Source organism: Streptomyces sp. NPDC007917 (assembly GCF_042959105.1).
Taxonomy (GTDB): domain Bacteria; phylum Actinomycetota; class Actinomycetes; order Streptomycetales; family Streptomycetaceae; genus Streptomyces.
Window position 1 is genome coordinate 1 of record NZ_JBIBKK010000027.1, and the last position, 56399, is coordinate 56399.

The window sequence follows — 56399 nt, forward strand, 5'->3', positions numbered from 1 at the left end:
TGGCGTTGACTTTTGGCACGCTGTTGAGTTCTCAAGGAACGGACGCTTCCTTCGAAACCGTTTCACCGGTTTCTCCGGGCGCTTCCCTTCGGTGTGTTCACTACTTTAGCTGATTTCCCGGCCGGCTCCTAATCGAGCCCTTCGGATCGAATTTCCGCACAGCAGAAAAAGACCCTGTTCGGGGATCATCGGTAGTGGTTTGCCGCCCGCGTACCGGGGGTGCTGTGGCCCGACCGTGGTCGTATCGACAGCGCTGCCCGTCTCAAGCGGCTCGGGCTACGTTAGGCGGCGAGGTGCCCGGAGTCAAGTTCGGTCTGACGGCGCGTCGGACTTCCGGCGGCGAGGGGCGTGCGCGCGGTACGGGCTGACCGTCGGGTCGCCGTCGATCCAAAAGCGCCATGGGTGAGTTGCGCCCTCGCCTCCGACGCCGGTGCGCGGACCGCTGAGCACCTGGTCGGCCGGGGCGGGGGCGCCGGTGAGTATCGCCATCGGGGACTGCGCGCCGGCGCAGACGTCGATGCCGTTCAGCCGGCGGTCGATGCCGAGGGCTGTGGCGAGGCGCGCCGGTCCCTTGGCCAGTTCGCGGTCGTTACGGGCGGTGGGGCGGAGCTTGTGGGCCCACTCGTGGCCGCTCAGGATCTCCCCCGCCCGCAGCAGCACCCCGCTGGGCGAGCCCTCCGGGCCGCACACCAGGTTCATGCAGTGCCACATGCCGTAGGTGAAGTAGACATACGCATGACCCGGGGGCCCGAACATCACGGCGTTGCGCTCGGTGCGGCCTCGGTAGGCGTGCGATCCGGGATCGGCCAGGCCCGCGTACGCCTCCACTTCGGTCAGACGCACCTCGACCGGTCCGTCCGGTGTCCGGCGGACGAGGGTGCGCCCCAGGAGATCGGGGGCCACTTCCAGGACGGGGCGGTCGAAGAACCGGCGGGTCAGCGGCGTACGGTCGGGGGTTGCGATCACACGGCCCGAGCGTAGTGCAAGCGATATGTACAGGTGGTTGGAGTGGAGCCGGTCCGCTGACAGGGTGGGCCAACACGGAACCGCTCCTCGCCGTTCCGCGTTCCTAGGGTTCAACAGTGGTCGTCGTGCGATCAGAACAAGACGCAGGCGCGTCCTTGAGAGGGAGAACATGGGCTTCAAGAAGCTGCTCGCGAGTTTGGGTGCCGGTGGCGCTTCGGTGGAGACGGTGCTGACGGAGGAGAACGTCGTTCCGGGTGGCGTCGTCCAGGGCGAGGTCCGGATCCAGGGCGGCTCGGTGGCGCAGCAGATCGAGGGGCTGTCGGTCGGTCTGCAGGCGCGGGTCGAGGTCGAGAGCAACGACCAGGAGTACAAGCAGGACGTCGAGTTCACCAGGCAGCAGCTGGGCGGCGCTTTCGAGGTGCAGCCCGGGGCGGTGCACGCGGTGCAGTTCGGGCTTGAGATCCCCTGGGAGACGCCCATCACGATGTTCCTGGGTCAGCACCTGACCGGGATGAACGTGGGTGTGACGACGGAGCTGCAGATCGCGCGCGCCGTGGACTCCGGTGACCTGGACCCGGTGAACGTGCACCCGATCCCCGCCCAGCAGGCCATTCTCGACGCCTTCGGTCAGCTCGGCTTCCGGTTCAAGAGCGCCGACCTGGAGCGCGGCCACATCCGCGGGACGCGGCAGCGGCTGCCCTTCTACCAGGAGATCGAGTTCTACGCGCCGCAGCAGTACCGCGGGCTCAACCAGGTCGAGCTGAGCTTTGTGGCGGACGACCGCGAGATGGACGTCGTCCTGGAGATGGACAAGAAGCCGGGTCTGTTCTCCGAGGGCGGTGACTCGTACCGGGCCTTCACCGTCAACCTCGGGTCCTACCAGGACACCGACTGGGCCGCGTACTTGAACCAGTGGCTCGCCGAGGTGGGCGGCAAGCGCAACTGGTTCTGATCGCCGCAGGGCCTGGCCCCCCGGATCGGCGATCCGGCCGCCGCAGGGCCCTGACCGCTTCGGCTCTCACGCGGGGCGTGCATCGTGTTCCCTCGGTGCGCGCCCCGCGTGCTGTCACTCGTACCGCACGGTCAGCGGAGTTCCGCGGCCGGCCCAGTGGCCGGTGGCCTCGGCGAACACCTCGGCTGCCGTCGCCGCGGTCTCGGGGGCGGCCGTACGGAAGGCCTCCCAGCCGTGGACGCGCAGTTCGAAGCCCTCCTCGGGCCGGCCCCACCAGGACAGGTCTCGCAGGCAGTCGCCGAGCGCGTCCCAGTTTCGGCCGAACCACGCGGGGAACGCGAGGTCCCGGGCGCAGCGGTCGAGGAAGCCGGCCTTGTCCCGCACCCCGTCCAGGCGCAGGGTTGCGGTGTGCCGGCCGGGGCCGGGCGGGGGCGTGGGCGTCGGTCCGGTCATGGGGGCATGGTGTCAGCCCGCGCGGCCGCGGTCTCGTTAGGCTGGCCGCCGATACGACCAGCGCGAGCAGCAGGAGGTTTCGACGTGTCCGAGCAGAACCGGCGCCCGCTCCCCCACGACTTCCATCCGCCGGTGCCGTCGTTCACCGTGGTGAGCGATGACGTCGAACCCGGGGGCACGCTCACGTCCGCCCAGGTGTACGCGGAGGGGAACACCTCGCCGCAGCTGCGCTGGGAGGGCTTCCCCGCGGAGACGAAGAGCTTCGCCGTCACCTGCTACGACCCGGACGCGCCGACGGGCAGCGGGTTCTGGCACTGGGTGTTGTTCGACATCCCGGCGGAGGTGACCGAGTTGCCGGCCGGTGCGGGCAGCGGCAGTTTCAAGGGGCTGCCCGAGGGTGCGGTGCACGCCCGGAACGACTACGGCTCGCGCGACTTCGGCGGGGCCGCGCCGCCGCCCGGGGACGGTTCGCACCGCTATGTGTTCACCGTCTACGCGGTGGACACGGAGAAGCTGGGCCCGGACGCCGACGCCTCGCCCGCGGTCGTCGGCTTCAATCTGCGCTTCCACACGCTGGCGCGCGCCCAGCTGATCGGCGAGTACGAGAACCCGGCCGCCGGCTGACACTCCCTTCCCCGTCTCCGCCCCGAACGACCCGGTGTGCGTTGCGTACAGGCGCGTACAGGCCTTTTACCGGGCCTAAATTGCGTTGTCCTCGGCCTCGCTCCCGGCCAAAGATGTATCCCGGCCCGCCCGTCCGCGCGGGCCGGGATTGGCCGGATGCGGAGGTGGTCGGGATGCGCGAGACGCTGGTTCTCAACGCGAGCTTCGAGCCGCTGTCGGCGGTGTCGCTGCGCCGTGCGGTGGTGCTGGTCCTGCAGAACAAGGCCGTCATCGAACACGCCCACCCCGGACTGCGGGTGCGGGCCGCGGATGTCGATCTGCCCGTGCCGCTGGTGATCCGGCTGTGCCGGTACGTACGCGTGCCGTTCCGAAGACGCGCTCCGTGGTCGCGGCGCGGGGTGCTGGTCCGGGACCGGCACCGGTGCGCCTACTGCGGCCGCAGGGCGACGACCGTGGACCACGTGGTGCCGCGGTCGCACGGGGGTGGGGACACCTGGCTCAATACGGTGGCCTCCTGTGCGGAGGACAACCACCGCAAGGCGGACCGGACTCCGGAGCAGGCCGGGATGCGGCTGCTGAGCGCGCCGTTCGAGCCGACGCCCTCGGACGCGCTGCTGCTGGCGCTGGGGGTGGCGGAGCGCGAGGGCCTGCCGGAGTGGCTGGCGCTGCCCGCCTGAGCCCTGACCGCCGCACTTGCTTGCGTCCGGCTTCCCCCGGGCCCTGACACGTACGAACCCCCCGCGCCTGCGAAGTGCGCGGGGGGTTCGTATGTGTCAGGGCCCGGGTGTCAGTCGATCCTGGGCTGCTCCCGGCGCGGGGCGGCCTCCTTGCCGGTGGCGGCCGGGGCGCCGCCACCGTTGCCGCCCGTCATCGGGCCGAAGTTGCCCATGGCCCCGCCGAGTCCCTTGAGGGCGTCGCCGATCTCGCTGGGCACGATCCAGAGCTTGTTGGCGTCGCCCTCGGCGATCTTCGGCAGCATCTGGAGATACTGGTACGAGAGCAGTTTCTGGTCCGGGTCTCCGGCGTGGATGGACTCGAAGACCGTGCGGATCGCCTGGGCCTCGCCCTCGGCGCGCAGCGCGGCCGCCCTGGACTCACCTTCGGCCCGCAGGATCGCGGACTGCTTCTCGCCCTCGGCGCGCAGGATCTCGGACTGCCGGACACCTTCGGCCTGGAGGATCGCGGCGCGCTTGTCACGGTCGGCGCGCATCTGCTTCTCCATCGAGTCCTGGATGGAGGTCGGCGGCTCGATCGCCTTGAGCTCGACGCGGTTGACGCGGATGCCCCACTTGCCGGTGGCCTCGTCGAGCACGCCGCGCAGCGCCGCGTTGATCTCCTCGCGGGAGGTCAGGGTGCGCTCAAGGTCCATGCCGCCGATGATGTTCCGCAGGGTGGTGACGGTCAGCTGCTCGATCGCCTGGATGTAGCTGGCGACCTCGTAGGTGGCGGCGCGGGCGTCGGTCACCTGGTAGTAGATGACGGTGTCGATGTTCACGACCAGGTTGTCCTGGGTGATCACCGGCTGCGGCGGGAACGGCACGACCTGCTCACGCAGGTCGACGCGGTTGCGGATCGAGTCGATGAACGGCACGACGATGTTGAGGCCCGCGTTGAGGGTGCGGGTGTAGCGGCCGAAGCGCTCGACGATGGCGGCGCTCGCCTGCGGGATGACCTGGATCGTCTTGATGAGTGCGATGAAGACGAGCACCACCAGGATGATCAGGACGATGATGATCGGTTCCACAGCGGCTTCCCCGTGCCCTTCATGCTTCCGGTTGATCGGGATGATCAGGTCTGGTCGTCGATCTCGAGGGCCATCTCGGTGATCTGGATGATCTCGATAGCGATGTCGATCTCGACTCGAGTCTGTCAGATCTGAGGGCCAGTTGGCAGCCGGGCGGCCTGGGGCTGGTACCCGGCTCATATCCGCGTATGACGGCTCGGTGGTTCACATGACCTCGATGGTTCACATGACCACAGCCGTGGCACCGTCGATGTCCACGACGTCGACCTGCTGGCCCGGTTCATAGGCCTGGTCGGGGTCGAGCGCGCGGGCCGACCAGACCTCGCCCGCGAGTTTGATGCGCCCGCCGCCGGTCTCGTCGACCCGCTCCAGGACGACGGCTTGGCGGCCCTTCAACGCCTCCACCCCGCTGGCCAGCCCGGGCCGCTGGGAGCGGCTGCGCACCGCGATCGGCCGCACGGCGGCGACCAGCGCGACGGAGACCACGGAGAAGACCACGACCTGGAACACGGCACCGCCGCCGAGCGCGTCGGTGATCGCGGCGGCGACAGCGCCGACGGCGACCATGCCGAATTCCGGCATCGCGGTCACCACGAGCGGAATGCCCAGCCCTACGGCGGCGATCAGCCACCACACCCAAGGATCCACGAGGTCATGGTAGTTCTCGGGGTGTGCCCGGGAACAGAGCGCGGATCACCCCCGGGAGCGCCTGGCGGGGCGCGAGCCGGGTCGAACGGGCGGAGGTCAGCTCAGCGGCAGGCCCTGGGCCGTCCAGCGGTCGCCGTTGCGCTCCACGACCAGCGGGAGTCCGAAGCAGTGCGAGAGGTTGCGGGAAGTCAGCTCGGTCTCGACCGGGCCGGCGGCCAGCACCTTGCCCTGGCGGATCATCAGGACGTGGGTGAAGCCGGGGGCGATCTCCTCCACATGGTGGGTCACCATGATCATCGAGGGGGCGAGCGGGTCGCGGGCGAGCCGGCCCAGGCGGCGCACCAGGTCCTCGCGGCCGCCGAGGTCAAGGCCGGCCGCGGGCTCGTCGAGGAGCAGCAGCTCGGGGTCGGTCATCATGGCCCGGGCGATGAGGGTGCGCTTGCGCTCGCCCTCGGAGAGGGTGCCGAACTTCCGCTCGAGGTGGTCGGTCATGCCCAGGCGGTCCAGGAAGGCGCGGGCGCGCTGCTCGTCGACGGCTTCGTAGTCCTCGTGCCAGTGGGCGGTCATGCCGTACGCGGCGGTGAGCACGGTCTGGAGCACGGTCTGGCGGCGGGGGAGCTTGTCGGCCATGGCGATGCCGGCCATGCCGATGCGGGGGCGCAGTTCGAAGACGTCGACCGCGCCGAGCTTCTCGCCGAGGATCCGGACGGTCCCGGTGCTCGGGAAGAGGTAGCTGGAGGCCACGTTGAGCAGGGTGGTCTTGCCGGCGCCGTTGGGGCCGAGGATCACCCAGCGCTCTCCCTCTTTGATCGACCAGGAGACCTCGTCCACCAGAGCCCGACCATCGCGGACCACGGATACGTCCACCAGCTCCAGAACATCGCTCATGAGCGCGTTGTCTCCCATTGCAGTCTCGAGTATCGCGTGCGCCTGTAGGCGCAGCCCCCAGGGGAAAACCTACGCCACGTATTGTCAGCGCCAGTCCTTAGGCTGGGGCCATGCTCGATGAACCGCGCTCAGGGCGCCTTGCCGCCTGGGGAAATGCCCTTCTCGCCGGACTTGTCTCTCCGGACGAGGCCGCGCATCGCATCGCGGCCGACGACGCTTCGCACCGCGTGGCCGATCTGCCGGGAGAGACCGCCCAGGTCGGGCTGACGCTCGCGCTCGGGCGGCTGCGGGCGCTGGGGGCCAAGGGGCTGCGGGTGGCGCTGCCCGTGGCGGGCCATCCGCTGGGGCTGAGCGGTCCCCCCGAGTTCAACGCGCGGGCGCTGGACGCGGGCGAGGCGGTGATCGTGACGGGGGTCGCCGTGGGCCTGGTGCCGGAGGTGTTCGAGGCGGGGCCCGAGGGCGATGTGCACAGCGAGGTGGTGTGGCGCTGTCTGCCGGTGCGGGAGGCGCCGCCGGCCGATGTGCCGTCGCTGGGCGAGGCCGAGCGGGAGCTGGCGGAGGCGCTGCGGGAGGCCACCGAGGTGCTGTCGCGGCTGAATGTCGCGGGGGCGGGGCCGGCCGCGCAGGCGGCCCTGGAGGCGTACCGGGCGCGGGCCGGGCGGGGGCGCGAAGTGCTCGCCCCGGGCTATCCGCCGCGGGCGCTGCGCGTGTTGGAGCTGGCCCAGCGGGTGGGTGCGCTGATCGGGATCGCACACGGGCCGGGCGCGGGCGCCGGGGATCACGGCGCGGCGGTGAGCGCGTCGGAGATCGCGGCGCGGGCGGAGGCGCTGCGGCCGGTGGAGCGCACGGCGCGGCGGGCGCAGGTGGCGGCGTACAACGCGTATGTGGAGGAGCTGGAGCGGGGCGGGTTCTGAGGCCTGCCGGCGGGACCCGCGGAACAGGGCCCGTCGGCACAGGATCTGCCGGCACAGGGCCTGTCGGCACACCACCCCGGCGGCCGGGGCCGCCGGGGTGGTGGGGTGGTGCGAGGGGGAATGCTCAGCGGTTGCCGCAGGGGGTGCCGAAGGTCTGGTTCATCACACCGATCACACGAACGGTGTTGCCGCAGACGTTGACCGGGACGAACACCGGCACCTGGGCCTCGTTGCCGGCGACGATGCCCGGGGAGTTCACGGCCTGGCCCTGAGCCTGGGGGCCGTGGGCGGAGGCGGCGCCGGCACCCGCGACGGCGAGGCCACCCGCCGCGATGGTGACGGCCGCGAACTTCTTGATGTTCTTCACTTGGTAAGACCCTTCTAGCGCAACACTGCGGCAGGCCGCCGCAGCCGCCATGGAAAACGGCGCGGGGCGGGCCGGGTTGCGCTGTCCGGGTGACATACACCCGACGGTATGAATCTCGGTTCGGCGGACCGCACTTCCGTATCACCAACAGATCGCCGCCTAGTGCGACAATCCGGGCAATTCACCTCGTCCCGCGTCCGCCCTACGCCCCGATGCCATGGCGTACGGCCCACAGCGCCGCCTGCGTCCGGTCGGCGAGGTCCAGCTTCATAAGGATGTTGGACACATGGGTCTTCACGGTCTTTTCGGACAGGATCAGCGCGCGGGCGATCTCCCGGTTGGACCGGCCGTCCGCGATCAGCGCCAGCACCTCGCGCTCCCGCTCGGTGAGCGAGCCGCCCCGCCCCTGGCCGCCGCCCGCCTCCTCCTGCGAGAGCAGCGCCAGGGCCACCTCGGGCTGCAGCAGCACATGCCCGGCGTGGACGGACCTGATCGCGCCCGCGAGGGCATCGGGGTCCACGTCCTTGTAGACGTATCCCGCCGCCCCGGCTCGCAGGGCGGGGACGACCGTGCGCTGCTCGGTGAAGCTGGTGACGACCAGCACCCGGGCGGGGTTGTCGAGGCCGCGCAGCCGGCGCAGCGCCTCGACGCCGTCGGTGCCGGGCATCTTCACGTCCATCAGGATGACGTCGGGCCGCAGCTCCTCGGCGCGGGCCACGCCCTCCTCGCCGTCGGCCGCCTCCCCCACCACCTCGATGTCGTCCTGGACCTCCAGGAAGGTCCGCAGCCCGCGCCGCACCACCTGGTGGTCGTCCACGAGCAACACCCTGATCCCACGGGTCGGCTCAGCCACCGGGCACCTCCATTTCGATCACGGTGCCCTTTCCGGGCGCCGACTCCACGGTCAGACGGCCACCCACGCCGCCGGCCCGGTCGCGCATCGAGACCAGGCCGAGGTGGCGCCCCGCCCGGCGGACGGCCGAGGGGTCGAAGCCCGCGCCGTCGTCGGTGACGCGCAGCAGGGCGCCCTGGCCGTGGCGGGCCAGGGTGACCTCGACCCGGCCGGCGTCCGCGTGGCGCAGGGCGTTGTGCAGGGCTTCCTGCGCCACCCGCAGCAGGGCCTCCTCCTGGGCCGCGGGCAGCGCGCGGACGCCGTGGGCGGCGAAGGTGACGCAGGCGGTGTGGGCGCGGTCGAGGACCCGTATCTGGGTGCGCAGAGTGGCGACGAGGCCGTCCTCGTCGAGGGCGGCCGGGCGCAGCTCGACGACGGCGGAGCGCAGCTCGTCGGCCGCCTCGGCGGCGAGGGCGGCTATCTGCTGCAGCTCGCCCTTGGCCCGGGCGGGGTCGCGGTCCACCAGCGCGGTGGCGGCCTGGGCGGTGAGCCGCAGGGAGAACAGCTTCTGGGAGACGGCGTCGTGCAGCTCATGGGCGAGCCGGGCGCGCTCTCCGGCGATGGTGAGCTCGCGGCTGCGCTCGTAGAGCCGGGCGTTGGTGAGGGCGATCGCGGCGTGCTGGGCGAGGATGGCCAGCAGCTCCTCGTCCTCGGTGGTGAATCCGCAGCTTCCGCTCGGCTTGGGGCAGCGCTTGTTGGCGAGGAAGAGCGCGCCGAGCACTTCATCGCCATCAGCAATGGGAAGTCCGATAAAATCGGACATTTCGGGGTGTTCATCAGGCCAGCCCTCAAAACGCGGATCCTGGCGCACATCGGCCAGCCGTTGCGGCGTGGCGTCATGAAGCATCGCGGCCAGGATTCCGTGCTGGCGGGGCAGCGGGCCGATGGCCTTCCACTGCTCGTCACTGACCCCATCTACTACGAACTGGGCAAAACCCCCGTGGTCGTCCGGAACCCCCAGTGCCGCATACTCCGCATCAAGCAGCTCACGAGCGGACACAACGATCGTCTTTAGGACATCGCGGACCTCCAGGTGCCTGCTCATGGCGAGGAGCGCACCACTCACATTCGCCAGGCCCGCCCCGGCCCCGGCACCGCGTCCCTTTGTCATGACCGACACCGTACCGGCGGGCGCGACCCGGGCATATCGGCCGGTCGGCGCCGCTCCCCGGGACCTAGGTCCTAGTCCTCAGGGGGGAGGGAATCGCTTGGCAACGGCGCGTCGCGATGATCCGGAATGGCGACCACAGTATGTATTTGCTCAGGCACATCACGCGATACGAAAGCCTCTGTGCTGTGACCCCTGACACAGGACCTGAATCACGTACGACCACGAATAGTGGACGTTTTAAAGCAGTCGTGAGCGGGGAAGACGGCCGCTCGCACAGGTGGGAGCCGCCCAGGTGTCCACTAAGCAGGGTCGTATGTCACACCTTTGCCACAACATTTTGCGGGCGCTAAGAATTTCCCAGTCGCACGGCGCCGTAGATCAGAGCACGGCGCTCCCAAGCGCCGATTTGGCCTGCGACTCGAGCGATTGGAAGAGGTTTAGTCCGCCATGCCCGTACCCCGCATTCCCGGTTACAGTCGCCTGAACAAGACGCACAAGTTCTCCGCCGCAGGCATCGCCGCCGCGGGCGCCGCCGCCCTCGCCTTCGCAGTCGTCCCGGGCCAGTCCGACGCCCAGACGACCGCCGTCAAGGAACTGCCCGCCAAACCCGTCGCCTGGAGCAAGCAGGTCGTCGACCACGAGGCCCAGCACGAGAGCCTCGTCCACCAGTCCGAGCTCGCCACGCAGCAGGCGAAGGAGGAGGCCGCGAAGAAGAAGGCGGCCGAGGAGGCGGCGAAGAAGAAGGCCGCTGAGGAGGCCGCCGCCAAGAAGGCCGCCGAGGAAGCGGCGAAGAAGAAGGCGGCCGAGGAAGCCGCCGCCAAGAAGGCCGCCGAGGAGAAGGCCGCCAAGGAGAAGGCGGACAAGGAGCGGGCCGCCAAGGAGGCCGCGAGCCGCGCCGCCGCGCGCAAGCCGGTCTACGCGAACAACGTGGACGGCTGGATCAAGGCATCGCTCGCCGTCATGAAGGAGAAGGGCATCCCGGGCAGCTACAACGGGATCTACCGGAACCTCATGCGGGAGTCGAGCGGTAACCCGCGCGCCATCAACCTGTGGGACATCAACGCGCAGAACGGCATTCCCTCCAAGGGCCTGCTCCAGGTCATAGACCCGACCTTCAAGGCCTACCACGTCGAGGGCACCTCCTGGGACATCTACGACCCGGTCGCCAACATCACCGCCGCGTGCAACTACGCGTGGCACCGGTACGGCTCGATGGACAACGTCAACGGCCCGTACTGAGCCGTAGAACGCCTGACGCCGAAGGGCGGCGGCACCCCTCGCACGGAGAGGGTGCCGCCGCCCTTCGGCGTTCCGGGCACGAGGCCCTTCGCTACTTGCGCATGACCTCCGGCTCGTGGCGGCGCAGCAGCCGTGCGACCACGAAGGCGCAGATGATGCCGAGCGCGAGCAGCACCACGATGTCGATGCCCCACTGCGACGTGGCGTGCTCCCACAGCGGGTCGGTGTCATTGGGCTTCTTGCGGTCCCAGGGCGCCATCGTGTGGCCGGGGCCGGGGCCGAGGTCCAGGGTCGCTCCGGCCGCGCCGACCGCCCAGCGGGACGGCATCAGATAGGCGAACTGCTCGATGCCAGGCGATCCGTAGATCTTGAACAGGATGCCGGTGAAGACGACCTGGACGATGGCGAACATGACCAGCAGCGGCATGGTCTTCTCGGCGGTCTTCACCAGCGAGGAGATCACCAGGCCGACCATCATCGAGGTGAAGCCGATCGCGATGATGGCCACGCAGAGCTCGATGGCCGGGGGCATGATCAGGCCCTCTTCCGGCAGCTCGCGGGTCGAGAAGCCGATGGCGCAGATGATCACGGCCTGGAAGGCGGTGATCACGCCGAGCACGATCACCTTCGACATCAGATAGGCCGAGCGGGACAGGCCGACCGCCCGTTCCCGTTCGTAGATCACCCGCTCCTTGATCAGTTCTCGTACGGAGTTGGCCGCGCCGGAGAAGCACATGCCGACCACGAGGATCAGTGTGATCGTGCCCGCGTCCTGGTTGAACTGGCCCTTGGGCGCCTTGTTGAGGCCGAAGTCTGACGGGATGACGATGCTCACCGCGCCGAGGACGGCGGGCAGGATCACCATCAGCCCCATGAAGCCCTTGTCCGAGGCGATCACCGAGACATAGCGGCGCATCAGCGTCCACAGCTGGGAGCCCCAGCTCTGCGGCTTCTGCATGCGCGCCGGGGGCGGCTGGACGTGTACGGACTGCGGCGCGACGGCGTCGAGGTCCGCGGCATACATCTGGTAGTGCTGCGAACCGCGCCAGCGGCCGGCCCAGTCGTAGTCGCGGTAGTTCTCGAAGGCGGAGAAGACATCCGCCCAGGTCTCGTACCCGAAGAAGTTGAGCGCCTCCTCCGGCGGGCCGAAGTAGGCGACCGAGCCGCCCGGGGCCATGACCAGCAGCTTGTCGCAGAGCGCCAGCTCGGCCACGGAGTGGGTGACCACCAGCACCGTACGGCCGTCGTCGGCCAGACCGCGCAGCAGCTGCATCACATCGCGGTCCATGCCCGGGTCGAGGCCGGAGGTCGGCTCGTCCAGGAAGATCAGCGAGGGCTTGGTGAGCAGCTCCAGCGCGACGGAGACGCGCTTGCGCTGACCACCGGAGAGGGAGGTGACCTTCTTGTCGGCGTGTATGTCCAGCTTGAGCTCGCGCAGCACCTCGCCGATCCGGGCCTCGCGCTCGGCCTCGGCGGTGTCGCCGGGGAACCGGAGCTTGGCGGCGTAGCGCAGCGCCTTCCGGACGGACAGCTCCTTGTGGAGGATGTCGTCCTGCGGGACCAGGCCGATGCGCTGGCGCAGCTCGGCGAACTGCTTGTAGAGGTTCCGGTTGTCGTAGAGGACATCGCCCTGGTTGGCCGGGCGGTAGCCGGTGAGCGCCTTGAGCAGCGTGGACTTACCGGATCCTGAGGGGCCGATGACCGCGACGAGGGACTTCTCGGGGACGCCGAAGGAGACGTCCTTGAGGATCTGCTTGCCGCCGTCGACCGTGACCGTCAGGTGGCGGGCCGAGAAGGACACCGCACCGGTGTCGACGAACTCCTCGAGGCGGTCGCCGACGAGCCGGAAGGTGGAGTGGCCGACGCCGACGATGTCGTTCGGGCCGATGATCTGCTGGCGGACCGGCTGACCGTTGACGTACGTGCCGTTGTGGCTGCCGAGGTCCCGGATCTCGAACCGGCCGTCGGGCAGGGCGCGGAACTCCGCGTGGTGGCGGGAGACCTGCAGGTCGGAGACGACCAGCTCGTTCTCCAGCGCACGGCCGATGCGCATCACCCGGCCGATGGCCAGCTGGTGGAAGGTGGTCGGGCTGCGGTCGCCGCCCTGGGCCGGCGGGTTCTGCTGCGGGGCGTGTGCCTGCGGGACCTGCTGCTGGGGGTGCGCTTGCGGGGCGTGTGCCTGCGGGGCCTGCTGGTGAGGGGCCTGCTGCTGCGGCACGAAGGGCTGCTGCGGGGGCATCTGCTGCGGTCCGCCCTGCGGCTGCGGCCAGCCCTGGGGCTGGGGCTGCGGCTGCTGTCCGGCCTGGGGCCAGGCGGGGGCGGCGGGCTGCTGATACGGGGGCTGCTGGTGTGGGGCCTGCGGCGCGCCCATCGCCGACGGTGCGCTGTAGGCGCCCGCGGCGACCCCTGGTGCGCTGCCCGCGCCCGCTCCGCCTCCGGAGAGGATCAGCCGGGGTCCGTCCGTCGCGTTCCCCAGATGGACGGTCGAGCCGGGGCCGATCTCCATCTGCTGGACGCGTTGGCCCTGCACATAAGTGCCGTTGGTGCTGCCGTGGTCCTCGATGACCCAACTGCGCCCACCCCAGCGCACGGTGGCGTGGCGCCAGGACACTCTGGCGTCGTCCAGCACCATGTCGCCCTGCGGATCGCGTCCGAGGCTGTATGACCTGGATGGATCAAGTGTCCAGGTCTGTCCGTTCAATTCCAGTACGAGTTCCGGCACTCCACGCCCCACTACTTGTCCCCCGATGGACCCCCTGCACGGGGAGTCTAGGGATGGCGAACATCGTGAGGAACTATTTCAGGCTCAGTCGCCGAACCGGAAGTCGGGCATTGAAACGCCGCGCGCGGACGGAGTTGACTCGCCCGAAAGGCCCCCGGAAGGTGGTAATGGCCCCTGGATGGGGCAGATCATGAATCATCCGGGCAACTCATACCGATCGGGGGGACCGACGCCATGAGCGCGAGCGGCAGCGGGCGGGCGCGCCCGGCGGAGGTGCTGCTCTCGACGGTGGCCACGGTGAGCTGGGCGTTCCTGGCCATGGCGGGCGTCGCCGCGCTCGGGCTGCACCTGGTCGGCGCGGACGGCGCGGGCGCGCTCGGCCCCATGACGGCGGCCGCGGTGGTGCTCGCGGTCGGCGGCTCCGTCACTCCGTCCGGGGATGTGAAGGCGTTCGGGCTGACGGGTGCCCAGGCCCATTCGGCCGTCGATATCGCGCCACTGGGCATCAGCCTGGTGGGCGCGCTGCTGCTGGGGTGGCTGTTCGTACGGTCGCTGCGCGGGGCGGGCGCGGTGATCGGCCGGGCCGAACTGGCCGTGCGGGCGGGCGCGGTCGTCCTGCTCTTTCTGCTGGTGCTCGCCGGGCTCACCTGGGTGGGCAACGATACCGTCACAATCGACGCCTCGACGCTCGGCCTGACGGGCACGCCGCAGCAGCAGCGGGGCGGGCTGCTCGAGAAACTCCCCGGCGAACTGGGCGATATCGCGGACATCGGCAGCGGGCTGCTGCCGGACCGGATCGAGCGGCTCATCGACGCCAAGGCGGCGGTCGGGTTCACCGTCGAGCCGGGGCGTTCGGTGCTGGGCGGCGCGGTCTGGGTCGTCGCGGTGCTGCTCATCGCGCTGCTCGTCGTGCGCCGCGCGCCGGTGCCGCGCGGTCTGGAGGCGGCGCATCGCACCGTCCGGCCGGCCGCCTCCGCGCTGTGCGGGGTGCTGGTACTCGCGGTCGGGGCGGGGCTCGCGGCGGCGCTGTACGCGGCGATCGGCGACGACCATCCCCGCCTGGTCCTCGGGGCGGCGCTGCTCGGCGCGCCGAACGGGGTGTGGCTCGGGGTGCCGCTGGGGCTGTTCGTGCCCTGGCGCGGCCGGGCGAGCGGGGCGCTGGTGCGGGTGCTGCCCGATCCGCTCGACAAGTTGCTGGGCTCGCAGCAGCCCGGCGCGGAGGAGAAGCCGATCACGGTCGCGCGCCTCGCGGAGCTGGACGGGCGGGTGTGGCTGCTGATGGTCGGCTGTGTGCTGATGGTCCTGGCCGCCGGGGTGCTGACCGCGGTCCGTACGCCCGTCGGCCGGGCCCGCAGGGCGGGGTTCGTGGGGCGGTGTGCGCTGTGGCTGGGGATCGTCACGGCGCTCGCGCTGCCACTGCTGTGCCGGCTGACCGCGGTGTCGGCCGGGGCGAGCCTGTCCGTGCTGGGCTTCGACGCCTTCGGCGCCGGGGTGGAGCTGCACGGCGGCGGAGCGGCGGCGTGGGGGCTGGGCGCCGGGTGGGGCGCGCTGGCGGGGGCCGCCGGGGCGCTGGCGGCATGGGCGACGGGGGCCGCGGGCGCGCGGGCGTCCCGCTTCGCGCTCGGCTCGGCACCGGATGACGGCTCGCTGCCGGATGATCGCTCAACGCCGGATGGCAGCTCAACGCCGGATGACGGCCCGGCTACAGCGAAATGAACGTTTTGTACCGCACAGCCGTCCGTAGCGCGGACTGCCGCGCGATCGCCCCGAGTGGCCGGATACGGTGGGAAGACCATGAGCACATCGCAGATTCCCCCTGCCACCGCCGCCCCTGGCGACGATGTCCGCACCCTCCTCGTCAAGATCTTCGGCAAGGACCGCCCCGGCATCACCGCCGGCCTCTGCGACACCCTCGCCGCCTACGGCGTGAACATAGTCGACATAGAGCAGGTGGTCACCCGAGGCCGCATCGTGCTGTGCGTGTTGGTGAGCTCTCCCACGGGCGGCTGGACCTCGGAAGGCGATCTGCGGGCGACCGTGCACAGCTGGGCCGAGTCGATGCGGCTGCAGGCCGAGATCATCTCCGGGCGGGGCGACAACCGCCCCCGTGGCACGGGCCGGTCCCATGTCACCGTATTGGGTCATCCGCTGACCGCCGAGTCCACGGCGCGCATCGCGGCCAGCATCACCGGCAGCGGCGGCAACATCGACCGGATCTTCCGGCTGGCGAAGTATCCGGTGACGGCCGTGGAGTTCGAGGTGTCCGGCGCCGAGACGAGCGCGTTGCGCACCGCGCTGGTCACCGAGGCCGCCGGGATCGGCGTGGACGTGGCCGTGGTGGCCTCGGGTCTGCAGCGGCGGGCGCAGCGCCTGGTGGTCATGGACGTGGACTCCACCCTGATCCAGGACGAGGTGATCGAGCTCTTCGCGGCGCACGCGGGGTGCGAGGCGGAGGTCGCCGAGGTCACGGCCCGGGCGATGCGTGGTGAGCTGGACTTCGAGCAGTCGCTGCACGCGCGGGTCGCGCTGCTGGCGGGGATCGACGAGTCCGTGGTGGAGAAGGTGCGCGCGGAAGTGCGGCTCACGCCCGGTGCCCGGACGCTGATCCGCACGCTCAAGCGCCTCGGCTACCAGGTGGGCGTGGTCTCCGGCGGCTTCACTCAGGTGACCGACGACCTCAAGGAGCGGCTGGGCCTCGACTTCGCCTCCGCCAACACCCTGGAGGTCGTGGACGGCAAGCTGACCGGGCGCGTGGTCGGGGAGGTCGTGGACCGCGCGGGCAAGGCGCGGCTGCTGCGGCGCTTCGCGGCCGAGGCCGGGGTGCCGCTGGTGCAGACCGTCGCGATCGGGGACGGGGCCAATGACCTGGACATGCTCAACGCGGCCGGGCTCGGGGTCGCCTTCAACGCCAAGCCGGTGGTGCGGGAGGCCGCGCACACCGCGGTGAACGTGCCGTTCCTGGACACCGTGCTGTATCTGCTGGGGATCACCCGCGAAGAGGTGGAGGCGGCGGACACCGCGTCGGACACCGCTGACGGCTGAGCGACCGCCGAGCAACGGCGTCACCGTACGCCGGGTAAACGCGTCACCGTACGCCGGGCGAAGGCGTCACCCGTACGGGGCCGGGCCCGGGCGGCAAGGCCGTCCGGGCCCGGCAGGTCGTGATCACTCGTGGGGCGCCCAGAACTCGCTGAGGCGGCCGACGCCGTGCTCCACCGACTTCCACGAGCCGCTGAAGGTCACCACCGCGAGGGCGGCGGTCGGAAACCCGCTGCGGGCCATGCGCTCGCGCGTGCCCTCCTCCGCCTCGCCCGCGAGCGCGTCCGCCAGGGCGTGCATCCCGGGGTTGTGGCCCACCACCAGCAGGTCGCTCACATCGTCGGGCGTCTCGTTGAGCAGAGCGAGCAGCTCGCCCAGCGAGGCCTCGTACAGCCGCTCCTCGTAGACGGTCTTCGGCCGCTGCGGCAACTCGTGCACCACGAGCTTCCAGGTCTCCCGGGTGCGGACGGCCGTCGAGCAGAGAGTGAGTTCGGGGGCGATCCCGGCCTCGACGAGCCGGTGTCCGGCGAGCGGGGCGTCTTGGCGGCCACGCTCCGCGAGCGGCCGTTCGTGGTCGGATACCTGGGGCCAGTCGGCCTTGGCGTGTCGGAGAAGGACGATCCTGCGGGGCACATCGACGCTCATGTGTCCCAGCTTCGCATGAAAACGGGGGCCCGGCGCAGGGTGTTGGAGCGGACCTCGTCCTCAGGTGAGTAAGCACGGGGATCCTGGGATGAGGAGGCACACGGGTCCTCAGGTGAGTGAGGCCGGGGCACACGGCCACCACCGAGGCGAGGGGTCACGGCTGAAGCGTGAAAGCTCCCCGTACCAGCCCGAAGAGCTGCGAGAGCGTCCCGGAGTCGTCGGCGGCGTGCGCGTCCGGAGAGCCCACGAGCAGCAGCAGGGCCGCGAAGGCCAGGGCCGGGAGCGCGAGGGCCCACCACGGCAGCCGGCTGTCCGGACGGCGTCCGGCGGGGTCGGCGGGCCGGGGGTGGATACGCGCGGACATGGGATCGCCTCCGGGGCGCGAGGGGTGGGTGACGAGCGGCCGACGGCGGGCGCCGCGCCTCGGCCCCCGCCTTCGCTTTCCGACACCTCGAATCTACGGAGCGCCGGGGGCCGGTCCCATCCGGTGAACCACCCAGTTACCCCTGACCCTGGCCCCCTAAGGGATGGTGGGGACAGCTACCCCCTCAGGGCGAACCCCCTCAGGGCGAACCCCCTCAGGGCGAACCCCCTCAGGGCGAGGCGATGGTCGCGACCACACCGATGATCACGGTGATGCCCAGCATCACGCCCAGGATGATGAGCAGCTTCTTCTGGCCGTTCGGCGGGTTTTCGTCGAGCACTGGCATGGCCCCAGTGTCCCACCGCCCCGCCGCCGCCCCGGCACCGCCCCGCGGTTCGCGAGGGCGTGCCGGGGCCGCTCAGATCTCGTCCTCGACGGCGCGGTCGCGCCCCGCCAGCAGACCGGCGGCGATCTGCGGCAGCATCAGCCCGGCCATCAGCGCGATGGGCAGGTCCCAGCCGCCGCTGTGCTGGTAGAGCGCGCCGACCAGCAGCGGCCCGGGGATGGACAGCAGATAGCCGGTGCTCTGGGCGAAGGCGGACAGCCGCACCACGCCCCCCGCGGTCCTGGCCCGCATGCCGATCATGGTCAGGGCGAGCGGGAAGGCGCAGTTGGAGACGCCGAGCAGCACCGCCCACACCCAGGCGCCCTGGGCCGGGGCGAGCCACAGCCCGGCGTATCCGCTGAGCCCGAAGGCCCCCAGGATCACCACCAGCGGGCCCTGGCTGGGCAGCCTGGCCGCCACCGACGGCAGGACGAAGGCCAGCGGCACGCCCATCACCATGGTGACCGCGAGCAGCAGCCCGGCGGTGGAGGCGGAGACCCCGGCGTCCCGGAAGACCTGCGACATCCAGCCCATGGTGATGTAGGCGCCGGTGGCCTGGAGGCCGAAGAAGACGGCCAGGGCCCAGGCCGTGGGGCTCTTGGTGATCCTGGTACGGGTGGGGGCGGAGTCAGGGCCAGGTCCAGGGCCGGAGTCAGGGCCGGAGTCGGGGGCGGGAGCCGCCCCCCAGGCCACGGCCCCGCCCGTACGGTCGCGGGCGAGCACCAGCCAGGGCAGCACGGCGACGGCCGCGAGCACCGCCCACGCCCCGAGCCCGACCCTCCAGCTGCCGCCCAGGGCGTCGGTCATGGGGACCGTGACGGCGGCCGCGCCCGCGCCACCCAGCGACAGGGCCATCGAGTACGCGCCGGTCATGGGCCCCACCCGGTCGGGGAACCAGCGCTTGACGATCACCGGCATGAGGACGTTGCCCACCGCGATCCCGGCGAGCGCGAGGGCGCTGGCGGCGAGGAAGGCGGCGGTCCCGCCCATCAGGGGGCGTACGGCCAGGCCCGCGGTGACGGCGGCGAGCCCGGCGCAGACGACGGCGCCCGGCCCCCAGCGGCGGGCCAGCCGGGGCGCGGCGATGCCGAAGAGGGCGAAGCAGGCCGCAGGCATCGAGGTGAGCAGCCCGGCGACGGTGCCGCTCATGCCCAGGTCGGTCCGCGCCTCTTCCAGGAGCGGGCCGAGGCTGGTGACGGTGGGGCGGAGGTTGACCGCGGCGAGGACCAGGCCGAGGACGACAAGGCGCCGCCGCCAGCGGGCGGCGGCGGGCTCCGGAGCGCTTGGCCGCCGTATCGGGACGGCGGTGTCGGGAGTCGCGAGATCCTGGTCGGCCATGCGGCCATCATAGAATGATGGGATGAATGGCTGTCCAGTGGTTTGCAGCCACCCGATGACGGCCGAACGGCATCATGGGAGCACCCGCTTCCCCGGCCCAGGCACAGGAGAGTCATGCCGCTGACCTCGCCCCGGCGTTCCGCGCTCGCCGACCAGGTGATCGCCCAGCTGCGCGCCCAGATCACCTCGGGCGAGTGGCCGGTGGGATCCCGGATCCCCACCGAGCCCGAGCTGGTCGAGCAGCTGGGCGTGGCCCGCAACACCGTGCGCGAGGCGGTGCGCGCGCTCGCGCACAACGGACTGCTGGACATCCGGCAGGGCTCGGGCACCTATGTGCTGGCGACCAGCGAGCTGGCCGGGGTGATGCACCGCCGCTTCGCGGACGCCGACCCGCTGCACGTCGCCGAGTTGCGCAGCGCCCTGGAGACGAAGGCGGCCTGGCTCGCCGCGGAGCGCCGTACCGAGCAGGACCTCAAGCAGATCGACGCGCTGCTGGACCGGCGCGAGCGGGCCTGGGCCTCCGGGGACGCCGAGGCCTTCGTCGAGGCGGACGCGACGCTGCACATGGCCGTGGTGGCGGCCTCGCACAACGACGTGCTGGAGGAGCTGTACGCCGATCTGGGCGGGGTGGTGCGGCAGTTTCTGCACGCGGACGTCGAGGGCGGGCTGCGGCCGGAGACGTATGTGGACCACGCGCGGCTGGTGGAGGCGATCCGGGCCGGGCACGGGGAGCGGGCCGCGGCCGAGGCGAGCACGCACCCGTTCAGCTGCCGGTACGCCGACCGGAAGGGCGGCGCGGGAACCGCCGGCTGACACCGGCCACCGCCCCACCGCTCAGCGGTGGCTCACCCAGGCCTTCCGTATCTCCTTCCAGCAGCGGTCAGCGAGCCGTACGTGCTGGGCCGGGCCGACCTCGACGGAGCGCCCGTCCATGTCCGGGTCCCACCAGCGCGCGCACTCGACGTGCAGCTGGACCCGGTCCACGTCCGGGTTCGGGTTGAAGCAGCTGGCCGTGGCGTGCGAGCCGCGCACCCAGGTGCTGCACGCCGCCTCGCGCGGCCGGGGGCGCTCCTGGGCGGCCGAGTTCGAGGCGACGGCGACGAAGCCGACCACGGCCCCGACCAGTACTGCGGCCGCGACGCAACGGGACGTACGCATGGCAGGACCTCCTCGACCGTGCTCTGACCGCGCTCTGGACCGCGCCGAACCGCCGCAGCGCCGGGGCCGCCGCACCCGATACTCCACAGTGCGCGTGCCGACGCCCGGTCCGCTCGGCGCACTGGCCCGAACGGGCGAATCCCCGCCGCCCAGGGCCCGGGCGGCCGCCGCCCCGGCCCCGCGGAGCGCGGGAACCGGGGCGGCGGGCCCAGACAAGGCAGAGCAGGCGTGCGGACGGGCTCAGGCGCCCATCATGTGCACCCCGCCGTCGACGTGCACGATCTCGCCCGTGGTACGCGGGAACCAGTCCGACAGCAGGGCGACGACGCCACGGCCGGCCGGCTCCGGGTCGCTCAGGTCCCAGCCGATGGGCGCGCGGTTGTCCCACACGGTCGCCAGGTCCTCGAAGCCCGGGATGGACTTCGCGGCCATGGACTTGATGGGGCCCGCGGACACCAGGTTGCAGCGGATGTTCTTCGCGCCCAGGTCCCGGGCGAGGTAGCGGCTGGTGGACTCCAGCGCCGCCTTGGCCACACCCATCCAGTCGTACTTCGGCCAGGCGAACTGGGCGTCGAAGGTCAGGCCGACGATCGAGCCGCCCCGCGGCATGACCGGCAGGCAGGCCATGGTCAGCGCCTTGAGCGAGTACGCCGAGACATGCACGGCGGTGGACACGTCCTCCCAGGAGCCCTCCAGGAAGTTGAACGCGCCCTGCGGGCCGAAGGCGATGGAGTGCACCACGCCGTCCAGGTCGACACCCTCGCCGAGGTGCTCGCGGACCTTGTCGGCCAGTCCGTCCAGGTGCTCCTGGTTCTGCACGTCCAGCTCGATGACCGGCGCGGGCTTGGGCAGCCGCTTGGCGATCCGCTCGACGAGGGAGACCCGGCCGAAGCCGGTGAGGATGACCTCGGCGCCCTCGTCCTGGGCGAGCTTGGCGGCGTGGAAGGCGATGGACGCCTCGGTGATGACGCCCGTGACCAGGATGCGCTTACCGGCGAGAATTCCACTCATGACGTTCAGTGACCCATGCCCAATCCGCCGTCGACAGGGATGACGGCTCCAGTGATGTACGCGGCCTCTTCGGAGGCCAGGAAGCGGACCGAGGCGGCGATCTCCTCGGGCTGCGCATAGCGCGCGAGCGGCACCTGCTTGACGATGTTCTCCCGCTGCTTCTCGTCGAGCTCGCGGGTCATGTCGGTGTCGACGAAACCGGGCGCCACCACGTTGACCGTGATGTTGCGCGAGCCGAGCTCACGGGCGAGGGAGCGGGCGAAGCCCACAAGGCCGGCCTTGGACGCGGCGTAGTTCACCTGGCCCGCGGAGCCCATCAGGCCGACCACGGACGAGATCAGGACGATACGGCCCTTGCGGGCGCGAAGCATTCCGCGGTTGGCGCGCTTGACGACACGGAACGCACCGGTGAGGTTCGTGTCGAGGACGGTGGAGAAGTCCTCCTCCGTCATCCGCATCAGCAGCTGGTCGCGGGTGATGCCGGCGTTGGCCACCAGCACCTCGACCGGGCCGTGCTTCTCCTCGATCTCCTTGTACGCCTGCTCGACCTGCTCGGGCTCGGTGATGTCGCACTTGACCGCGAGAAAGCCGGCCGGCGGCTCCCCGGACCGGTACGTGATGGCGACCTTGTCGCCTGCGTCGGCGAAGGCACGGGCCACGGCGAGGCCGATACCGCGGTTACCTCCGGTGACGAGAACCGAGCGGCTCAAGGGACCACCCTCTCTGTTGGATGTCGTGCCGGGCGTCACTGTGTGTGCCGACCCTTCTGTACGCAAACTATCGGGCGAAGGCCCGGTCCGGGGAATCGAGCACGCACAGGGGCGCCACGCGGTCACTGTCGACTTCCTACAGAAAAAATACTTGCTCTCCATCAAACGATTTTTTGCAAGGGGGTGGGGGAGGCCCACAACCAGACTCCGCTCCCCCGCTCCGCGCCGCCGGACGGCCTGACGGCAACGGCGGCGCACCGCCCCCTTCGCTTCCCCGCTGCCGGCTGCTTTGCGCCGAAGGCGCGAGACGATGCCCGCACCGCCGGAGCCGAATGCCGCCCGGCGGCGCCCAGGCTCCGTACCCAGGACCTGCGGAAGCGGTATGGACCATCGCCGCGTGTTCCTCGCACGCGGCTGCGAGGACGTGTGAAGATAGCCCCCATGTTTGGGGGAGGGGGACACCAGACCGCCTGGTCAGGGCGGCAAAACAAGCCTGGCCGCTGGCTACAAGATTGAGATCGCTTCGGTGCGCGCGGTGTTGACGCCGCTGGAGGAGTCGGTCGTCGCGGCGCGCAAGATCAAGGGCGATGGGAAGGCGCTGGCCGATCACATTGGGAATTCGGCAGATTTCGACGCCTATGACGCGGCGGAGAAGATGCTCTCGTCCTGAGGGTTCGGGATGGGGCGGGTGGCGGAGCACACGGACACGGTGGTGGCCACGCTCCGGCAGGTGATCGCCGCGTATGTGCTGGCGGATCTGCTGCGTGTCAAGGACTTCGCGCCGACCGAGGACAACATCGCCAAGCTGCCGTTCGGCGAACACGGGCTGAGGGCGTGGCAGGAGGGGTCGAGGCCGAAGTTCGACCCGCCGCCGCAGATCTATCAGGAGCCGTGGCTCGATGATTACGGGTCCGGCGTCAGCTATGACGTGGGTCAAGCTGCGGGCTTACGCGGGCGCGTTCAAGGACGGGCGTGACCAGCTGGACGCCCTGATGCTGATGGACTGGACCGGGGCCGGTTCGGAGGGGTTCGAGAACGCGACGAAGAAGCTTCCCCGGGAGCTGGAGTCCGCGCAGACCTACTTCAACGCCGCCGCGAACGCCCTGGACGCGTACGCGGACAAGCTGCGCTCGGTGCAGAAGCGGGTCAAGCCGATCATCGAGGACGCGGACGCGGCGCGGGCGGCTTCCAAGAAGTACTGGAAGGACGTCAACGACTACTACGACGCCCAGGACCGTAAGGATGATCCGCTGCCGGAGCGCCCGCCGGAGGACGATCCGGGGATCGCGGCGCTGGATGCCTGCTACCGCCGGCTGGACAAGCTGGAGAGCGAGCTGCGGCCCGTCATCGACGCGGCGAAGAAAAAGCTCGCCAAGGCGGCGGAGAAGGCCCCGGACAAGCCCCCGGCACCGAAGGGCTGGAACAAGGTCAAGAAGGGGCTCGGGGATTTCGTCGGTGGCGCGGGCGACACCCTGTACGGCTGGTACGAGGGTTTCGACGACCTGGTCAAGGACGGGCCCCAGGGGCTCGGCCTCCACCTGGCCGGCATCCAGGACGGCATCGCCTACGCCGTCGATCACCCCAAGGAGTTCGCCAAGGCCGTCACCAACTGGGACGAGTGGCAGCGCAACCCCGCCCGCGCCGCCGGCCAGCACACCCCCGAACTCCTCCTCGCCCTGGCCACCGGCGGCTCCGGCGCCGTGCGCCGCGGCGGCTCCGCGGCCAAGAACGCCGCACAACGCCTGCTCAACCGCGAACGCGCACTGCGCCGGGACGGCAGCGCCCGCAGGCGGACGGACAGCGATCCCAAGCGGAACTGCACGCCCGGCGGTGACAAGTGCACCACCGGCGAGCCGATCGACGTGGCGACCGGCGAGATGGTGATGTCCGCCACCGACGTCAGCCTGCCCGGCGCCCTGCCCCTGGTCCTGGAGCGCCACTACGTCTCAGGCCACCCGTGCGGAGGCTGGTTCGGCCGCACCTGGGCCGGGACGCTGGGGTACCAGCGGCTGGAGATCGACGACGCCGGCGTCGTCTACATCACCGCTCGGCGGCGACTCGCCGGATACGGTCGAGAATGCCGACGGGTGGGTCGAGCTGCCCAACGGCGAGAAATGGGCGGCCACATTCCTGACATATGCCGCGGTGGGGAAAGTCCTTGAGAAGTGGTCACGGACCGGCGAGTACCTCAACGGCGGATATTTCGTCTGCTCGGACCTGGTCATTGTTCGACGCCCTGGCGCCCGAGAAATGTTCAACGCAATTCGGGACCTGGTGGAAACGGATTCCCACGAAAGCTTTCTCACCAGGGTCGACGACGATTGAGAGCCACCCGCGACTGAAACTGCGCGTGCCGGCCGGGTGCCAATCACCGCTGCCTGGCCCCGATCCCGAAGCCAGGACAGGCTGAAGCCGAGGAAGCTCGTCGCCCGGTAGGGCGGTCGTCCGTCCCACTGCCGGTGGGAGTGGTCATCCCGTAGCGTCCGGGGGGCGCTCATCGCCCCCGCTCCCCCGGCCCCCGGGCTCGGCGGGAATTAACCCCGCCCGGGCCGACGCGGCATGGTTCACTGCGGACGGACACATATCGACCGGACACACACCGACCGAAGGGGAGTCGCCCGTGCCGCATGAGATCGATCCGTCCTTCCTCGCGCTGCCACTGCGCGCACTCGCGGACGCGGCTCTCGCGCGAGCCCGCGCGCTGGGGGCCGATCACGCCGACTTCCGCTTCGAGCGGGTGAGGAGTGCCGCCTGGCGGCTGCGGGACGGGAAGCCTGCGGGGTCTTCGGACATCACCGACCTGGGGTATGCGGTGCGGGTGGTGCACGGCGGGAGTTGGGGGTTCGCGTCGGGGGTGGACCTGAGCATGGACGCGGCGGCGCGGGTGGCCGCGCAGGCGGTGGCGATGGCGAAGTTGTCGGGGGAGGTGATCCAGGCTTCGGGGTCCGATGAGCGGGTGGAGCTGGCGGATGAGCCGGTGCACGCGGACCGGACCTGGGTGTCGTCGTACGAGATCAACCCCTTCGATGTGCCGGACGCGGACAAGACCGGGCTGCTCACGGACTGGAGTGAGCGGCTGCTGAGGGCCGAGGGAGTGGCGCACGCGGATGCGTCGCTGCTGACCGTGCAGGAGAACAAGTTCTACGCGGACACCGCGGGCACCACGACCACGCAGCAGCGCGTCCGGGTGCACCCGCAGCTGACGGCGGTGGCGGTGGACCCGGAGAGCGGGGAGTTCGAGTCGATGCGCACGCTCGCCCCGCCGGTCGGGCGGGGTTGGGAGTATCTGACGGGGGCGGGCGGCTGGGACTGGGACGCGGAGCTGGCGGAGATCCCGGAGCTGCTGGCGGAGAAGATGCGGGCGCCGTCGGTGGAGGCGGGGGCGTATGACCTGGTGATCGACCCGTCGAATCTGTGGCTGACGATCCATGAGTCGATCGGGCACGCGACCGAGCTGGACCGCGCGCTCGGCTACGAGGCGGCGTACGCGGGCACCTCGTTCGCCACCTTCGACCAGCTGGGCAAGCTCAAGTACGGCTCCGAGATCATGAACGTCACGGGTGACCGGACCGCCGAGCACGGGCTGGCCACCATCGGCTACGACGACGAGGGCGTGGCCGCTCAGTCCTGGGACCTGGTCCGCGACGGCACGCTGGTCGGGTATCAGCTGGACCGCAGGATCGCCAGGCTGACCGGGTTCGAGCGGTCCAACGGGTGCGCCTTCGCCGACTCCCCCGGTCATGTGCCGGTGCAGCGGATGGCGAACGTATCGCTCAAGCCCGCGCCGGACGGGCCCTCGACGGAGGAGCTGATCGGCGGCGTGGAGCGGGGGCTGTATCTCGTGGGTGACCGGTCGTGGTCGATCGACATGCAGCGCTACAACTTCCAGTTCACCGCGCAGCGGGCGTTCCGGATCGAGAACGGGCGGCTGGCGGGGCAGGTGCGGGACTTCGCGTACCAGGCCACGACCACCGACTTCTGGGGTTCGATGGCCGCGGTCGGCGGGCCGCAGACGTATGTCCTGGGGGGCGCCTTCAACTGCGGCAAGGCCCAGCCGGGCCAGGTCGCCGCCGTCTCGCACGGCTGCCCGTCCGCCCTGTTCAGGAACGTCAACATTTTGAACACCACGCAGGAGGCGGGTGCATGAGCGGCGTCAACAAGCCCCACGAGGTCGTCAAGCCCCACGAGATCGTCGAACGGGCCCTGGAGCTGTCCCGGGCGGACGGCTGTGTGGTGATCGCCAATGAGCGCTCCACCGCCAATCTGCGCTGGGCGGGCAACGCGCTGACGACCAACGGCGTGACCCGGGGCCGTACGCTCACGGTCGTGGCCACGGTCGACGGCGGCCAGGGCGCCGCCTCCGGCGTGGTGTCACGGTCGGCCGTGACGCCTGAGGACCTGGAGCCGCTGGTGCGGGCCGCCGAGGCGGCGGCCCGGGAGGCCGGGCCGGCGGAGGACGCCCAGCCGCTGGTGGCGGCGGCCGGCGGGGCGGCGGCCGGGGAGGCCGCGTTCACCGATGCTCCCGACGAGACCTCCTCCGAGGTGTTCGCGGCCTTCGCGCCCGCCCTCGGCGAGTCGTTCGCGCAGGCGCGGGCGGGCGGCCGGGAGTTGTACGGGTTCGCCAACCACGAGGTCGTCACCAGCTATCTGGGCACCTCCACCGGGCTGCGGCTGCGCCACGACCAGCCGACCGGCACGCTGGAGCTCAACGCCAAGTCCCCGGACCGCACCCGCTCGGCCTGGGCCGGGCAGGCGACGCGCGACTTCACGGACGTGGATCCGGCCGCGATCGACGCGGAGCTCGCCCGGCGGCTGGTGTGGGCGCAGCGGAAGATCGACCTCCCGGCCGGGCGGTACGAGACGCTGCTGCCCCCGACGGCGGTCGCCGATCTGCTGATCTACCAGTTCTGGTCCTCGGCGGCGCGGGACGCGGCGGAGGGCCGTACGGTCTTCTCCAAGCCGGGCGGCGGCACACGGGTCGGCGAGAAGCTGACCGACCTGCCGCTGACGCTGCGCAGCGACCCGGCGGCGGCCGGTCTCGAGGCGGCGCCGTTCGTGATCGCGCACTCCTCCGGGGACGACGCGTCGGTGTTCGACAACGGGCTGCCGCTGACCGCCACCGACTGGATCCGGGACGGTGTGCTGAACCAGCTGATCACCACGCGCCACACGGCGGGCCTGACGGATCTGCCGGTGGCCCCCGGGATCGACAATCTGATCCTGGACGGGGGCGGGCCGCGCTCGCTGGAGGAGATGGTGGCGGCCACGGAGCGGGGCCTGCTGCTGACCTGCCTGTGGTACATCCGCGAGGTCGACCCGGCCACGCTGCTGCTGACGGGGCTGACCCGGGACGGGGTCTATCTCGTGGAGGGCGGTGAGGTCGTCGGCGAGGTGAACAACTTCCGGTTCAACGAGTCGCCGGTGAGCCTGCTGTCCCGGGCGACCGAGGCGGGCCGTACCGAGCGGACGCTGCCGCGCGAGTGGGGCGACTGGTTCACGCGTGCCGCGATGCCGGCGCTGCGGGTCCCCGACTTCAATATGAGCTCCGTCAGCAAGGGCGTCTGAACCGGGCGAATAGACTGGTCCACGCCCATCCTCATTGCATCGTATTCATCGATTCCCGACTACTACCAGGAACGCCATGACACGCCTCGGCGAATCCGTCGCCCGCGCCAGCGCACTGCTCACCGCAGATCTCTCCTCGGACAAGACCGTGGAGGAGCTGCTCGAGGAGACGGGGTCCCGGCGCTATCTGGACCTGACGGATCTGTCGGCGAAGGAGCAGGCCGAGCTGATCGCGTCGCGTGCGGTCGAGGTTCTGCCGGGCGTGGACCAGCTGGCCGAGCGGATCGAGAAGCGCCGGACGGCGGGCCGGGGTCTGCGGCTCAAGCTGGGCATCGATCCGACGGCCGCCGATGTGCACCTCGGCCACGCCGTGCCGGTGATCATCCTCAGCCGCTTCCAGCGGATGGGGCACGACGTCACCCTGCTCATCGGTGACTTCACCGCCAAGATCGGCGACCCCACGGGGCGTACGGCCGAGCGGCCGCCGCTCACCGACGAGGACATCGCCCGGAATCTGGCGGGCTACCGGGATCAGGTCCGGCCCTTCTTCGACTTCGAGAAGGTCAGCTTCCGGCAGAACAGCGAGTGGCTGGCGCCGTACACCTTCCCGGAGCTGCTGGGGCTGCTGGCCCAGGTGCCGGCCTCCCAGCTGCTGCAGCGCGACGACTTCCGCAACCGGCTGGCCGAGGGCTCCGGCCTGACCATGTCGGAGCTGCTCTACCCGATCGCCCAGGGGCTCGACTCGGTCGCGCTGGAGTGCGACATCGAGCTCGGCGGCGCGGACCAGCTGCTGAATCTGCAGATGGGCCGCAAGCTGATGGAGCTGCGCGGGCAGACGCCGCAGCTGGTCGTCACCATGCCGCTGATCGAGGGCACGGACGGCACCGGCGCCAAGATGTCCAAGTCCAAGGGCAACTACATCGCGCTGTCCGCGACCGCCGAGGATGTCTTCGGCAAGATCATGTCGATCCCGGACCGGCTGATGGCACCGTACCTGCGGGCCTGGACGGAGTGGACCGACAGCGAGATCGACCTCGTCAAGGGGCGGCTGGAGGACCGGTCGCTGCACCCGATGGACCTGAAGAAGGTGCTGGCGGGCGAGGTGGTGACGGCGCTGTACGGCGTGTCGGCGGCCATGTCGGCGCGCGCCGGGTTCGTGGCGCAGTTCTCGAAGAAGTCCTTCACGGACGTCGAGACGCTGCCGGAGGTCGACGCGGCGGAGCACGGCGCCGAGTCGGTCGCGACCGTGCTGAGCAAGGTGCTCCAGTTCCAGCCGAGCGCGTCGGCGGCCCGCCGGGTCGCCAAGCAGAACGGTCTGCGCCTGGTCGTGGAGACCGAGGGCGGGCAGGAGTCCGCGGTGCTCACCGAGGCGCAGGCGGTGCGGCCGCTGGCCGAGGTGGCGGCGGAGGTCCTGGCGGGCGCCGGGCTCGCCGCGGACTCGGGGAGCGTCTACCTCAAGGCGGGGCGGAAGATCGCCCGGCTGCGGGGGCTGTGAGCGGCTGACAGCGGCCGTGTCCCAGCGGTGGCTGTGAGCGGGGGTCGGTGCGCGTCCACCAAGCGCGCCGGCCCCCGCCGTCCATCATCCGGCCCGGTGCCGTTCATCCGGCCCGGTGCCGTCCCCGCGGGCTCAGGCCCGTTCTCTGCTCCGTCTGCCGCCGCGCAGCGCCACGTACAGGCGCGTTCCCACCGCGACGATGAGCACCGCTCCGGCCAGCTGGAGGGCATGCCGTCCCCAGTCGAACCCCGAGGTGTGGCGGATGCCCACCCAGCCGGCCACCGCGTTGCCCAAGATGCCGCCGAGGATGCCGTAGATCGTCGTCAGCCAGAGCGGGATCGGTTGTCTGCCCGGCAGGATGGCCCGGGCGAGCACACCGAGCACCAGGCCTACGACGATGGCCCACAGCCAGTTCATGATCGCCTCCTGTGGCCAGATTGCGGATGAGGGTGGTGCGCCGCACGCCGTAGTCGGCCGTACGCGTTACGTCGTAGCGAAGGCACCACCCGCGAGGACCCCCGCTCGTGTACCCGCTGGGGTTCGGGCGTAACGTGGGGTACGTCCGGAAGCGGGGAGTTCCGGCTTGGCGATCGGGTGGTGGAACGCGATGCGGAAGCACAGCGAAACCGAGGTCTTCCGGATCACCGGGGCCCGGCAGGGGCTGGCCGACGACGTGCGCGGCCGGCAGCGCCGCTATGTCATCTCGATGTCGATCCGGACCGTCTCCGTCATCCTGGCCGCGGTGCTGTGGAACGTGGAGCGGCATGTGGCCATAGTGGCCCTGGTGCTGGGTGCGGTGCTGCCGTACATCGCCGTGGTGATAGCGAACGCCGGCCGGGAGAACGCACCCTCGCTCCCCTCCACCTTCGTTCCCGCGCCGCCCCGTCCGATGCTCATCTCCGGTCAGCAGAACGGGGGTTCCGGGGCGACCGGTGCGGAATCGGACGTGGAAGACACCGGGGCGCCCACCGAAAATGGACGCGCGGAGCACGGCTGACCTGCGCCGTTTCAGTAAGCTCAGGAAAACCTCAGATCAATTGCGCGGTTCCGGTGCACTGTGCCCCACCGCTCATGACATACTTCGTACGCGCTCCGCATCCCCCGTCGGAGCGATGGACCGACGCCGGGCGGCTCCCCCCGTGGCTGCCCGGCGTCGCCATGTCCAGCACGGTTTCCGTAGAGTCTGCGGTGTGAACACTCCCGAGACCGACGCCGTCATCTGCTCCGCGAAGGGCTGCCGAGCCCCCGCCGTATGGGTGCTTGCCTGGAACAACCCGAAGATCCACACGCCCGAGCGGCGCAAGACCTGGCTGGCGTGCGAGGAGCACCGCGGATATCTGTCCGACTTCCTCGGCGTGCGCGGCTTTCTGAAGGACGTGGTGACCCTGGAGGAGTGGTCGTCAGCCACCGATCGCTGACATCGGGCGGTCGGGCTGGAGGAACGAGGGGTCGTCCAGCCCGGAGCCGGCCTTCTTGCCCCACATCGCCAGCCGCCACAGCCGGGCGATCTCCGCATCCGGCGCGCCGGAGCGCAGCGCCCCGCGCAGATCGGACTCCTCGCGGGCGAACAGGCAGGTGCGCACCTGTCCGTCGGCGGTGAGCCGGGTGCGGTCGCAGGCGCGGCAGAAGGGGCGGGTGACGGAGGCGATGACCCCGACGCGGGCCGGGCCGCCGTCGACCAGCCAGCGCTCGGCGGGCGCGGAGCCGCGCTCCTCGTCGCCTTCCGGGGTGAGGGTGAAGCGGGTGCGCAGGCCGGTCAGGATGTCCCCGGCGGTGATCATGCCCTCGCGCTTCCAGCCGTGCTGGGCGTCCAGCGGCATCTGTTCGATGAAGCGCAGCTCGTACTGGTGCGCGATGGCCCAGGCGAGCAGGTCGGGGGCCTCGTCGTCGTTGAGCCCGGGCATCAGCACGGCGTTGACCTTCACCGGGGTGAGCCCGGCGGCGCCGGCGGCCTCCAGGCCGCGCAGCACATCGGCGTGGCGCTTGCGCCGGGTCATGGCCTGGAAGACCTCGGGGCGCAGGGTGTCCAGCGAGACATTGACCCGGTCCAGGCCCGCGGCGCGCAGGGCGGCCGCGGTGCGCTCCAGGCCGATGCCGTTGGTGGTGAGCGACATCTGGGGGCGCGGGTCGAGGGCGGCACAGCGCTCGACGATGGAGACGAGCCCGGGGCGCAGCAGCGGCTCACCGCCGGTGAAGCGGACTTCGGTGACTCCGAGGTCGGTGACGGCTATCCGGATCAGCCGGACGATCTCGTCGTCGGTGAGCAGGTCGGGCTTGGCGAGCCACTGAAGGCCCTCTTCCGGCATGCAATAGGTGCAGCGGAGATTACAGCGGTCGGTGAGGGAGACGCGCAGGTCCGTGGCGATCCGACCGTAGGTGTCGATCAGCATGGCGGCCCCTCCGCGGACTCGTGCTCGGTGCTCGATGGCTTGGCGCTACGGTCAATTCTCCCGCAGCGTACGCGACGCCTGTGACATTCGGGGTTTCGCGAATCTCACCGCGCCGTCGGGCAGGTCCGTGGCGGGGCCGCCGGTGCTCTCCGGGGGTCGGGTGTCAGTGCGCGCCGTAGCCGGTGAGCGAGCGCACCTCCAGCTCGGCGTACTTGGCCTTGTCCGGCTCCTCCTTGGACAGCAGCGATCCCACCCAGCCGAGCAGGAAGCCCAGCGGGATGGAGATCAGGCCGGGGTTCTCCAGCGGGAACCAGTAGAAGTCGGCGTTCTTGAACATGGAGGTCTCCTTGCCGGAGACGACCGGCGAGAAGAGCACCAGGACGACCGAGGAGATGAGCCCGCCGTAGATGGACCACAGCGCGCCCTGGGTGGTGAACCGCTTCCAGAACAGGCTGTAGAGGATCGTCGGGAGGTTGGCGGACGCGGCGACCGCGAAGGCGAGCGCGACGAGTCCGGCGACGTTGAGATCGCGGGCGAAGACACCGAGGACGATCGCGACGATGCCGATGCCGACGGTCGCCCAGCGCGCGGCCCTGACCTCCTCCTCTTGCGTCGCCTGGCCCTTGCGGATGACGTTGGCGTACAGGTCGTGGGCGAAGGAGGACGAGGAGGCGAGGGTGAGCCCGGCGACGACGGCGAGGATCGTCGCGAACGCCACCGCGGAGATCACCGCGAGCAGCACCGGGCCGCCGAGCTCCTCGGCGAGCAGCGGTGCGGCGGTGTTGCCGGCCTTGTTCGATGTGGTGATGTCTGTCTTGTTCAGCAGCGCGGCGGCGCCGAAGCCCAGTGCGATGGTCATCAGGTAGAACACGCCGATGATGCCGATCGCCCAGTTCACCGACTTACGGGCGGCCTTGGCCGTGGGGACGGTGTAGAAGCGGATCAGGATGTGCGGCAGACCCGCGGTGCCGAGCACCAGGGCGAGGCCGAGCGAGATGAAGTCGAGCTTGGTGGTGCCGGTGGCCCCGTACTTCAGGCCCGGCTCCAGGAAGGCATGGCCCATGCCGCTGTTCTTGGCCGCCTCGCCAAGCAGGTCGGACACGTTGAAGTCGAACTTCAGCAGCACCAGGAAGGTCATCAGCAGGGCGCCCGCGATCAGCATCACGGCCTTGACCATCTGCACCCAGGTGGTGCCCTTCATACCGCCGATGGACACGTAGAGGACCATCACCACGCCGACGAGGACGACGATGAGGATCTTCCCGGCCTCGCTGGTGATGCCCAGCAGCAGGGAGACCAGCACGCCCGCGCCCGCCATCTGGGCCAGCAGGTAGAAGATCGACACGACGATGGTGGAGACGCCCGCGGCGGTGCGGACCGGGCGCTGGCGCATCCGGAAGGCGAGCACATCGCCCATCGTGTAGCGGCCGGTGTTGCGCAGCGGCTCGGCGACCAGCAGCAGGGCGACCAGCCAGGCGACGAGGAAGCCGATCGAGTACAGGAACCCGTCGTAGCCGGTGAGCGCGATGGCGCCGGCGATGCCGAGGAAGGACGCGGCGGACATGTAGTCGCCGGAGATGGCCAGGCCGTTCTGGAAGCCGCTGAAGGAGCGGCCGCCGGCGTAGAAGTCGGTGGCGTCCTTGGTCTGGCGGCCGGCCCATACGGTGATGCCGAGGGTCGCGGCGACGAAGACCGAGAACAGGGTGATGATCAGAGGTCGGTTGTCCGACGCGCTCTCGACCGCGAGCTGATGGAAACTCATGCGTCCCCTCCCATGCTGGACTTGATCGCCGCGGAGCGCGGGTCGAGCTTGGCGGCGGCGTGGCGGGAGTACCACCAGGCGATGAGGAAGGTGGTCAGGAACTGGCCGAGACCGAACACCAGGGCGACGTTGATATTGCCGACCACTTTGGTGCCCATGAAGCCGTCCGCGTAGTTGGACAGCAGCACGTACAGCAGGTACCAGCTGACGAACGCGATGGTGAGCGGGAAGGCGAACGAGCGGTGGGCGCGGCGCAGTTCATCGAACTCCGCACTCGCTTGCACCTCGGCGTACGGGGGATGTTCTTGCTGTCGCTGATCGCCAGGGCGATCGCTGGCCGGCGCGGTGTCCACGGTCTCTCCTGGTGAATGACTTCTGACGGGACGTGATACGGCGGTAGTCGTGATCCAGATCACGCATGGTAGGGCGACGCCGGGCCGTCCAACAGGGGCTGGTAGTTGAAAGGAGGGAAGAAGTCGGCGGAGTGATTGACTCCGGGTACTGTGGCGCGTTTTCCTCCGGAATGCCTTGATGGGGGCCCTTGATCGACGATAGTTTCGCTCGTCATGTACCCGCCCACGCGCGACTCGCGCCGGGCGGTCTGTACGGATGATGTGGAGACCCCATGGCTCATCGCAGACCGGCACATCCAGGCACCAGACGACGGCGCGCCCTGGCGGCGGTGCCGGCCGGGCTGGCGCTCACCGCGTCCCTCGTCCTGCTCCCCCAGGCGGCCTCGGCCATCCCCCGGGGCGCGCCGACCCCTTCGGCCCTCACCTCTTCCGCCACGGCTGACGGCCCGTCGCTGTCGTACGTGGTCAACACTGCCCCCGACCACGGCACCGTCGGCGCGGTGAAGAAAGCGATCACAGCCTCGCACGGCACGGTGGTGACCGCCTATGAACGGATCGGAGTCATCGTCGCCCATTCGGCCGATCCTGACTTCGCGAAGACGATCCGTCAGGTGCGCGGCGTCCAGTCGGCGGGCGCGACCCGCACCGCGCCGCTGACCCCGGCCACGACCACCGAGGTCGGCCGGCCCGAGAAGGTGCCGGCGCCCCGTACCTCGACGGCCACCGCGGCGAAGGCACGGGCCGCCGGGCAGGAGCCGCTGGAGTCCCTGCAGTGGGACATCCCCGCCATCAGGGCCGACCAGGCCGCCAAGGTCAACCCGGGCAGCCGCAAGGTCACCGTCGCCGTCATCGACACCGGCGTGGATGACACCCACCCCGATCTGGCCCCCAACTTCTCCCGGTCCCAGTCGGCCAGCTGTGTCGGCGGCGTCGCCGACACCAGGCCCGGGGCCTGGCGCCCGTGGAATCCGGCCGAGGACTACCACGGCACGCATGTGGCCGGGGAGATCGCCGCCGCGCGCAACGGCGTGGGCGTGGCGGGCGTCGCACCCGGGGTGAAGGTCTCCGCCATCAAGGTCAGCGAGCCGACGACGAGCCTGTTCTACGCGGAGAGCGTGGTGTGCGCGTTCGTCTTCGCGGCCGACCACGGCGTCGAGGTGACGAACAACAGCTACTACGTCGACCCGTGGAAGTACAACTGCGCCGCCGACCCGGACCAGAAGGCGATCGCCGACGCGGTCGGCCGGGCCACGGCGTACGCCCAGCGCAAGGGCATCGTCAACGTCGCCTCGGCGGGCAACTCCAACGACGACCTCGCGGCCGGCTCGCTCACCGACACCACGAGCCCCAACGACACCACCCCCGTGGAGCGCACCGTCGACCCGTCGGTCTGCCCGGACGTGCCCACCCAGCTGCCCGGCGTCGTCACGGTCGCCGCGACCGGCGTCACCTCCCTGAAGTCGTACTACTCCAGCTACGGCCTGGGCCAGGTGGATGTGGCGGGCCCGGGCGGCGACAAGTACCAGGTGCCCGAGCTGCCCGCCAAGGACGGCCGCATCCTGTCCACGATGCCCGGCGGCGACTACGCCTATCTGCAGGGCACCTCCATGGCCTCACCGCATGTGGCCGGCGTCGCGGCGCTGCTCAAGAGCGCGCACCCCAAGGCGAGCCCGCAGGAGATCCAGTGGCTGCTGAAGGCCCAGGCGGACAACCCGGGCTGCCCCACCGGGCCGTACGACCCGGACGGTGACGGCGACACGGACGCCGTCTGCACCGGCACCAAGCACATCAACAGCTTCTACGGCTACGGCATCGTCGACGCGCTGGACGCGATCACCAAGTGAGCGACCGCCCCGTGAGCGACCGCCCTGTGAGCGCGCGCCCCGTGACGCCGTCCGCCCAAGCCCGCCCAACCACCAGAACCGGAGTACTCATGACGCCGCGCACCGCCGCGATACCCGCCGCCCTGGCGCTCACCGCCGCCCTGGCCTTCCTGCCCACGACCGCCGCCACCGCCGCCGGCGGCTCCGGTGAGGGCTCGGCCAGGGCCTCCGGCGCCGCGGCCGACGGCCCCTCGCTGAGCTATGTCGTCAACACTCGTCCGGGCCTCGGGAACGCGGCCCGGGTGAAGAAGGCCATCGCCGAGGCCGGGGGCAGCGTCGTGGTGGCGTACGACCGGATCGGCGTCATCGTCGTCCACTCCGCCGACCCCGACTTCGCCAAGACGATCCGTCAGGTGCGCGGGGTCGCCTCCGCGGGCGCCACCCGCACCGCCCCGCTGCCCGCCCAGTCCACCACCGACACCGGCGCGCCGCAGGTGCTGACCGAGGCGCAGCAGAAGGCCGTCGCCGCGCGGGCCACCGCCGGGCAGGACCCGCTGGAGCCGCTGCAGTGGGACCTGCCTGCGATCAAGGCGGACAAGGCCCATGAGAAGAGCCTGGGCAGCCGGAGCGTCACCGTGGGTGTGATCGACACCGGCGTGGACGACACCCACCCCGACCTCGCCCCGAACTTCGACCGCAAGGCGTCGGTCAACTGCGTCACCGGCAAGCCGGACACCACCGACGGCGCCTGGCGGCCCTCGGCCTCCGAGAGCCCGCACGGCACCCATGTCGCCGGGGAGATCGCCGCCGCGAAGAACGGCATCGGCGTCACCGGGGTGGCCCCGGGGGTCAAGGTCTCCGGCATCAAGGTGTCCACGACCGACGGCTTCTTCTACACCGAGGCCGTGGTGTGCGGCTTCGTCTGGGCCGCCGAGCACGGCGTGGACGTCACCAACAACAGCTATTACACCGACCCCTGGTACTTCAACTGCACCACCGACCCGGACCAGAAGGCGCTGGTCGAGGCCGTCACCCGGGCCTCGCGGTACGCGGAGCGCAAGGGCGTGGTCAATGTGGCCGCGGCGGGCAACGAGAGCTACGACCTGGCCGCCGACTCCATTACCGACCCCTCCAGCCCCAATGACACCACCCCCGGCGAGCGGGAGATCGACCCGCGCACCTGCCTGGACATCCCCACCCAGCTGCCGGGCGTGGTCACCGTGTCCTCGACCGGGGCCAAGGGGCTCAAGTCCTCCTTCTCCAACTACGGCCTCGGCGTGATCGACATCGCGGCCCCCGGCGGCGACAGCACCGTGTACCAGAAGCCGGCGCCCCCGGCGGAGAGCGGGCTGATCTACAACACCCTCCCGGGCGGCAAGTACGGCTACATGGCGGGCACCTCCATGGCCTCCCCGCATGTGGCCGGCGTCGCGGCGCTCATCAAGAGCACCCACCCGCACGCCTCCGCCTGGCAGGTCAAGGCGCTGCTCAAGGCCCAGGCCGACGACACCGCCTGCCCCAGCCCGTACGACATCGACGGGGACGGCAAGGCCGACGCGGTCTGCGAGGGCAGCCCCGCGTACAACGGCTTCTACGGGGCGGGGATCGCGGACGCCCTGGACGCGGTCACCAAGTAGGGCACTGACACAATGCACGGGCCGTCGGGCGGGCTCCGCCCGGCGGCCCGTACGTATGCTCCGCTGCCGTGAGAGGACCGTCCCGTGGACCGCGACGACTCCTGGGGGCCGCTGCCCGCCCGTCCCAGGGCCCTGCTGGTGCCGCTGTTTCTTCTCACCGTGGTGGTGCTGCCGGTGTGGTGGGTGCTGCTGCTGGCCGTCTTCCTGGTCTTCCTCGCGGTCGCCGTGGTCGCGGAGGTGCTGTCGCTGATTCCCGGGTTCGAGAAGGGCTTCACCAAACTGCTCGACTCGTTCGGGGAGCGCGTGGAGATCTGGCCGCGCTGGTGCGTGACGCTCCCCGAACTGCGGCACGAGGGCGACGCCGGCTTCTACCGGGCGCGCGTCGAGGCGAAGCTCGCCGCGTGGACCCGTAAGGAGGAGGCGGCCCAGGCGGCCAGGAAGGCCCCGCCGCCCGGCCCGTACGACATACCGCTGCGCGACTTCCGCGGCGTCGGCGCGGGCCATGTCGTCCAGGCGGCGCGCGGGCTGGGCTGGGAGCTGAGCCACGACCGGCACTCGGATCCGCGGCGCGTGGTCAGGCTGCGGCGGCTGCCGGTCGCGGGGTGACGGCCCGCTCCGAGGGCCCGAGGGGGCGTCAGGGCGGATGTGAGGGGCTTGGGTTGGGCCCTGCGGGCGCGGACTGTCGGCGGCGGCCCGTATCCTCATTGACCATGCTCGAAGACCGCATGGCCGCCGCACCGCGGCTCGCACCGCCCTCGCCGTGGCCGGCCGCCTATCCCGACGGATACGCGGTCGTCGACGTGGAGACGACCGGGCTCGCCCGCGACGACCGGATCGTGTCCGCCGCGGTCTACCAACTGGACGCGCACGGCGCCGTGCAGGACCACTGGTACACGCTGGTCAATCCGCAGCGCGACCCGGGCCCGGTGTGGATCCACGGCCTGACCAGCGCCACCCTGGCCGACGCCCCGCTCTTTTCGGAGATCGCGGGCGAGTTGGCGAAGCGTCTGGACGGCCGGGTGCTGGTCGCGCACAACGCGGTCTTCGACTGGTCGATGCTCGCCCGGGAGTACGCGCGCGCGGGGAGCGCCGCGCCGGTGCGGCAGCGGCTGTGCACCATCGCGCTCTCCAAGGAGCTGGGCCTGCCGCTGCCCAACCACAAGCTGGAGTCCCTGGCCGCGCACTACGGGGTGGTCCAGGAGCGCGCCCACCACGCCCTGGACGACGCCCGGGTGCTCGCCGAGACCTTCCGGCCGAGCCTGCACGCGGCCGCCGCGGGCGGGCTGCGGCTGCCCCTGCTCGCCTGCCAGCCGCTGACCGAATGGTCCGACAGCCCCCGGCCGATCGGCTACCAGCGGTCCTACCGCGGGGCCGGCTGGCGCCCCAGCCGTAAGCGCCCGGCCTGCCCCTACCCCAACCCGGGGCGTTACGAGCCGGGCGGCCGGCTGGTCCAGGGGATGCGGGTGGCCTTCTCCGGCGACACCTCGATCGACCGCGAGCTGCTGGAGGACCAGGCGACCGAGGCCGGGCTGCACGTGGCCACCAGCGTCTCCCGGCTCACCAGCCTGCTGGTCACCAACGACCCGGAGGCGTCGACCTCCAAGATCACCAAGGCGGGTTCCTTCGGCACGCCGGTCATCGACGAGGCGGCCTTCACCCAGCTGCTGCGGGACGTGGCGCCGGCGCCGGACCAGTGACGTCGGCAAACAGGTGAAGTCGGCCCAACACGCCCGGCCGCCGCTCCCCCACCGCGCCCCGCAGCCCGCACCCTGTGCCCCATGGCACGTTGCGAGGTCTGCGGAAACGACTACCACCTGACGTTCGAGGTGCACGCGCAGGGCGCGGTGCACGTCTTCGACTGCTTCTCCTGCGCCATCCACCGCATGGCACCCATCTGCGAGCACTGCCGGTGCCAGATCATCGGCCAGGGCGTGGAGGTGGACGGCCACTTCTACTGCGGCGCCCACTGCTCCCGGGCGGAAGGGAAGGTGGGGATCATCGACCGCGTCTGAACCACGTCCGGACGGCACCTGAACCGCATCTGACCCAGAACGCCCCGGATCGTCCCCTTAGCCGCCCCGGACGGCCGGGGGGCGGTCCGCGGCAAGTAGGACCGGCGAGTACTGTCAAGGTCGTGTACCGCTTCCTGTTGTCCCGGCAGTGGGTGATCCTCACCCTCGTGGGGCTCGTCCTGATCCCGGTCATGATCCGACTGGGCTACTGGCAGCTCCACCGGCATGAGCACCGGGTCGCGCAGAACCAGCTGATCGCCGACAACCTGGACGCCCGGGCCGTCCCCGTGGACCGGCTCACCGGGCCCGGACGCACCGTCGCCTACGACGAGATGTGGCGCACCGTGACCGCCAAGGGCCGGTACGACACGGGCCACGAGGTGGTCGTGCGCCAGCGGACCGCCGCGGACGAGCAGACCATCGGCTACTACGTGCTCACCCCGCTCGTCATGGACGACGGCCGGGCCGTCGTGGTCAACCGCGGCTGGATCGCGGCGGGCAACGACCTGACCCGGTTCCCCAAGGTGCCGTCCGCCCCCTCCGGCGAGGTCACGGTCACCGGCCGCCTCAAGCGCGACGAGACGACCGGGAACAGCGGCATCAAGGACAAGAAGGGGCTGCCCGCCCGCCAGGTCATGCTGATCAACAGCGAGCAGCTGGCGAAGTCCCTGTCAGAACCGGTCCTCGGCGGCTACATCGAGCTGACCAAGTCCTCCCCGAAGGGCACCGGCCAGCCAGAGGTGGTCCCGGAGCCGGACCACAGCGGCATCGGCCCGCACATGGCGTACGCCATCCAGTGGTGGCTGTTCGCCGCGGGCGTGCCCATCGGCTGGGTGGTCCTGGTCCGGCGCGAGCTGCGCGACCGGGCGGCCGCGCGAGACGCCGAGCCCGCGCCGGAACCGGTCGCGGCCGGGACCTGAGACCTCCCTTACGCTCGCCGTGGGCCCCACGGCAGACTGACCCCATGGATCTTGGACTGAAAGACCGGGTGTACGTCCTCACCGGAGCCAGCCGCGGGCTGGGCCTGGCGGCCGCCCGTGAGCTGGTCGCCGACGGTGCGAAGATCGTGATCACCAGCCGCGACGAGAAGACGGCGGCGGAGGCCGCCGCCGCGCTGGGGCCGGGCGCCATCGGCGTCGCGGCCGACAACGCCGACCCGGCCGCGGCCGAGCGTCTGATCGCCACGGCCCGCGACCGCTTCGGCGGCTTCGACGGCGTGCTCATCAGCGTCGGCGGGCCCCCGGCGGGCCTGACGGCCCACATCACCGACGCGCAGTGGCAGGCGGCCTTCGACTCCGTCTTCCTGGGCGCGGTCCGCCTGGCCCGTACCGCCGCCGCCGAGCTCTCCTCCGGCGGTGTGATCGGGTTCGTCCTCTCCGGCTCCGTGTACGAGCCGATCCCCGGCCTGACCGTCTCCAACGGGCTGCGGCCGGGCCTGGCGGGCTTCGCGAAGTCCCTCGCCTCGGAGGTGGGCCCGCAGGGCATCCGGGTCGTCGGCCTGCTGCCGGCCCGTATCGACACCGACCGGGTCCGCGAGCTGGACGCGCTGTTCGGCGACGCGGACGAGGCGCGGGCCCGCAACAGCGAGCAGATCCCGCTGCGGCGCTACGGCACACCGGAGGAGTTCGGCCGGGCGGCGGCGTTCCTGCTCTCGCCCGCGGCGTCGTACCTGACCGGCATCATGCTGCCGGTGGACGGCGGCGCGCTGCACGGCTTCTGAGTGATGTGACGGGGCCGGGGCTACCCGCCCCGGCCCCCGCGCAGGGTGTCCACGGTCCGTTCCAGCTCGGCGACCCGCTCGGCGAGCCGGCGGTTCTTGCGGTGCAGCTCCAGGAACACATTGACCTTGGTGCGCAGCAGCCAGGGGTCGAAGGGCTTGGTCACGAAGTCGGCGGCGCCGATCGCATAGCCCCGGTAGGCGTAGTCGGAGTCCGTGTCCTCCCCGGTCAGCAGGATGATCGGGACGTCTTTGGTCTGATCGAGGCGCTTGATGGTGGCGGCCGTCTCGAACCCGTCCATGCCCGGCATCAGGATGTCGAGCAGGACGGCGGCGAAGTCCTGCCGCAGCATGGCCTTCAGCGCCTCCTCCCCGGAGTGGGCGCGGACCAGCCGCAGATCGAGCGAGCCGAGGACGGCTTCCAGCGCGATCAGGTTCTCCTCCATGTCGTCGACGATCAGAATCGCCGCTTTCTCCGGCGCGCCTCTGCTCATGTCCGCCCCCGCCCCGGCGGCCCGGTGTCCGCGGCGCCGGTGCGGGCCGCGGTGGCCCCGCCGGACGGGCCGCCCGGCGGATCGAGCAGATCGCAGACGGCCGACAGCAGCCGGTCGACGTCGACGGGCTTGGGGACGTAGTCGTTGGCGCCGCTGTCGATCGCCTTCTCGCGGTCGCCCGGCATGGCCTTGGCGGTGAGGGCGATGATCGGCAGATCGGCGAGCCGGGGTGTGCCGCGGATGGCCCGGATCGTCTCGTAGCCGTCCATCTCCGGCATCATCACGTCCATCAGGACCAGACAGACATCGGGGTTGCGGTGCAGGACCTCCAGCCCCTCGCGGCCGTTCTCCGCGTATTTCACGGTCATGCCGACACGGCCCAGCACATGGGTGAGCGCGAAGACGTTGCGGATGTCGTCGTCGACGATGAGGATGCGCCGTCCGTTCAGCACGCGGTGGGGGCGGCCGCGCTGCCACTCGCTGAGCCGGGTGGTCTCCGGCCAGGAATCGTCGTGGCCGTCGCCGCCCGAGGGGCGCGAGAGGCCCGTCAGGCTGGTCTCGTCGCCGAACACCCCGCTGGGCGCGTGGTCGGCGACGTCCGGCAGCTGCTCGCCCGGTGCGGGGGGCGCGGCCGGGACGGTGGAGCCGGTGGCCCGGGGGTCCGACGGGTCGGGCGCCGGGACGACTCCGGCGTAGTGCGAGGGGACGTAGAGGGTGAACCGGGAGCCGACGTTCACCTCGCTCTCGGCGACGATCCGGCCGCCCAGCATTCCGGCGATCTCCCGGCTGATGGACAGGCCGAGCCCGGTGCCGCCGTACTTGCGGCTGGTGGTGCCGTCGGACTGCTGGAACGCCTCGAAGATCACGGACAGCTTCTCGGGCGGGATGCCGATGCCGGTGTCGGTGACGGAGAAGGCGACGACGGCGTGCGCGGTCCGTAGCGTCTCCTCGTCGAACTCCTCTCCGGGCGCCCGCTCGACCCTCAGCTTCACCCCTCCCGAGGAGGTGAACTTGAGCGCGTTGGAGAGCAGGTTGCGCAGGATCTGCTGGAGCCGCTGCTCGTCGGAGAACATCTCGCGCGGCACGTCCTCGCCGACGGTGATCTCGAAGCTCAGGCCCCGGTCGACGGCCAGCGGCCGGAAGGTGGCGTTGACGTAGTCCAGCAGCTTGACCAGCGGCAGCTTCTTGGCACGGACGTCCATCCGGCCCGCCTCGATCTTCGACAGATCGAGGATGTCGTTGATCAGCTGGAGCAGGTCGGAGCCCGAGCGGTGGATGGTGGTGGCGAACTGCTCCTCCTGTTCGGACAGCCGCCCGTCGGGGTTGTCGGCGAGCAGCCGGGCCAGGATGAGCAGCGAGTTGAGCGGGGTGCGCAGCTCATGCGACATGTTGGCCAGGAACTCGGACTTGTACTGCGAGGCGGTGGCCAGCAGCGCGGCCTTCTCCTCCAGCTCCGCGTTGGAGCGCTGGAGCTCGTTGGAGCGCTGGCGCAGCTCGGTGGTCAGCCGCTGGGACTCCGACAGCAGGGACTCGGTGCGGGCGTTGGCGATGATGGTGTTGATCGAGACGCCGATGGTGTTGACGAACTGGTCGATGAAGGCCAGGTGGACCTCGCTGAACTGGCTGAAGGAGGCCAGCTCGATCACTCCGAGCACCTGGTCCTCGTAGCGGATCGGCAGGATGACGACGCTGGCCGGGACCGCGGAGCCGAGCCCGGAGTCGATGGTGATGAAGTTCTGCGGGACGTCGGTGATCAGGATGCGCTTCTTCTCGATGGCCGCCTGGGCGATCAGCCCGCGGCCTGCCGACCCTCGCTTGGGCAGTGGGCCCCTGTCGGGGTTGGTGCCGTACCCGGCGATGAACTGGAGGCCCTCACCCGGCTTGGCGCCGGCCTGGGTGAGGAAGAACGCCCCGAACTGCGCGTTGACCAGCGGGGTGAGCTCGCTGAGGATCAGGTCGGCGACATCGACCAGGTCGCGGTGGCCCTGCATCAGGGACGCGATACGGGCGAGGTTGGACTCCAGCCAGTCCTTGGCGCGGGTGGTCTCGCGCAGGTTGGTGACCATGAGGTTGACGTTGTGCTTGAGCTCGGCGACCTCGCCCTGCGCCTCGACCGAGACGGCCCCGGACATGTCGCCCTTGGCGACGGCGGAGGCGACCTCGGCGATGGCCCGCACCTGGGTGGTCAGGTTGAGGGCGAGCTCGTTGACGCTGGTGGTCAGCCGCTTCCAGGTGCCGTAGACCGCCTCGACGCGGGCCTGGCCGCCCAGCCGGCCCTCGCTGCCGACCTCACGGGCGACCCGGGTGACCTCGGAGGAGAACGAGGAGAGCGTGTCGACCATCGTGTTGATGGTGGTCTTCAGCTCCAGGATCTCCCCGCGCGCGTCCACGTCGATCTTCTTGGACAGATCGCCCTGGGCGACGGCGGTGGCGACCTGGGCGATGTTGCGGACCTGGGAGGTCAGGTTGGACGCCATGAAGTTGACGTTGTCCGTGAGGTCCTTCCACACGCCGGAGACGCCCGGGACCTGGGCCCGCCCGCCGAGCTGGCCCTCGGTGCCCACCTCACGGGCGACCCGGGTGACCTCGTCGGCGAACGCCCGCAACTGCTCGACCATGGTGTTCACGGTGTCCTTCAGCTCCAGGATCTCGCCCCGGGCGTCCACCGTGATCTTCTTCGACAGATCGCCGTTGGCCACCGCCGTGGTCACCTGGGCGATGTTGCGCACCTGCGAGGTCAGGTTCAGCGCCATGAAGTTGACGTTGTCGGTGAGCTCCTTCCACACGCCGGAGACCCCGCGGACCTGCGCCTGGCCGCCCAGGTTGCCCGCGGTGCCGACCTCGCGGGCCACCCGGGTGACCTCGTCGCCGAACGCGGAGAGCCGGTCGACCATCGTGTTGATCGTCGACTTCAGCTCCAGGATCTCGCCCTTGGCCTCCACCGTGATCGTCTTGCTGAGGTCGCCCTCCGCCACCGCGGTGGCGACCTGGGCGATGTTGCGGACCTGGGAGGTGAGGTTGTCCGCCATGAAGTTGACGTTCTCGGTCAGGTCCTTCCACACCCCCGACACGCCCCGGACCTGGGCCCGGCCGCCCAGCTCACCCTCGGTGCCCACTTCACGGGCCACCCGCGTGACCTCGTCCGCGAACGCCGACAGCTGATCGACCATCGTGTTCACGGTCAGCTTCAGCTGAAGGATCTCGCCCCGGGCATCCACGGTGATCTTCTGCGAGAGGTCGCCGTTGGCCACCGCCGTGGTCACCTGGGCGATGTTGCGCACCTGCGAGGTCAGGTTGGACGCCATGAAGTTGACGTTGTCCGTCAGGTCCTTCCACACCCCCGACACACCCCGGACCTGGGCCCGGCCGCCCAGCTCACCCTCGGTGCCCACCTCACGGGCCACCCGCGTGACCTCGTCCGCGAACGCCGACAGCTGATCGACCATCGTGTTCACGGTCAGCTTCAGCTCCAGCAGCTCCCCGGTGGCCTCGACGGTCACCTGCCGGGTGAGGTCGCCGCGGGCGACCGCCGTGGTCACCGCGGCGATGTCCCGCACCTGGGCCGTCAGCCGGGACGCCATGGCGTTGACCGCCTCGGTGACCTCGCGCCAGTCGCCGGACAGCCCCTGTACCTTGGCCCGGCCGCCGAGCCGGCCTTCCGTGCCGACCTCGCGGGCGACCCGGGTGAGCTCTCCGGTGAACAGCGACAGCTGGTCCACCGTGCGGTTGACGCCGCGCCCGAGCCGGCGCAGATCGCCGCGCAGCTGGCGATTCCCGTCGTGCAGGTCCACGCGTTTGGTCAGATCGCCCGCGGCGACGGCGTCCAGCACCTGCGTGGCGTTGGAGACCGGGCCGACGAGCGCGTCCACCAGCTGGTTCGCCGCGTCCACGCTGGTCGCCCAGGCCCCTTGGCCGGGGCTGGCCGTGATCCGCTCGTCGAGTCTGCCCTGCCGTACCACTTCGCGGCGCACCCGCTGCAGCTCCGAGGCCAGATGGGCGTTTCGCACCACGAGTTGGTTGAACGCCCCCGCCATCTCGCCGAGGGTGCCTTCCTGCGAGCTGTTGGCGCGTACGGAGAAGTCCCCGTCGCACAACGCCTGCATCGCGCCCAGCAGGGACCGCAGCCCCGCCGCGCTCACCTGCTCCTCGCCCGGTACGAGGCCCGGGGGTTCGGGGCGGATACCGGGATGGATGTCCATGGGGGTTGGGTCATTTGCCATGACATCGTCTCTTATAGATCGATTCGCACGCCTGTGCCTGTCATAATATGGCACCGAAATGACCTAATCGCCCCAGAACGCCAGGAGCAGCTGGTGGGAGCCTTGCTTCCTCTCTCGCGGGAGTCCGTCTCGCGCACCGCGCTGCCCGGAACCGTGGGGGCGCCCGCCGCGGCGCGCGCGTTCGTGCGCACCACGCTCACCGGACCGGCCGCGGCGGCGGTCCTCGGGCCGCGCCCCCTCGGCGACCGGCTGCCCGAGGACGCCGTGCTCCTGGTGAGCGAGCTGGTCACCAACGCCGTCCTGCACGCGGGCACCGAGATCGAGGTCGTCTGCCGGCTGCAGGCCGGGCCCCCGGGCGTCGTCGTCGAGGTGACGGACCTCCACCCCGCCAGCGCGGTGTACGGCGGCCAGGACACCGGGCGCCGCGGCCGCGGCCTCCAGCTGATGGGCGCGCTCGCGGAGTCCTGGGGCGTGACCTACCACCGCACCCGGAAGGCGGTGTGGTTCCGGCTGGACGCCGAGCGGGAGGTGCCCGGGGCCGACGCCGTCCCGGTCGACACGGTGGGCGGCGAGGTGCGCTTCGCCAAGGCCCTCGCCCCGGCCGCGCCGCCCCGCCGCCGCGACGGCTCCGGCGGGTGGGTGGACCGCGGGGGGCCCTCGTTCCTCGCGGAGGCCAGCGACCTCCTCGCCGGACAGCTGGACGAGAACATGGTCGCCGCCCTCGCCGGGCAGCTCCTGGTGCCCCGGCTCGCGGACTGGTGCGCGGTGTGGCTGAGCACCGAGGGCCGGCGGCTGCGGCTGAGCCGCGTATGGCACAGCGACGAGCGCCGCAACGACGCGCTCCGGCTGGCGCTCGAGAGCCATCCGCCGCCCACCGGACTCGACCCCTCGGGCACCCCCTGGCCCTGGCCCGAGCCCGCGAACGGCCGTGGCACGGGCGGGGCGGCGCTGGCGTTCCCGCTGCTCGCCCAGGGCCGCAGCCACGGCGTGCTGCTGCTGGGCCGGGCGGGCGTGACCCACCTGAACGAGGGCGTGGCGCGGCTGTCGTGCGACGTGGCGCGGCGGGTGGCCCAGGCGGTGGCCACCGCCCGGCGGTACACCCGGCAGGCGACCATCAGCCGGGCGCTCCAGCGCCGGCAGCTGCCGACCTCCCTCGCCCACATCCCGGGCGTCGACACGGCGATCGTGTACGAGCCGCACGGCGAGGAGCAGACCGTCGGCGGCGACTTCTACGACCTGTTCCCGATGGGCGGCCGCCGCTGGTGCTTCCTGCTCGGCGATGTGTGCGGCAGCGACCCGGAGGCGATGTCGGTGACCGGCCTGGCCCGCCATCTGGTCCGGCTTCTGGCCCGCGAGGGCCACGGCGTCGAGTCGGTGCTCTCCCGGCTGAACCAGGCGCTGGTGGAGGAGGGCGCGGAGGCCGTGGCCGTCGGCGGCGAACAGGCCCGGCCGCGCTTCCTGAGCCTGCTGTACGGGGAGCTGGAGCCCGACCAGGCCATGGGCGGCGCCCACTGCACACTCGCCAGCGCCGGACATCCGCTGCCGCTGCGGCTGACCGCGGAGGGCTCGGTGGTCACCACCGGCAGCTCCCAGATGCTGCTGGGCATCGACGAGAGCGCGGAGTTCCACGCCGACAGGTTCGATCTGGCGCTCGGCGAGACGCTGCTGTGCGTCACCGACGGGGTGACCGAGCGGCGCAGCGGCAATCGGCAGCTCGACGACGACGACGGTCTCGCCGACATCCTGCGGGGGTGCGTGGGCCTGGGCGCCAAGGCGGTGGCGGAACGGGTCCGGCGCGCCGCCCATGACTTCGGCCCGGAGCCGATCGACGACGACCTCGCGGTGCTGGTGCTCGAAGCGGTGCCGGTACGGCCGGTACCGGTGGGGATGGCGCCGCTGTAGCCGGTGCTACTCGCCCAGCCCCGCCAGGTCGCGCAGCCGCCGGGCCTGGGCGGCGCGCTCGGCGGCGAGCTGCTCCTCGTAGGTCCGCTCCCCCGCCCCGCGCAGCAGCGCCTTGGTCTCGATCACGGCGTCGCGGGGCGCGGCCAGCAGCGCCGCTGCCAGGTCCCGGACCGCGGCGTCCAGTTCCGCGGCGGGTACGACCAGATTGGCCAGGCCGGTGCGCTCGGCCTCCTCGGCGTGGACGAAGCGCCCGGTCAGGCAGATCTCCAGCGCGCGGGCGTAGCCCACGAGGGAGACCAGCGGATGGGTGCCGGTGAGGTCGGGGACCAGCCCGAAGCTGGTCTCGCGCATCGCGAACTGCGCATCGTCCGCGCAGACCCGCAGGTCACAGGCGAGGGCCAGCTGGAAACCCGCGCCGATGGCATGGCCCTGGACCGCGGCGACGGAGATGATGTCATGCCGCCGCCACCAGGTGAACGCCTCCTGATAGCCGGCGATGACGGCGTCCAGCTCTGCGTCGGAGCGGCGGGCCAGCTCGGGGAAGGACGGCTCGCCGTCGAACCCCTCGGGCGTGAACGCCTGCCGGTCGAGCCCCGCGGAGAAGGACTTGCCCTCGGCGCGCAGCACCACCACCCGCACGCTGCCCGGCAGCGCCCGTCCGGCCTCGGCCAGGGCGCGCCAGGTCGCAAACGTCTGGGCGTTTCGCTTGTCGGGGTTGGTCAGGGTCACCGTGGCGATCGCGTCGTCAGCGGTGAGGTGAACGCCGTCCTTGTCCAGCAGGGTCACAGAAGCCTCCGGTGGGTGCGGTCACACGACTAAGTGACTGCACAGTAACCACCCGGCTGACGGTCCGCTCAACCGGGTGGCACCGCTCACACCCACCGGTACGACATGTCTGGGGTGTCAGGCCGTTGTCGCGGCCTTCTTGCCCCGTGTCGCTCCACCGCGACCACGCAGGGCCACGCCTGACTCACTGAGCATCCGGTGAACGAATCCATAGGAGCGGCCGGTCTCCTCGGCCAGCGCCCGGATGCTCGCACCGGAGTCGTACTTCTTCTTCAGGTCTGCCGCGAGCTTTTCGCGCGCGGCGCCGGTCACCCGGCTGCCCTTCTTCAGAGTCTCGGCCACCCGTGCCTCCTCATGGGAAGTGCGCTCTGGACTCTCATGATCACCCCTACGCGGCTTCCTGGCCACCCATTCGGCAAGGTCTCTGGAGGAAGGCTTCGCGGAATTGATGGGGTGATCGCGCCCGGAATCAAAGATTCCGCAGGCAGTCGCGCCCAGAAACAGTCCACATGATGGACGAACCGCCAGGTCAGACCGTAGGTGGGCGCGCTCACACCCCCGCACGCCGGCGCACGACAGGCTTTATGCGCCGACCGGTGACGACGCGCCGCGGTACCAGCCGTTCTCACTCAGATGAAGGATCACGCCTAGGCCGAATGATCTATGGCACATGATCTACGAGGACGGGTCAGTGGCTGCTCAGGCGAGCGCGACGAGGTCCGCGTAGTCCTCACCCCACAGGTCCTCGACGCCGTCCGGCAGCAGAATGATCCGCTCCGGCTGCAGGGCGTCGACCGCGCCCTCGTCGTGGGTCACCAGCACCACCGCGCCCGTGAAGGTGCGCAGCGCGCCGAGGATCTCCTCGCGGCTGGCCGGGTCGAGGTTGTTGGTGGGCTCGTCGAGCAGCAGGACATTGGCCGAGGAGACCACGAGCGTGGCCAGCGCGAGCCGGGTCTTCTCGCCGCCGGACAGCACGCCCGCCGGCTTGTCGACGTCGTCGCCGGAGAAGAGGAAGGACCCCAGCGTCTTGCGGATGTCCACGAGGTCGAGGTCGGGGGCGGCCGAGCGCATGTTCTCCAGGACCGTGCGGTCCGGGTCCAGCGTCTCGTGCTCCTGCGCGTAGTAGCCGAGCTTCAGACCGTGGCCGGGGGTGACCTGCCCGGTGTCCGGCTTCTCGACCCCGGCCAGCAGCCGCAGCAGGGTCGTCTTGCCCGCGCCGTTGAGCCCCAGGATGACCACCCGCGAGCCCCGGTCGACGGCCAGGCCGACATCGGTGAAGATCTCCAGCGAGCCGTACGACTTGGACAGGCCCTCGGCGGCCAGGGGCGTCTTGCCGCACGGGGCGGGGTCCGGGAAGCGGAGCTTGGCGACCTTGTCGGACTGCCGCACCGCTTCGAGCCCCGACAGCAGCTTCTCGGCGCGGCGGGCCATGTTCTGCGCGGCCACGGTCTTGGTGGCCTTGGCGCGCATCTTGTCCGCCTGGGAATTGAGGGCCGCGGCCTTCTTCTCCGCGTTGGCCCGCTCCCGCTTGCGGCGCTTCTCGTCGGCCTCGCGCTGGGCCTGGTAGAGCTTCCAGCCCATGTTGTAGATGTCGATGACCGAGCGGTTGGCGTCCAGGTAGAAGACCTTGTTGACGACCGTCTCGACCAGGTCCACATCGTGGGAGATGACGATGAAACCGCCGCGGTAGGTCTTCAGGTAGTCCCGCAGCCAGACGATGGAGTCGGCGTCGAGGTGGTTGGTCGGCTCGTCCAGGAGCAGGACGTCGGAGTCCGAGAAGAGGATGCGGGCCAGCTCGACCCGGCGGCGCTGACCGCCGGAGAGGGTGTGCAGGGGCTGGCCGAGCACACGGTCGGGCAGCCCGAGGCTGGCCGCGATGGTCGCGGCCTCCGCCTCGGCGGCGTAACCGCCCTTGGTGAGGAATTCGGTCTCCAGCCGCTCGTACTTCTTCATCGCGCGCTCGCGGGTGGCGCCCTTGCCGTTCGCCATCCGGTCCTCGTTCTCGCGCATCTTGCGGAGCACGGAGTCCAGGTCGCGGGCGGAGAGGATGCGGTCGCGCGCGAGCACGTCCAGATCGCCGGTGCGCGGGTCCTGGGGCAGATAGCCGACCTGGCCGGAGCGGGTGATGGTGCCGGCGGCCGGGATGCCCTCACCGGCCAGGCACTTGGTGAGGGTGGTCTTGCCCGCGCCGTTGCGCCCGACGAGGCCGATGCGGTCGCCCTTGGCGACGCGGAAGGAGGCGGACTCGATGAGGACACGGGCGCCGGCGCGCAACTCGATGCCGGAGGCGGTGATCACGGAAATTACTCCAGGGCAGGGTGGACGGCGGGACGGGCGGACGAAACGAGGCCGACGCCGTCTAATGCACGAGGAGAATTGCCATGCGGCTAGTTTAGCGGGGCCCGCAAGTGCTTTTCCCCGGCCCGGGCAGCGGGCTCGTTCCGGTCGGGGGCACCTCCCAGCGGTAGCGGGGGGAGAACCGAGCCGCAAAAAGGGGCCGCCCCTCAGGCACCGCCCGTGTGGACCTGGAAGGCCGCGCGGCGCACCGCCTTGGCGAGGGCCGGGTCGGGGTGGGCGGCGGCCAGCGCGACGAGGACCTGCACGGTGCGGGGGTGGCCCACGGCCCGTACCTCCTCCAGCAGCGCCGGGACCGTGCCCTGCACGGCGGACTCCAGGTGGCGCACGAGCATCGGGCTCTCGCCGTGGTCGGAGATGGCCGCGGCCGTGTCCACCCACAGCCAGGTGGCCTCCTCGCGGGTGAGCACGTCCAGCGCGTCCTCCGGGTCGGCCCCCTCGTGTTCGGCCAGCCACAGCAGCGCGTACGGGCGCAGCGCGGACTCGTCGACCACGGCTCTCACGGCGGGCTCGGCGGGCGCCCCGACGACGCGCAGCGCCTCGAAGGCGAGCCCGCGCAGCAGCGCGTCGTCGCCGCGCGCCGCCTCGATGAGCTCGGTGACGGCGCTGCCGACGGGGCGGGCTGCGAGCCAGGCCCGGTACTCGGCGCGGGCCGGGCCCGGGGTCAGGCTCGCGCAGCCGCGCAGCATGTCCGCGGCGGGCTGCTCGATGTTTCCGGCGGGGCTCTGCGCGGCGACGCAGATCTGCTCCAGTTTGACCCACACCGCCCAGTTGCCGAGCGCGGTGAGGACGGCCTCCCGGGCCCCCTCCGCCGCCTCCTGGGAGCCGCCCTCCTGGGGCCCGTCCAGCACCACGAGCGCGCCCACGGAGGCGAGCGCGTCCAGGGCCCAGTCGAGCAGCGCCTCCGGGGAGTCCGCGGCGCCCGGCGCCCCGGCGGGCGGGGCGTCCTCGGGGCCGGGGGCGGCCGCGGGGCCGTACGGGACCTCGCACCGCTCGGTGCGCAGCTCGGCGACGCGCTGCCGGAGCATGTCCAGAAGCGTCGCGACCTGGACGGGACCGGCCGACAGCTGGAGCAGGGACAGCAGCTGCGGCAGCGCCTCCACGACCTCGGCGACGGCCGTGGGCTCGGCCGTGGCCGGGGCCGGGCGGGCCAGGGACCAGGCGTCGAGCAGCGCGACCCAGCCGCGCAGCACGGCGCTGTCGTCGCGGTCCCAGGCGCGCAGCCGCCAGCCCGGGCGGGCGATGCCGCCGTGCAGCTCGATCAGACCCACCAGGCGGGCCCGGTCCCAGTCGGCCCGGATCTGTTCAGGGGGGACTCCCAGGGCGGCCGCGGCCTCGGCGACCGCCTCGGCGGGGAGCACGCCCGGGACGCCGTGCCGGCTCGCGGCCCAGCGGGCGATCTGTACGGCCCCGGCAAGTCCCGATCTGGCCTGCCGGGCGAGCTCCGAGGGTGGTGGAGTGCCCTCGGGCGGGCGGGGCGTCGGTCGGGAGCCGCGGTTCGGCACAACCCGGCGGGCTGTGGCCATCGGCCGCTGGCGGACGAGTCGGAGCCGGGAGTCGCGCGGAGTACGGGACGTCACGGGAGCAGTCTCGCCCGTGACGGCCCGAAAGCCCAATCGGCACCCGTACGGCGGTTGCCCGCGCCGGCCACAAAGGTCGCCGACGGCGCTTCCGGATACCCCTGGGCACGGGCCGCGGCGGCTACATGAGGGGTGTCAGAAAGCGGCCCAGCATGTCCTCGTACCCCTCGGGGTCGGCGTTCCACATCGCGGCGTGCGGGGCGTGGCGGACCGGATGAAGGGTGACCAGTTCCGAGTGGCGCTCGGCGAGTTCGCGCGAGGAGCCCCACGGGGCGATGGTGTCGTCCGGGCCGTGCATGATCAGCGTCGGCGCCTTCAGCCCGTCCAGGTCGGCCGTCACGGCCTGCTCCATGAGCCGGTCGCCGTCCAGTCCGGCGCGCCCCTCGGCGGCCCGTACCGCGAGCGGCAGCAGCGCGGAGGGAATGCGCCGGGCCGAGGCGAGCGCCCGCAGGGTGGCCTGCCAGTCGAGCACCGGGGAGTCCAGGACGAGCCCGCTGATCCGGTCCCGCAGCGCGGAGGCCGTGGCGGCGCGCAGGGCCATGGTGGCGCCGGTGGACCAGCCGTACAGGATGACGCTCTCCGCGCCGTAGTGCACCGCGTAGCGGATGGCGGCGTCCAGGTCGTGCCACTCGGTCTCGCCGAGGTGTCCGATGCCGTCCTCGGGGCGGGGGGCGCCCGGGTCGCCGCGGTAGGCGATGTCGAGCAGCGGGAACCGCCGCTCGCGCAGGAACGGCATGAGCACCATGGGGTGCTCAAGGGTGGTGCCGAGGCCGTGCACGGTGATCACCCAGGCGGAGCGGTCGCCGGGTATGAACCAGCCGGGCAGCTCGCCCAGTTCGCCGGGCATCTCGACGTCGGTGTGGTCGATCCCGAGGGCGTCCCGGGGGGTGCCGGTGTGCACCTGCGGGGTGAAGCGGACGCGGGTGCCGGGGGCCAGGGTGCCGTAGGTCACCCGTTCCAGGCGGCGGACCACGCAGTCCGCGGGGTGCGGGGCGTCCTCGACGAGGGGGCCGACAACGGCGTGGCAGCCGGCGCCGGCGAGGCCGTAGGTGCCCGGGCGCAGCGAGGCGAGACTGCGGGTGAGGGTGATCCGGCCGGGCTCGGTGCCGTGCACGGTGAGCCGGGGGTCGTGCGGCAGCGGCCGGCCGGGACCCGGCTTCAGGGCGGCGCCGCTGGCGTACCGCCCGGCCGCCACCGCGGCCGCGCCGACACTGAGCATCGTGGTGGCGGCCACAACCGCCTTCGTCCGCAGGTGCATCTCTCCCAGTGTGGGCGGGAAGGCCGCCGCGGGCCAGTGGGCGTGCCCGGCCGGGTGACCGTCCCGCCCGGCCCGAGTCCGGCAAGCGCCCGGCCGGGTCTCATACGCGCCCGGCCCGGGTCTCATACCCGCCCGGCGGGGCGCTCGGGCCCCGGCCGGCCCCGGGGTCAGCGGGGCTGGCCGTAGCCGCTGAGCTTGTCCGTGACGCTCCGCAGCTCGTCGGACGACAGCAGGGCCGGGGTGTGTCCGGGGACGGCGGCCGCGGTGAGCCAGACCCGGCACATCCACTCCAGCTGGGCCGTCCGGTCGTACGCCTGGTCGAGCGTGCCGCCATGGACGACGGTGCCGTGGTTGCGCAGCAGACAGCCGGTGCGGTCGCGCAGCGCGTCGAGCATCTTGTGGGCCAACTCGTCGGTGCCGTACAGGGCGTAGCCCGCGACGCGCACCGGGCCGCCGAGGGCGCAGGTCATGTAGTGGATCGCGGGGACCTCGTCGACCAGGGTGGAGACGGCCGTGGCGTGCACGGCGTGGGTGTGGACGACGGCGGCGGCGTCGGTGTCGCGGTAGATCGCCAGGTGCATCGGCAGCTCGCTGGTGGGGGCCAGCTCGCCGATCACCTGGCGCCCGTGCAGGTCGACGCCGACCGCGTCATCCGGGCCGAGCCGGTCGTACGGGACGCCGCTCGGGGTCACCAGGACGATGTCGCCGACCCTGGCCGAGACATTGCCCGAGGTGCCGACGACCAGGCCGTCGGCGACCGTCCTGCGGGCCGTCTCCACCACCCGCTCCCAGGCCTCCCGCAGGTCATGTCGCTCCCCGGGTCCAAACGGTCGTGCGGTCTCCGGCTTCGTCACGATCCCTCACCTCCGGGCGCCGATCATGGCAGGCGAGCCGCCGTGTACGCATCGGGGCGGGGCGAGAGGATCATCGGTGCCGCCTTCCCGCAGGTGCGTCACCCCCGAGCCCACCTCAGTTCACCTTCCGTTCACCCCACGTCCTTACCGTCGTGGCCACACCCTTTGGTGGTCACACCGATCACCCGGGGGTGCGCGCATCCTCCCCCTCCCAACCGGAGGGGACTTCTTGTGCGGCCGCCTCGGTGGCCTCACGACGGCCAAGGTGCACTACGGACGGTAGCCACATGGCGGCGCTCCGTGTCGCCAAGTTCGGGGATCGCATTCCCCCACGAAGGAGTTCGATGGAACACATCACGCTTCTCATTGGGATCGTGATCGTCACGGCCTTGGTGTTCGATTTCACGAACGGCTTCCACGACACGGCCAATGCCATGGCGACCACCATCTCCACGGGGGCTCTCGGTCCCCGGATCGCGGTGGCGATGTCGGCGGTCCTCAATCTCGTCGGCGCGTTCCTCTCCGTGGAGGTCGCCAAGACGATCTCCGGAGGGATCATCGACGAGGACTCCGGGGTCCGCCCTGAAGTGATCTTCGCGGGGCTGGTCGGCGCGATCCTGTGGAACCTGCTGACCTGGCTGGCCGGGCTGCCCTCCAGCTCCTCGCACGCCCTCTTCGGCGGCCTCATCGGCGCGACCCTGGTCTCCGTCGGCATGGACGGGGTCAACAGCGACAAGATCGTCATGAAGGTCCTGATCCCGGCCGTGGCCGCCCCGATCGTGGCCGGGGTCGCCGCCCTGGTCGCGACCCGCCTCACCTACCGGCTGGCCCGCGGCCGCGACGCCCAGGAGACCGCGAAGGGCTACCGCGCCGGGCAGATCGCCTCGGCCGCGCTGGTCTCCCTCGCCCACGGCACCAACGACGCCCAGAAGACCATGGGGGTCATCACCCTCGCGCTGATCACCGGCGGCGTGATCGCGCCCGACTCCGACCCGCCGCTGTGGGTCATCGTCTCCGCGGGCCTGGCCATCGCCCTCGGTACGTACCTGGGCGGCTGGCGCATCATCCGCACCATGGGCAAGGGCATCACCGACATCCAGCCGCCGCAGGGCTTCGCCGCCCAGACCGGTGCCGCGACCGTCATCCTCGCCTCGTCCCACATCGGCTTCGCGCTCTCCACCACCCAGGTCTGCTCGGGCGCCGTGATGGGCGCGGGGGTCGGCCGCAGGGGCGGTGTGGTGCGGTGGTCCACCGCGGGCCGCATGGTCCTCGCCTGGGTGCTCACCCTGCCCGCCGCGGGCCTCGTCGCGGGCGGCGCGGCGCTGCTGGCGGACCAGGGCGACTGGGGCGTCACGGCGGTCGCCGTGCTCGCGGTCGCCGCCTGCGCCGGGATCTGGGCGGCCTCGCGCCGCAAGCCCGTCGACCACACCAACGTCAACGACATCGACGAGGGCGCGGCGCTGCCGGCCGAGCCGGTGGGCGTCGTCACGGCCGCCCTCCAGGCCGTGGCCCCGCCGCCCACCCCTGCCGCTGCCGCCGCCTCCTCCGCCACCTCCTCCTCCGCCACCCCGGCCGGCGCGTCCGCGGCCACCGGCAGCACCAGCTAAGGAAGTAACGCGATGAGCATCGACTGGGCGGCCCTCGGCCAGGTCTTCGGCATCAGCCTCGCGGTGACCGTCGGCTTCGTGGGCGTCTTCACCCTCGGCATCCTCGGCACCTCTCGTAAGCCGCAGCAGGCGGAGGCGGGCCCGAACGCCGCCTCCACCGCCTCGGCCCCGGCGGGCGCCGCCCTCGGCCCCGCGCGCGCCGGCGCGTACCTCTGCTTCGCGCTGTGCGCGGCGGCCGTGGTGTACGGCATCAATCTGATCGTGGCCTGACTCCGCTCGGCCCACTCACGGCCGCCGGGCCGGTCCGCGCCTACCCGCGCGTTCCGGTCCGGCGGCCGTGGCATGTGCTCCTCGGCACACTCACGCAGGGTGGGGCATTCGCGAGTTGACGGCCATTCGCGGCCCATGGTGGACTTCCC

At 71.3% G+C, this 56399-nt stretch carries 54 protein-coding genes; 26 read left to right on the forward strand and 28 right to left on the reverse strand.

Annotation, left to right across the window (positions count from 1 at the left end):
• Positions 1-303: 303 nt before the first annotated feature.
• Positions 304-966 carry a DNA-3-methyladenine glycosylase gene (locus ACFZDL_RS36810; protein ID WP_353595165.1) on the reverse strand — a complete coding sequence of 221 codons (663 nt, stop codon included), beginning with the start codon at positions 964-966 and terminating at the stop codon, positions 304-306.
• 169 nt (positions 967-1135) lie between these two features.
• Here ACFZDL_RS36810 and ACFZDL_RS36815 point away from each other — a divergent pair, with 169 nt between their 5' ends.
• The gene (locus ACFZDL_RS36815; RefSeq protein ID WP_353595164.1) at positions 1136-1918 is read left to right on the forward strand and encodes a sporulation protein; all 783 of its coding nucleotides are present in this window, start codon (positions 1136-1138) and stop codon (positions 1916-1918) included.
• 114 nt (positions 1919-2032) lie between these two features.
• Here the strand turns inward: ACFZDL_RS36815 and ACFZDL_RS36820 are convergent, their stop codons facing one another.
• Complete coding sequence (locus ACFZDL_RS36820) at positions 2033-2371, reverse strand: barstar family protein (protein ID WP_353595163.1); 339 nt, start codon at positions 2369-2371, stop codon at positions 2033-2035.
• A gap of 84 nt (positions 2372-2455) precedes the next feature.
• Between ACFZDL_RS36820 and ACFZDL_RS36825 the strand changes: the two genes are divergently transcribed.
• Complete coding sequence (locus ACFZDL_RS36825; RefSeq protein WP_353595162.1) at positions 2456-2995, forward strand: YbhB/YbcL family Raf kinase inhibitor-like protein; 540 nt, start codon at positions 2456-2458, stop codon at positions 2993-2995.
• Between the two features lie 173 nt (positions 2996-3168).
• Positions 3169-3672 (forward strand): HNH endonuclease, encoded by a 504-nt coding sequence (locus ACFZDL_RS36830; RefSeq protein WP_353595161.1) that lies wholly within the window; start codon positions 3169-3171, stop codon positions 3670-3672.
• Between the two features lie 110 nt (positions 3673-3782).
• Here ACFZDL_RS36830 and ACFZDL_RS36835 read toward each other — a convergent pair whose 3' ends face one another.
• The 3 genes from ACFZDL_RS36835 to ACFZDL_RS36845 all read right to left on the reverse strand — a co-directional run bounded on the left by ACFZDL_RS36835 (position 3783) and on the right by ACFZDL_RS36845 (position 6275).
• Positions 3783-4739: an SPFH domain-containing protein gene (locus ACFZDL_RS36835; protein WP_353595160.1), complete on the reverse strand. Its 957-nt coding sequence runs from the start codon at positions 4737-4739 to the stop codon at positions 3783-3785.
• A 222-nt stretch (positions 4740-4961) separates the two neighbouring features.
• Positions 4962-5387 (reverse strand): NfeD family protein, encoded by a 426-nt coding sequence (locus tag ACFZDL_RS36840; protein ID WP_353595159.1) that lies wholly within the window; start codon positions 5385-5387, stop codon positions 4962-4964.
• 96 nt (positions 5388-5483) lie between these two features.
• Positions 5484-6275, reverse strand: a complete 792-nt coding sequence (locus ACFZDL_RS36845) for an ABC transporter ATP-binding protein (protein ID WP_353595158.1) — start codon at positions 6273-6275, stop codon at positions 5484-5486.
• A gap of 110 nt (positions 6276-6385) precedes the next feature.
• Here ACFZDL_RS36845 and ACFZDL_RS36850 point away from each other — a divergent pair, with 110 nt between their 5' ends.
• A complete protein-coding gene (locus tag ACFZDL_RS36850) occupies positions 6386-7189 on the forward strand; it encodes a hypothetical protein (protein WP_353595156.1) in 804 nt (267 codons plus the stop codon).
• A 124-nt stretch (positions 7190-7313) separates the two neighbouring features.
• Here the strand turns inward: ACFZDL_RS36850 and ACFZDL_RS36855 are convergent, their stop codons facing one another.
• The 3 genes from ACFZDL_RS36855 to ACFZDL_RS36865 all read right to left on the reverse strand — a co-directional run bounded on the left by ACFZDL_RS36855 (position 7314) and on the right by ACFZDL_RS36865 (position 9559).
• Positions 7314-7556, reverse strand: coding sequence for a chaplin (locus tag ACFZDL_RS36855; protein WP_353595155.1), 243 nt, complete (start codon positions 7554-7556; stop codon positions 7314-7316).
• Positions 7557-7758: 202 nt separating this feature from the next.
• Positions 7759-8409, reverse strand: a complete 651-nt coding sequence (locus ACFZDL_RS36860; RefSeq protein WP_353595154.1) for a response regulator transcription factor — start codon at positions 8407-8409, stop codon at positions 7759-7761.
• On the reverse strand, positions 8402-9559 hold the full coding sequence (locus ACFZDL_RS36865; protein WP_353595153.1) for a GAF domain-containing sensor histidine kinase: 1158 nt from the start codon (positions 9557-9559) through the stop codon (positions 8402-8404). Before ACFZDL_RS36865 ends, ACFZDL_RS36860 begins: the two co-directional genes overlap by 8 nt.
• A gap of 447 nt (positions 9560-10006) precedes the next feature.
• Between ACFZDL_RS36865 and ACFZDL_RS36870 the strand changes: the two genes are divergently transcribed.
• Entirely contained in the window at positions 10007-10798 is a 792-nt protein-coding gene (locus tag ACFZDL_RS36870) for a transglycosylase SLT domain-containing protein (protein ID WP_353595152.1), read from the forward strand.
• A gap of 91 nt (positions 10799-10889) precedes the next feature.
• Here ACFZDL_RS36870 and ACFZDL_RS36875 read toward each other — a convergent pair whose 3' ends face one another.
• Positions 10890-13532, reverse strand: coding sequence for an FHA domain-containing protein (locus tag ACFZDL_RS36875; protein WP_353595151.1), 2643 nt, complete (start codon positions 13530-13532; stop codon positions 10890-10892).
• A gap of 222 nt (positions 13533-13754) precedes the next feature.
• Between ACFZDL_RS36875 and ACFZDL_RS36880 the strand changes: the two genes are divergently transcribed.
• Positions 13755-15236 carry a streptophobe family protein gene (locus tag ACFZDL_RS36880; protein WP_353595150.1) on the forward strand — a complete coding sequence of 494 codons (1482 nt, stop codon included), beginning with the start codon at positions 13755-13757 and terminating at the stop codon, positions 15234-15236.
• Positions 15237-15314: 78 nt separating this feature from the next.
• A complete protein-coding gene (serB, locus tag ACFZDL_RS36885) occupies positions 15315-16562 on the forward strand; it encodes a phosphoserine phosphatase SerB (RefSeq protein WP_353595149.1) in 1248 nt (415 codons plus the stop codon).
• Positions 16563-16685: 123 nt separating this feature from the next.
• Here serB and ACFZDL_RS36890 read toward each other — a convergent pair whose 3' ends face one another.
• The 4 genes from ACFZDL_RS36890 to ACFZDL_RS36905 all read right to left on the reverse strand — a co-directional run bounded on the left by ACFZDL_RS36890 (position 16686) and on the right by ACFZDL_RS36905 (position 19291).
• Positions 16686-17204 (reverse strand): histidine phosphatase family protein, encoded by a 519-nt coding sequence (locus ACFZDL_RS36890; protein ID WP_353595148.1) that lies wholly within the window; start codon positions 17202-17204, stop codon positions 16686-16688.
• A 154-nt stretch (positions 17205-17358) separates the two neighbouring features.
• Positions 17359-17568, reverse strand: coding sequence for a hypothetical protein (locus ACFZDL_RS36895; RefSeq protein WP_353595147.1), 210 nt, complete (start codon positions 17566-17568; stop codon positions 17359-17361).
• A 229-nt stretch (positions 17569-17797) separates the two neighbouring features.
• Complete coding sequence (locus ACFZDL_RS36900) at positions 17798-17914, reverse strand: SGM_5486 family transporter-associated protein (RefSeq protein WP_014180754.1); 117 nt, start codon at positions 17912-17914, stop codon at positions 17798-17800.
• A 72-nt stretch (positions 17915-17986) separates the two neighbouring features.
• Positions 17987-19291, reverse strand: coding sequence for an MFS transporter (locus ACFZDL_RS36905; RefSeq protein ID WP_353595146.1), 1305 nt, complete (start codon positions 19289-19291; stop codon positions 17987-17989).
• Positions 19292-19405: 114 nt separating this feature from the next.
• Here ACFZDL_RS36905 and ACFZDL_RS36910 point away from each other — a divergent pair, with 114 nt between their 5' ends.
• Positions 19406-20104, forward strand: coding sequence for a FadR/GntR family transcriptional regulator (locus ACFZDL_RS36910; RefSeq protein ID WP_353595144.1), 699 nt, complete (start codon positions 19406-19408; stop codon positions 20102-20104).
• A 21-nt stretch (positions 20105-20125) separates the two neighbouring features.
• Here ACFZDL_RS36910 and ACFZDL_RS36915 read toward each other — a convergent pair whose 3' ends face one another.
• From ACFZDL_RS36915 to fabG, 3 genes are all read right to left on the reverse strand, one after another.
• The gene (locus tag ACFZDL_RS36915; protein WP_353595143.1) at positions 20126-20449 is read right to left on the reverse strand and encodes a hypothetical protein; all 324 of its coding nucleotides are present in this window, start codon (positions 20447-20449) and stop codon (positions 20126-20128) included.
• Positions 20450-20689: 240 nt separating this feature from the next.
• The gene (fabI, locus tag ACFZDL_RS36920) at positions 20690-21460 is read right to left on the reverse strand and encodes an enoyl-ACP reductase FabI (RefSeq protein WP_353595142.1); all 771 of its coding nucleotides are present in this window, start codon (positions 21458-21460) and stop codon (positions 20690-20692) included.
• 5 nt (positions 21461-21465) lie between these two features.
• Positions 21466-22170, reverse strand: a complete 705-nt coding sequence (gene fabG, locus ACFZDL_RS36925) for a 3-oxoacyl-[acyl-carrier-protein] reductase (RefSeq protein ID WP_353595141.1) — start codon at positions 22168-22170, stop codon at positions 21466-21468.
• Between the two features lie 445 nt (positions 22171-22615).
• Between fabG and ACFZDL_RS36930 the strand changes: the two genes are divergently transcribed.
• The 6 genes from ACFZDL_RS36930 (at position 22616) to tyrS (ending at position 29230) form a co-directional block, all read left to right on the forward strand.
• Positions 22616-22840, forward strand: a complete 225-nt coding sequence (locus ACFZDL_RS36930; protein ID WP_353595140.1) for a hypothetical protein — start codon at positions 22616-22618, stop codon at positions 22838-22840.
• Between the two features lie 18 nt (positions 22841-22858).
• Positions 22859-23146: a hypothetical protein gene (locus ACFZDL_RS36935; RefSeq protein WP_353595139.1), complete on the forward strand. Its 288-nt coding sequence runs from the start codon at positions 22859-22861 to the stop codon at positions 23144-23146.
• The gene (locus ACFZDL_RS36940) at positions 23094-24332 is read left to right on the forward strand and encodes a DUF6531 domain-containing protein (RefSeq protein WP_353595138.1); all 1239 of its coding nucleotides are present in this window, start codon (positions 23094-23096) and stop codon (positions 24330-24332) included. The genes ACFZDL_RS36935 and ACFZDL_RS36940 overlap by 53 nt, the downstream gene beginning before the upstream one ends.
• Positions 24333-24790: 458 nt before the next feature.
• On the forward strand, positions 24791-26317 hold the full coding sequence (locus tag ACFZDL_RS36945) for a TldD/PmbA family protein (protein WP_353595137.1): 1527 nt from the start codon (positions 24791-24793) through the stop codon (positions 26315-26317).
• Positions 26314-27735 (forward strand): metallopeptidase TldD-related protein, encoded by a 1422-nt coding sequence (locus ACFZDL_RS36950; RefSeq protein ID WP_353595136.1) that lies wholly within the window; start codon positions 26314-26316, stop codon positions 27733-27735. The genes ACFZDL_RS36945 and ACFZDL_RS36950 overlap by 4 nt, the downstream gene beginning before the upstream one ends.
• A 76-nt stretch (positions 27736-27811) precedes the next feature.
• Positions 27812-29230: a tyrosine--tRNA ligase gene (tyrS, locus tag ACFZDL_RS36955; RefSeq protein WP_353595135.1), complete on the forward strand. Its 1419-nt coding sequence runs from the start codon at positions 27812-27814 to the stop codon at positions 29228-29230.
• A 132-nt stretch (positions 29231-29362) separates the two neighbouring features.
• Here the strand turns inward: tyrS and ACFZDL_RS36960 are convergent, their stop codons facing one another.
• Positions 29363-29647 (reverse strand): GlsB/YeaQ/YmgE family stress response membrane protein, encoded by a 285-nt coding sequence (locus ACFZDL_RS36960; RefSeq protein ID WP_353595134.1) that lies wholly within the window; start codon positions 29645-29647, stop codon positions 29363-29365.
• Between the two features lie 190 nt (positions 29648-29837).
• Between ACFZDL_RS36960 and ACFZDL_RS36965 the strand changes: the two genes are divergently transcribed.
• Positions 29838-30227, forward strand: a complete 390-nt coding sequence (locus ACFZDL_RS36965) for a DUF3099 domain-containing protein (RefSeq protein ID WP_353595133.1) — start codon at positions 29838-29840, stop codon at positions 30225-30227.
• A gap of 193 nt (positions 30228-30420) precedes the next feature.
• Positions 30421-30648: a hypothetical protein gene (locus ACFZDL_RS36970; RefSeq protein ID WP_353595132.1), complete on the forward strand. Its 228-nt coding sequence runs from the start codon at positions 30421-30423 to the stop codon at positions 30646-30648.
• Here ACFZDL_RS36970 and moaA read toward each other — a convergent pair.
• The 3 genes from moaA to ACFZDL_RS36985 all read right to left on the reverse strand — a co-directional run bounded on the left by moaA (position 30631) and on the right by ACFZDL_RS36985 (position 33735).
• The gene (gene moaA, locus ACFZDL_RS36975; RefSeq protein ID WP_353595131.1) at positions 30631-31620 is read right to left on the reverse strand and encodes a GTP 3',8-cyclase MoaA; all 990 of its coding nucleotides are present in this window, start codon (positions 31618-31620) and stop codon (positions 30631-30633) included. The two genes, ACFZDL_RS36970 and moaA, sit on opposite strands and share 18 nt — an antisense overlap.
• Before the next feature lie 163 nt (positions 31621-31783).
• Positions 31784-33382: a cation acetate symporter gene (locus tag ACFZDL_RS36980; protein ID WP_353595130.1), complete on the reverse strand. Its 1599-nt coding sequence runs from the start codon at positions 33380-33382 to the stop codon at positions 31784-31786.
• Complete coding sequence (locus ACFZDL_RS36985) at positions 33379-33735, reverse strand: DUF485 domain-containing protein (protein ID WP_353595128.1); 357 nt, start codon at positions 33733-33735, stop codon at positions 33379-33381. The genes ACFZDL_RS36980 and ACFZDL_RS36985 overlap by 4 nt, the downstream gene beginning before the upstream one ends.
• A gap of 272 nt (positions 33736-34007) precedes the next feature.
• Between ACFZDL_RS36985 and ACFZDL_RS36990 the strand changes: the two genes are divergently transcribed.
• The 7 genes from ACFZDL_RS36990 (at position 34008) to ACFZDL_RS37020 (ending at position 40927) form a co-directional block, all read left to right on the forward strand.
• Complete coding sequence (locus tag ACFZDL_RS36990) at positions 34008-35579, forward strand: S8 family serine peptidase (protein ID WP_353595127.1); 1572 nt, start codon at positions 34008-34010, stop codon at positions 35577-35579.
• Between the two features lie 89 nt (positions 35580-35668).
• Positions 35669-37195, forward strand: a complete 1527-nt coding sequence (locus ACFZDL_RS36995; protein ID WP_353595126.1) for a S8 family serine peptidase — start codon at positions 35669-35671, stop codon at positions 37193-37195.
• An 84-nt stretch (positions 37196-37279) separates the two neighbouring features.
• On the forward strand, positions 37280-37801 hold the full coding sequence (locus ACFZDL_RS37000; RefSeq protein ID WP_353595125.1) for a hypothetical protein: 522 nt from the start codon (positions 37280-37282) through the stop codon (positions 37799-37801).
• A gap of 104 nt (positions 37802-37905) precedes the next feature.
• Complete coding sequence (locus ACFZDL_RS37005; RefSeq protein ID WP_353595124.1) at positions 37906-38892, forward strand: DEDDh family exonuclease; 987 nt, start codon at positions 37906-37908, stop codon at positions 38890-38892.
• Positions 38893-38973: 81 nt separating this feature from the next.
• A complete protein-coding gene (locus tag ACFZDL_RS37010) occupies positions 38974-39207 on the forward strand; it encodes a hypothetical protein (RefSeq protein ID WP_353595123.1) in 234 nt (77 codons plus the stop codon).
• A gap of 122 nt (positions 39208-39329) precedes the next feature.
• Positions 39330-40127: an SURF1 family protein gene (locus ACFZDL_RS37015; protein ID WP_353595122.1), complete on the forward strand. Its 798-nt coding sequence runs from the start codon at positions 39330-39332 to the stop codon at positions 40125-40127.
• Between the two features lie 44 nt (positions 40128-40171).
• Entirely contained in the window at positions 40172-40927 is a 756-nt protein-coding gene (locus tag ACFZDL_RS37020; RefSeq protein WP_353595121.1) for an SDR family oxidoreductase, read from the forward strand.
• Between the two features lie 20 nt (positions 40928-40947).
• Here ACFZDL_RS37020 and ACFZDL_RS37025 read toward each other — a convergent pair whose 3' ends face one another.
• On the reverse strand, positions 40948-41418 hold the full coding sequence (locus tag ACFZDL_RS37025; protein WP_353595120.1) for a response regulator: 471 nt from the start codon (positions 41416-41418) through the stop codon (positions 40948-40950).
• Positions 41415-45638 carry a HAMP domain-containing protein gene (locus ACFZDL_RS37030; RefSeq protein ID WP_391193450.1) on the reverse strand — a complete coding sequence of 1408 codons (4224 nt, stop codon included), beginning with the start codon at positions 45636-45638 and terminating at the stop codon, positions 41415-41417. The genes ACFZDL_RS37025 and ACFZDL_RS37030 overlap by 4 nt, the downstream gene beginning before the upstream one ends.
• 93 nt (positions 45639-45731) lie before the next feature.
• Here ACFZDL_RS37030 and ACFZDL_RS37035 point away from each other — a divergent pair, with 93 nt between their 5' ends.
• A complete protein-coding gene (locus ACFZDL_RS37035; RefSeq protein ID WP_353595119.1) occupies positions 45732-47540 on the forward strand; it encodes a SpoIIE family protein phosphatase in 1809 nt (602 codons plus the stop codon).
• Between the two features lie 6 nt (positions 47541-47546).
• Here the strand turns inward: ACFZDL_RS37035 and ACFZDL_RS37040 are convergent, their stop codons facing one another.
• The 6 genes from ACFZDL_RS37040 to ACFZDL_RS37065 form a co-directional block, all read right to left on the reverse strand.
• Positions 47547-48326, reverse strand: a complete 780-nt coding sequence (locus tag ACFZDL_RS37040; RefSeq protein ID WP_353595118.1) for an enoyl-CoA hydratase/isomerase family protein — start codon at positions 48324-48326, stop codon at positions 47547-47549.
• A 117-nt stretch (positions 48327-48443) separates the two neighbouring features.
• The gene (locus tag ACFZDL_RS37045) at positions 48444-48668 is read right to left on the reverse strand and encodes a helix-turn-helix domain-containing protein (protein WP_179285460.1); all 225 of its coding nucleotides are present in this window, start codon (positions 48666-48668) and stop codon (positions 48444-48446) included.
• 357 nt (positions 48669-49025) lie between these two features.
• Positions 49026-50624 carry a ribosomal protection-like ABC-F family protein gene (gene abc-f / locus ACFZDL_RS37050; protein WP_353595117.1) on the reverse strand — a complete coding sequence of 533 codons (1599 nt, stop codon included), beginning with the start codon at positions 50622-50624 and terminating at the stop codon, positions 49026-49028.
• Positions 50625-50830: 206 nt separating this feature from the next.
• Complete coding sequence (locus ACFZDL_RS37055; protein WP_391193454.1) at positions 50831-52261, reverse strand: hypothetical protein; 1431 nt, start codon at positions 52259-52261, stop codon at positions 50831-50833.
• 121 nt (positions 52262-52382) lie between these two features.
• Positions 52383-53519, reverse strand: a complete 1137-nt coding sequence (locus tag ACFZDL_RS37060) for an alpha/beta fold hydrolase (RefSeq protein WP_353595116.1) — start codon at positions 53517-53519, stop codon at positions 52383-52385.
• A gap of 167 nt (positions 53520-53686) precedes the next feature.
• Positions 53687-54373, reverse strand: coding sequence for a class II aldolase/adducin family protein (locus ACFZDL_RS37065; protein ID WP_391193455.1), 687 nt, complete (start codon positions 54371-54373; stop codon positions 53687-53689).
• A gap of 344 nt (positions 54374-54717) precedes the next feature.
• On the opposite strand from ACFZDL_RS37065, the gene ACFZDL_RS37070 reads away from it, so the two are divergent.
• Together ACFZDL_RS37070 and ACFZDL_RS37075 are read left to right on the forward strand one after the other, a co-directional pair.
• Positions 54718-55980 carry an inorganic phosphate transporter gene (locus tag ACFZDL_RS37070; RefSeq protein ID WP_353595115.1) on the forward strand — a complete coding sequence of 421 codons (1263 nt, stop codon included), beginning with the start codon at positions 54718-54720 and terminating at the stop codon, positions 55978-55980.
• A gap of 12 nt (positions 55981-55992) precedes the next feature.
• Entirely contained in the window at positions 55993-56250 is a 258-nt protein-coding gene (locus ACFZDL_RS37075) for a hypothetical protein (RefSeq protein WP_353595114.1), read from the forward strand.
• Positions 56251-56399: the final 149 nt, after the last annotated feature.

Bases quoted from the DNA above. Each gene is read 5' to 3' on its own strand.
- ACFZDL_RS36815 (WP_353595164.1), top strand. From the start codon at position 1,136: ATGGGCTTCAAGAAGCTGCTCGCGAGTTTGGGTGCCGGTGGCGCTTCG.
- ACFZDL_RS36820 (WP_353595163.1), bottom strand. From the start codon at position 2,371: ATGACCGGACCGACGCCCACGCCCCCGCCCGGCCCCGGCCGGCACACC.
- ACFZDL_RS36830 (WP_353595161.1), top strand. From the start codon at position 3,169: ATGCGCGAGACGCTGGTTCTCAACGCGAGCTTCGAGCCGCTGTCGGCG.
- ACFZDL_RS36845 (WP_353595158.1), bottom strand. From the start codon at position 6,275: ATGAGCGATGTTCTGGAGCTGGTGGACGTATCCGTGGTCCGCGATGGT.
- ACFZDL_RS36850 (WP_353595156.1), top strand. From the start codon at position 6,386: ATGCTCGATGAACCGCGCTCAGGGCGCCTTGCCGCCTGGGGAAATGCC.
- ACFZDL_RS36865 (WP_353595153.1), bottom strand. From the start codon at position 9,559: ATGACAAAGGGACGCGGTGCCGGGGCCGGGGCGGGCCTGGCGAATGTG.
- ACFZDL_RS36870 (WP_353595152.1), top strand. From the start codon at position 10,007: ATGCCCGTACCCCGCATTCCCGGTTACAGTCGCCTGAACAAGACGCAC.
- ACFZDL_RS36880 (WP_353595150.1), top strand. From the start codon at position 13,755: ATGAGCGCGAGCGGCAGCGGGCGGGCGCGCCCGGCGGAGGTGCTGCTC.
- serB (WP_353595149.1), top strand. From the start codon at position 15,315: ATGAGCACATCGCAGATTCCCCCTGCCACCGCCGCCCCTGGCGACGAT.
- ACFZDL_RS36890 (WP_353595148.1), bottom strand. From the start codon at position 17,204: ATGAGCGTCGATGTGCCCCGCAGGATCGTCCTTCTCCGACACGCCAAG.
- ACFZDL_RS36895 (WP_353595147.1), bottom strand. From the start codon at position 17,568: ATGTCCGCGCGTATCCACCCCCGGCCCGCCGACCCCGCCGGACGCCGT.
- ACFZDL_RS36900 (WP_014180754.1), bottom strand. From the start codon at position 17,914: ATGCCAGTGCTCGACGAAAACCCGCCGAACGGCCAGAAGAAGCTGCTC.
- ACFZDL_RS36905 (WP_353595146.1), bottom strand. From the start codon at position 19,291: ATGGCCGACCAGGATCTCGCGACTCCCGACACCGCCGTCCCGATACGG.
- ACFZDL_RS36910 (WP_353595144.1), top strand. From the start codon at position 19,406: ATGCCGCTGACCTCGCCCCGGCGTTCCGCGCTCGCCGACCAGGTGATC.
- ACFZDL_RS36915 (WP_353595143.1), bottom strand. From the start codon at position 20,449: ATGCGTACGTCCCGTTGCGTCGCGGCCGCAGTACTGGTCGGGGCCGTG.
- fabI (WP_353595142.1), bottom strand. From the start codon at position 21,460: ATGAGTGGAATTCTCGCCGGTAAGCGCATCCTGGTCACGGGCGTCATC.
- ACFZDL_RS36940 (WP_353595138.1), top strand. From the start codon at position 23,094: ATGACGTGGGTCAAGCTGCGGGCTTACGCGGGCGCGTTCAAGGACGGG.
- ACFZDL_RS36950 (WP_353595136.1), top strand. From the start codon at position 26,314: ATGAGCGGCGTCAACAAGCCCCACGAGGTCGTCAAGCCCCACGAGATC.
- tyrS (WP_353595135.1), top strand. From the start codon at position 27,812: ATGACACGCCTCGGCGAATCCGTCGCCCGCGCCAGCGCACTGCTCACC.
- ACFZDL_RS36960 (WP_353595134.1), bottom strand. From the start codon at position 29,647: ATGAACTGGCTGTGGGCCATCGTCGTAGGCCTGGTGCTCGGTGTGCTC.
- ACFZDL_RS36965 (WP_353595133.1), top strand. From the start codon at position 29,838: ATGCGGAAGCACAGCGAAACCGAGGTCTTCCGGATCACCGGGGCCCGG.
- moaA (WP_353595131.1), bottom strand. From the start codon at position 31,620: ATGCTGATCGACACCTACGGTCGGATCGCCACGGACCTGCGCGTCTCC.
- ACFZDL_RS36980 (WP_353595130.1), bottom strand. From the start codon at position 33,382: ATGAGTTTCCATCAGCTCGCGGTCGAGAGCGCGTCGGACAACCGACCT.
- ACFZDL_RS36990 (WP_353595127.1), top strand. From the start codon at position 34,008: ATGGCTCATCGCAGACCGGCACATCCAGGCACCAGACGACGGCGCGCC.
- ACFZDL_RS36995 (WP_353595126.1), top strand. From the start codon at position 35,669: ATGACGCCGCGCACCGCCGCGATACCCGCCGCCCTGGCGCTCACCGCC.
- ACFZDL_RS37005 (WP_353595124.1), top strand. From the start codon at position 37,906: ATGCTCGAAGACCGCATGGCCGCCGCACCGCGGCTCGCACCGCCCTCG.
- ACFZDL_RS37010 (WP_353595123.1), top strand. From the start codon at position 38,974: ATGGCACGTTGCGAGGTCTGCGGAAACGACTACCACCTGACGTTCGAG.
- ACFZDL_RS37020 (WP_353595121.1), top strand. From the start codon at position 40,172: ATGGATCTTGGACTGAAAGACCGGGTGTACGTCCTCACCGGAGCCAGC.
- ACFZDL_RS37025 (WP_353595120.1), bottom strand. From the start codon at position 41,418: ATGAGCAGAGGCGCGCCGGAGAAAGCGGCGATTCTGATCGTCGACGAC.
- ACFZDL_RS37030 (WP_391193450.1), bottom strand. From the start codon at position 45,638: ATGGCAAATGACCCAACCCCCATGGACATCCATCCCGGTATCCGCCCC.
- ACFZDL_RS37060 (WP_353595116.1), bottom strand. From the start codon at position 53,519: ATGCACCTGCGGACGAAGGCGGTTGTGGCCGCCACCACGATGCTCAGT.
- ACFZDL_RS37070 (WP_353595115.1), top strand. From the start codon at position 54,718: ATGGAACACATCACGCTTCTCATTGGGATCGTGATCGTCACGGCCTTG.
- ACFZDL_RS37075 (WP_353595114.1), top strand. From the start codon at position 55,993: ATGAGCATCGACTGGGCGGCCCTCGGCCAGGTCTTCGGCATCAGCCTC.